46 protein-coding genes, 2 tRNA genes and 1 pseudogene are annotated in these 52,555 nt (G+C 29.4%); 19 read left to right on the forward strand and 30 right to left on the reverse strand.

The window, feature by feature from the left end; all coding sequences use genetic code 11:
• The 10 genes from rpmH to ACTTBL_RS00050 form a co-directional block, all read left to right on the forward strand.
• Positions 1 to 133: 50S ribosomal protein L34 (gene rpmH / locus ACTTBL_RS00005; protein ID WP_440643096.1), on the forward strand; the 133-nt coding region annotated here is incomplete at its 5' end.
• Positions 134 to 137: 4 nt separating this feature from the next.
• On the forward strand, positions 138 to 479 hold the full coding sequence (gene rnpA / locus ACTTBL_RS00010; protein ID WP_075484842.1) for a ribonuclease P protein component: 342 nt from the start codon (positions 138 to 140) through the stop codon (positions 477 to 479).
• Positions 479 to 730 carry a membrane protein insertion efficiency factor YidD gene (gene yidD, locus ACTTBL_RS00015; protein ID WP_440643055.1) on the forward strand — a complete coding sequence of 84 codons (252 nt, stop codon included), beginning with the start codon at positions 479 to 481 and terminating at the stop codon, positions 728 to 730. The genes rnpA and yidD overlap by 1 nt, the downstream gene beginning before the upstream one ends.
• On the forward strand, positions 730 to 2,409 hold the full coding sequence (gene yidC, locus ACTTBL_RS00020; protein WP_440643056.1) for a membrane protein insertase YidC: 1,680 nt from the start codon (positions 730 to 732) through the stop codon (positions 2,407 to 2,409). The genes yidD and yidC overlap by 1 nt, the downstream gene beginning before the upstream one ends.
• A gap of 14 nt (positions 2,410 to 2,423) precedes the next feature.
• The gene (gene argB / locus ACTTBL_RS00025; protein ID WP_440643057.1) at positions 2,424 to 3,272 is read left to right on the forward strand and encodes an acetylglutamate kinase; all 849 of its coding nucleotides are present in this window, start codon (positions 2,424 to 2,426) and stop codon (positions 3,270 to 3,272) included.
• A complete protein-coding gene (locus ACTTBL_RS00030) occupies positions 3,269 to 3,940 on the forward strand; it encodes a pyrimidine 5'-nucleotidase (RefSeq protein WP_440643058.1) in 672 nt (223 codons plus the stop codon). Before argB ends, ACTTBL_RS00030 begins: the two co-directional genes overlap by 4 nt.
• A gap of 5 nt (positions 3,941 to 3,945) precedes the next feature.
• The gene (dapD, locus tag ACTTBL_RS00035; protein WP_440643059.1) at positions 3,946 to 4,773 is read left to right on the forward strand and encodes a 2,3,4,5-tetrahydropyridine-2,6-dicarboxylate N-succinyltransferase; all 828 of its coding nucleotides are present in this window, start codon (positions 3,946 to 3,948) and stop codon (positions 4,771 to 4,773) included.
• Positions 4,774 to 4,775: 2 nt separating this feature from the next.
• Positions 4,776 to 5,933, forward strand: coding sequence for a succinyl-diaminopimelate desuccinylase (dapE, locus tag ACTTBL_RS00040; RefSeq protein ID WP_440643060.1), 1,158 nt, complete (start codon positions 4,776 to 4,778; stop codon positions 5,931 to 5,933).
• The gene (locus ACTTBL_RS00045) at positions 5,930 to 6,859 is read left to right on the forward strand and encodes a histone deacetylase family protein (RefSeq protein ID WP_440643061.1); all 930 of its coding nucleotides are present in this window, start codon (positions 5,930 to 5,932) and stop codon (positions 6,857 to 6,859) included. The genes dapE and ACTTBL_RS00045 overlap by 4 nt, the downstream gene beginning before the upstream one ends.
• A 34-nt stretch (positions 6,860 to 6,893) precedes the next feature.
• Positions 6,894 to 7,385 carry an SET domain-containing protein gene (locus ACTTBL_RS00050; protein WP_440643062.1) on the forward strand — a complete coding sequence of 164 codons (492 nt, stop codon included), beginning with the start codon at positions 6,894 to 6,896 and terminating at the stop codon, positions 7,383 to 7,385.
• Here the strand turns inward: ACTTBL_RS00050 and truA are convergent.
• The 5 genes from truA to ACTTBL_RS00075 are packed head-to-tail and all read right to left on the reverse strand — an operon-like array spanning position 7,365 to position 11,492.
• On the reverse strand, positions 7,365 to 8,105 hold the full coding sequence (gene truA, locus ACTTBL_RS00055) for a tRNA pseudouridine(38-40) synthase TruA (RefSeq protein WP_440643063.1): 741 nt from the start codon (positions 8,103 to 8,105) through the stop codon (positions 7,365 to 7,367). The genes ACTTBL_RS00050 and truA overlap by 21 nt on opposite strands.
• Complete coding sequence (fmt, locus tag ACTTBL_RS00060; protein ID WP_440643064.1) at positions 8,105 to 9,028, reverse strand: methionyl-tRNA formyltransferase; 924 nt, start codon at positions 9,026 to 9,028, stop codon at positions 8,105 to 8,107. Before fmt ends, truA begins: the two co-directional genes overlap by 1 nt.
• Before the next feature lie 3 nt (positions 9,029 to 9,031).
• Positions 9,032 to 9,550: a peptide deformylase gene (gene def / locus ACTTBL_RS00065; RefSeq protein WP_440643065.1), complete on the reverse strand. Its 519-nt coding sequence runs from the start codon at positions 9,548 to 9,550 to the stop codon at positions 9,032 to 9,034.
• 21 nt (positions 9,551 to 9,571) lie between these two features.
• Positions 9,572 to 11,335, reverse strand: a complete 1,764-nt coding sequence (locus tag ACTTBL_RS00070) for a hypothetical protein (RefSeq protein ID WP_440643066.1) — start codon at positions 11,333 to 11,335, stop codon at positions 9,572 to 9,574.
• Positions 11,310 to 11,492, reverse strand: coding sequence for a hypothetical protein (locus tag ACTTBL_RS00075; protein ID WP_440643067.1), 183 nt, complete (start codon positions 11,490 to 11,492; stop codon positions 11,310 to 11,312). The genes ACTTBL_RS00070 and ACTTBL_RS00075 overlap by 26 nt, the downstream gene beginning before the upstream one ends.
• A gap of 57 nt (positions 11,493 to 11,549) precedes the next feature.
• On the opposite strand from ACTTBL_RS00075, the gene ACTTBL_RS00080 reads away from it, so the two are divergent.
• Positions 11,550 to 12,062, forward strand: a complete 513-nt coding sequence (locus tag ACTTBL_RS00080; RefSeq protein ID WP_440643068.1) for a shikimate kinase — start codon at positions 11,550 to 11,552, stop codon at positions 12,060 to 12,062.
• Positions 12,049 to 13,155: a 3-dehydroquinate synthase gene (gene aroB / locus ACTTBL_RS00085; protein ID WP_440643069.1), complete on the forward strand. Its 1,107-nt coding sequence runs from the start codon at positions 12,049 to 12,051 to the stop codon at positions 13,153 to 13,155. Before ACTTBL_RS00080 ends, aroB begins: the two co-directional genes overlap by 14 nt.
• Here the strand turns inward: aroB and ACTTBL_RS00090 are convergent.
• Positions 13,144 to 13,404 (reverse strand): BolA/IbaG family iron-sulfur metabolism protein, encoded by a 261-nt coding sequence (locus ACTTBL_RS00090; protein ID WP_440643070.1) that lies wholly within the window; start codon positions 13,402 to 13,404, stop codon positions 13,144 to 13,146. The genes aroB and ACTTBL_RS00090 overlap by 12 nt on opposite strands.
• A 17-nt stretch (positions 13,405 to 13,421) precedes the next feature.
• Between ACTTBL_RS00090 and ACTTBL_RS00095 the strand changes: the two genes are divergently transcribed.
• From ACTTBL_RS00095 to ACTTBL_RS00105, 3 genes are read left to right on the forward strand one after another with little or no spacing between them, the layout of a single operon-like run.
• Positions 13,422 to 13,955, forward strand: a complete 534-nt coding sequence (locus ACTTBL_RS00095) for a J domain-containing protein (RefSeq protein WP_075504420.1) — start codon at positions 13,422 to 13,424, stop codon at positions 13,953 to 13,955.
• Positions 13,939 to 14,913 carry a cobaltochelatase subunit CobS gene (gene cobS, locus ACTTBL_RS00100; protein WP_440643071.1) on the forward strand — a complete coding sequence of 325 codons (975 nt, stop codon included), beginning with the start codon at positions 13,939 to 13,941 and terminating at the stop codon, positions 14,911 to 14,913. The genes ACTTBL_RS00095 and cobS overlap by 17 nt, the downstream gene beginning before the upstream one ends.
• The gene (locus tag ACTTBL_RS00105) at positions 14,913 to 16,712 is read left to right on the forward strand and encodes a cobaltochelatase CobT-related protein (RefSeq protein WP_440643072.1); all 1,800 of its coding nucleotides are present in this window, start codon (positions 14,913 to 14,915) and stop codon (positions 16,710 to 16,712) included. The genes cobS and ACTTBL_RS00105 overlap by 1 nt, the downstream gene beginning before the upstream one ends.
• On the opposite strand, the gene ACTTBL_RS00110 is transcribed toward ACTTBL_RS00105, so the two are convergent.
• From ACTTBL_RS00110 to ACTTBL_RS00175, 14 genes and pseudogenes are all read right to left on the reverse strand, one after another.
• Positions 16,709 to 17,989 (reverse strand): ActS/PrrB/RegB family redox-sensitive histidine kinase, encoded by a 1,281-nt coding sequence (locus tag ACTTBL_RS00110; RefSeq protein ID WP_440643073.1) that lies wholly within the window; start codon positions 17,987 to 17,989, stop codon positions 16,709 to 16,711. The genes ACTTBL_RS00105 and ACTTBL_RS00110 overlap by 4 nt on opposite strands.
• Before the next feature lie 2 nt (positions 17,990 to 17,991).
• Positions 17,992 to 20,055 (reverse strand): DNA gyrase subunit B, encoded by a 2,064-nt coding sequence (locus ACTTBL_RS00115; RefSeq protein ID WP_440643074.1) that lies wholly within the window; start codon positions 20,053 to 20,055, stop codon positions 17,992 to 17,994.
• Between the two features lie 142 nt (positions 20,056 to 20,197).
• Entirely contained in the window at positions 20,198 to 20,536 is a 339-nt protein-coding gene (locus ACTTBL_RS00120) for an FkbM family methyltransferase (RefSeq protein WP_440643075.1), read from the reverse strand.
• Positions 20,511 to 20,885 (reverse strand): hypothetical protein, encoded by a 375-nt coding sequence (locus ACTTBL_RS00125; RefSeq protein ID WP_440643076.1) that lies wholly within the window; start codon positions 20,883 to 20,885, stop codon positions 20,511 to 20,513. The genes ACTTBL_RS00120 and ACTTBL_RS00125 overlap by 26 nt, the downstream gene beginning before the upstream one ends.
• Positions 20,886 to 20,904: 19 nt before the next feature.
• A tRNA-Ser gene (locus ACTTBL_RS00130) sits at positions 20,905 to 20,994 on the reverse strand.
• A 7-nt stretch (positions 20,995 to 21,001) separates the two neighbouring features.
• Positions 21,002 to 21,826: a glycosyl transferase family 17 gene (locus ACTTBL_RS00135; protein ID WP_440643077.1), complete on the reverse strand. Its 825-nt coding sequence runs from the start codon at positions 21,824 to 21,826 to the stop codon at positions 21,002 to 21,004.
• Between the two features lie 7 nt (positions 21,827 to 21,833).
• Positions 21,834 to 23,643, reverse strand: a pseudogene (gene lepA, locus ACTTBL_RS00140) (translation elongation factor 4).
• Positions 23,644 to 23,651: 8 nt separating this feature from the next.
• Positions 23,652 to 26,060, reverse strand: a complete 2,409-nt coding sequence (pheT, locus tag ACTTBL_RS00145; RefSeq protein ID WP_440643078.1) for a phenylalanine--tRNA ligase subunit beta — start codon at positions 26,058 to 26,060, stop codon at positions 23,652 to 23,654.
• The gene (gene pheS, locus ACTTBL_RS00150; protein WP_440643079.1) at positions 26,057 to 27,124 is read right to left on the reverse strand and encodes a phenylalanine--tRNA ligase subunit alpha; all 1,068 of its coding nucleotides are present in this window, start codon (positions 27,122 to 27,124) and stop codon (positions 26,057 to 26,059) included. Before pheS ends, pheT begins: the two co-directional genes overlap by 4 nt.
• A 43-nt stretch (positions 27,125 to 27,167) precedes the next feature.
• A complete protein-coding gene (gene rplT, locus ACTTBL_RS00155) occupies positions 27,168 to 27,524 on the reverse strand; it encodes a 50S ribosomal protein L20 (protein WP_023854435.1) in 357 nt (118 codons plus the stop codon).
• Positions 27,525 to 27,526: 2 nt separating this feature from the next.
• The gene (gene rpmI, locus ACTTBL_RS00160) at positions 27,527 to 27,733 is read right to left on the reverse strand and encodes a 50S ribosomal protein L35 (protein WP_023854436.1); all 207 of its coding nucleotides are present in this window, start codon (positions 27,731 to 27,733) and stop codon (positions 27,527 to 27,529) included.
• Between the two features lie 53 nt (positions 27,734 to 27,786).
• Positions 27,787 to 28,332 (reverse strand): translation initiation factor IF-3, encoded by a 546-nt coding sequence (gene infC / locus ACTTBL_RS00165; RefSeq protein WP_440643080.1) that lies wholly within the window; start codon positions 28,330 to 28,332, stop codon positions 27,787 to 27,789.
• Positions 28,333 to 30,249: a threonine--tRNA ligase gene (thrS, locus tag ACTTBL_RS00170; RefSeq protein ID WP_440643081.1), complete on the reverse strand. Its 1,917-nt coding sequence runs from the start codon at positions 30,247 to 30,249 to the stop codon at positions 28,333 to 28,335. It lies immediately after the preceding gene.
• Positions 30,250 to 31,404, reverse strand: a complete 1,155-nt coding sequence (locus ACTTBL_RS00175; RefSeq protein ID WP_440643082.1) for a glycosyltransferase family 4 protein — start codon at positions 31,402 to 31,404, stop codon at positions 30,250 to 30,252. It lies immediately after the preceding gene.
• Between the two features lie 42 nt (positions 31,405 to 31,446).
• Between ACTTBL_RS00175 and ACTTBL_RS00180 the strand changes: the two genes are divergently transcribed.
• Entirely contained in the window at positions 31,447 to 32,190 is a 744-nt protein-coding gene (locus tag ACTTBL_RS00180) for an alpha/beta hydrolase (RefSeq protein ID WP_440643083.1), read from the forward strand.
• On the opposite strand, the gene gltB is transcribed toward ACTTBL_RS00180, so the two are convergent.
• Positions 32,187 to 36,692 (reverse strand): glutamate synthase large subunit, encoded by a 4,506-nt coding sequence (gltB, locus tag ACTTBL_RS00185; RefSeq protein WP_440643084.1) that lies wholly within the window; start codon positions 36,690 to 36,692, stop codon positions 32,187 to 32,189. The two genes, ACTTBL_RS00180 and gltB, sit on opposite strands and share 4 nt — an antisense overlap.
• Positions 36,692 to 38,131 carry an NAD(P)-dependent oxidoreductase gene (locus tag ACTTBL_RS00190; protein WP_440643085.1) on the reverse strand — a complete coding sequence of 480 codons (1,440 nt, stop codon included), beginning with the start codon at positions 38,129 to 38,131 and terminating at the stop codon, positions 36,692 to 36,694. Before ACTTBL_RS00190 ends, gltB begins: the two co-directional genes overlap by 1 nt.
• Before the next feature lie 183 nt (positions 38,132 to 38,314).
• Between ACTTBL_RS00190 and ACTTBL_RS00195 the strand changes: the two genes are divergently transcribed.
• Positions 38,315 to 39,079 (forward strand): undecaprenyl-diphosphate phosphatase, encoded by a 765-nt coding sequence (locus tag ACTTBL_RS00195; RefSeq protein WP_440643086.1) that lies wholly within the window; start codon positions 38,315 to 38,317, stop codon positions 39,077 to 39,079.
• Here ACTTBL_RS00195 and ACTTBL_RS00200 read toward each other — a convergent pair.
• The 4 genes from ACTTBL_RS00200 to ACTTBL_RS00215 all read right to left on the reverse strand — a co-directional run bounded on the left by ACTTBL_RS00200 (position 39,076) and on the right by ACTTBL_RS00215 (position 45,592).
• Complete coding sequence (locus tag ACTTBL_RS00200) at positions 39,076 to 39,969, reverse strand: DMT family transporter (protein ID WP_440643087.1); 894 nt, start codon at positions 39,967 to 39,969, stop codon at positions 39,076 to 39,078. The genes ACTTBL_RS00195 and ACTTBL_RS00200 overlap by 4 nt on opposite strands.
• Before the next feature lie 6 nt (positions 39,970 to 39,975).
• Complete coding sequence (locus ACTTBL_RS00205; protein WP_440643088.1) at positions 39,976 to 41,238, reverse strand: 2-oxo acid dehydrogenase subunit E2; 1,263 nt, start codon at positions 41,236 to 41,238, stop codon at positions 39,976 to 39,978.
• Positions 41,238 to 44,276, reverse strand: a complete 3,039-nt coding sequence (aceE, locus tag ACTTBL_RS00210; protein WP_440643089.1) for a pyruvate dehydrogenase (acetyl-transferring), homodimeric type — start codon at positions 44,274 to 44,276, stop codon at positions 41,238 to 41,240. Before aceE ends, ACTTBL_RS00205 begins: the two co-directional genes overlap by 1 nt.
• A gap of 128 nt (positions 44,277 to 44,404) precedes the next feature.
• Positions 44,405 to 45,592 carry an acetyl-CoA C-acetyltransferase gene (locus ACTTBL_RS00215; RefSeq protein WP_440643090.1) on the reverse strand — a complete coding sequence of 396 codons (1,188 nt, stop codon included), beginning with the start codon at positions 45,590 to 45,592 and terminating at the stop codon, positions 44,405 to 44,407.
• A gap of 73 nt (positions 45,593 to 45,665) precedes the next feature.
• On the opposite strand from ACTTBL_RS00215, the gene ACTTBL_RS00220 reads away from it, so the two are divergent.
• A tRNA-Arg gene (locus ACTTBL_RS00220) sits at positions 45,666 to 45,742 on the forward strand.
• Positions 45,743 to 45,860: 118 nt separating this feature from the next.
• A complete protein-coding gene (locus tag ACTTBL_RS00225) occupies positions 45,861 to 46,286 on the forward strand; it encodes a PaaI family thioesterase (protein ID WP_440643091.1) in 426 nt (141 codons plus the stop codon).
• 2 nt (positions 46,287 to 46,288) lie between these two features.
• On the opposite strand, the gene ACTTBL_RS00230 is transcribed toward ACTTBL_RS00225, so the two are convergent.
• The 4 genes from ACTTBL_RS00230 to ACTTBL_RS00245 form a co-directional block, all read right to left on the reverse strand.
• Positions 46,289 to 48,610 (reverse strand): TRAP transporter permease, encoded by a 2,322-nt coding sequence (locus tag ACTTBL_RS00230; protein ID WP_440643092.1) that lies wholly within the window; start codon positions 48,608 to 48,610, stop codon positions 46,289 to 46,291.
• 72 nt (positions 48,611 to 48,682) lie between these two features.
• Entirely contained in the window at positions 48,683 to 49,687 is a 1,005-nt protein-coding gene (locus ACTTBL_RS00235; protein WP_440643093.1) for a TAXI family TRAP transporter solute-binding subunit, read from the reverse strand.
• An 87-nt stretch (positions 49,688 to 49,774) separates the two neighbouring features.
• On the reverse strand, positions 49,775 to 51,001 hold the full coding sequence (locus tag ACTTBL_RS00240; RefSeq protein WP_440643094.1) for a pyridoxal phosphate-dependent aminotransferase: 1,227 nt from the start codon (positions 50,999 to 51,001) through the stop codon (positions 49,775 to 49,777).
• Positions 51,002 to 52,555: acetoacetate--CoA ligase (locus ACTTBL_RS00245; RefSeq protein ID WP_440643095.1), on the reverse strand; the 1,554-nt coding region annotated here is incomplete at its 5' end.

Raw genomic sequence — 52,555 nt, forward strand, 5'->3', positions numbered from 1 at the left:
AACTTATCAACCCTCAAATAAAAAAAGAGCTCGAAAACACGGATTTCGTTCAAAAATGAAAACTAAAGGTGGTAAAAAGCTTTTGGCTAGAAGAAGAGCAAGAGGAAGAAAATCACTAACTGTTTCTGTATAGAATAATGAAAAGCAAAATACTTGCTCTTTCAAAAAACGAAGAATTTAAAAATTTACTTAAACAAAAAAAGATTACCAATAAATATGTAAGTATTTTTTTTGGAAAATTATTAAATAAAGATAAAAAAAGACTAAATATCAGTTTTGTGACTAAAAAAAAAATTGGTAATGCGGTAAAGAGAAATAAAATTAAAAGAAGATTAAGAAACATTATGAATGAAGCTGTTAAAAAAGTAGAGATAAACTTTGATTATTCATTTCTTGTTATAGCTAAGTCTTCTATGCTAAATAATGAATACAAAATTATAAAAGAAACTCTTTTTCAGGATTTTGCAAAAATAAAATAATGAATATAATTACTTTAATTTTAATTAAATTTATCAAAGCATATAAATATTTAATTAGTCCATTATTGGGTCATTCTTGTAGATATTTACCAACATGTTCTGAATACAGCATAGATGCTTTAAAAGAGTACGGTTTTTTTAAAGGTTTATTTATTAGTATAAAAAGAATTTTATCCTGCCATCCAATAAAATTTTTAGGGGGTGGCGAAGGGTTTGATCCAGTTAAAAAAGAAATAAAAGATAATAAATAATGGAAACTAGAAATATAATTGCTGCCATAAGTTTATCAGCTGCTGTAATTATATTATACTCGCTATTTTTTGCACCACCTCCTGTAACGAAAGAAAATTCAGCTGAAAAAACTAAGACTGAACAGAATTCAGATGCACCCAGTCTTGATCAAAAAGAAAATGTAACTGAAATTTCTCGAGAAGAAGCGTTACAACAAAGTGAAAGAATTCAATTTGAAAACCAAAGTATTGTTGGGTCTATTTCTTTGAAAGGAGCTGCAATAGATGATCTAACTTTCAAAGAATATAATGTTAGTTTGGAAAGTGATGAAAAAGTAAAATTTCTTGCACCACGAAGCTCTAAAGAAGGGTATATAATAGAAAGTGGTTTTATCACTACTGATAAAAATATCGATATTCCAAATGCAGATTCAATTTGGTCAGTTTCTGGAAATAATAAATTAACTGATCAATCTCCTATAAAACTAAGTTGGACTAATGATCAAGGCATCACTTTTGAAAAAGAAATTGCATTAGATGATAAGTTTTTATTCACAATAAAACAAAGAGTTATAAATTCTACTGATAAAAACTATGACTTCTATTCTTATGGACAAATTATAAGAAATCAAATCCCAGAAGGTTTAACCGATTTTTACATTCTTCATGAAGGCCCTATCGCTACATTAGACGAGGAATTAATTGAGGAAGATTATGACGATATTGAAGAGAAAAAATTCTCAAGAACTGCCCAAAAAGGATGGTTAGGTCTAGGAGATAAATATTACATATCAACTCTAATTCCACCAAGAGAAAAAGAATTTAAAACTACGATGGATTACAAAAACAAGTACAGAATAAACTTTGTTACAACAGAACCATTAGAGTTAACTGGAAACTCTTCTATAGAAGAAAACTTGCAAGTAATAGTAGCTGCAAAAAGAGTTGATGTAATTGATGGATACGCAGAATCATTAAAAATTGATAAATTTGATCTTACGATTGATTGGGGATTCTTATACTTTTTAACACGTCCTTTGTTTACTGCTTTAGAATATTTCTTTAAAATATTTGGTAATTATGGATTAGCAATTATCGCTGTTACCGTTTGTATTCGTGTAGCATTTTTTCCACTTGCTAATTTTTCATTTAGAAGCATGGCTAAAATGAAAGCTCTTCAGCCTGAGATGGCAAGACTTAAGGAAGTACACAAAGATGACAAGATGAAATTACAACAAGCAATGATGGCTCTTTACAAGAAGGAAAAAGTAAATCCCATGTCTGGATGTTTGCCAATTCTAATTCAAATACCTGTATTTTTTGCTTTGTATAAAGTTTTATTTGTAACGATAGAAATGCGTCATATGCCTTTTTATGGATGGATCCAAGATTTAAGTGCTAAGGATCCTACTTCAATATTTAATTTATTTGGATTGTTTCCTTATGACGTACCTTCTTTCCTTGTAATTGGAGCATGGCCAGTTGCTATGGGGGTATCAATGTGGGTGCAACAAAAGTTAAATCCAGCTCCAACAGATCCAATGCAAGCAAAAATATTTATGTTCTTCCCTTTATTTTTAACAGTAATTCTTGCGCCATTCCCAAGTGGGCTAGTAATTTATTGGACAGTTAACAACATTTTAACAATGGCTCAGCAGGTTGTAATAATGAAACGTACAACAGTTAAAACTGTAACCTAATTAAAAAATAATAAATGGACCTTGAAAAGATATTACCTAAAGATGGGCCACCAATTAATGAAGTAACTAAATATATTGAAAAATATAAAAATGATTTAATAGTAATTAAATACGGTGGAAATGTTTTAATTGATAGAAATGTATTTAATAATTTTATAACTGATCTTAGTGTTTTAAATAAATTAGGCCTTGCAACTGTGGTAATTCATGGTGGTGGACCTAGAATTAAAAGAGAGCTAGAAAAATCAAATATTCAATCAAAATTTATAAGAGGACTAAGAGTAACTGATAAAAATATAATTGATATTGTTGAATCTGTTTTGATTGATTTTAATAATGACATTGTTAATTCTTTAAAAGACAAAGGCACAGAGGCAATCTCTATTCACACAAAAAATAATAATGTTATAAAAACTATACCAGAAGCAGAAGAGCTAGGATTTGTAGGAATACCAAATGAGATTAATAATGAACAAATATTAAATATAATTAATCAAAATAAAATTCCTATAATTTCTCCATTAGGATTAGGTAAAGAAAACCAAACATTTAATATTAATGGAGACACAGCTGCGATGGCCATAGCAAAATCTTTAAAATCAAGAAGACTTTTATTGATGACAAATGTGAATGGTGTTCTAGATAAAAATAAAAAATTAATAGAGGAAATTTCTTCATCTGAGGTTCTTGAGATGATTAAAGATGAAACTATCACAGAAGGTATGATACCTAAAATAAACGCTTGCTTAGACGCTGTAAATAATGGTGTAACAGCAGTTGGTATAATTAACGGTACAAAACCACATTCATGTTTATGGGAAATATTCTCTGACAAGGGCTCTGGGACTCTAATAAGACAATGAAAGAGTTAAAAAATATCAAAAACATATTATTTGATTGTGATGGAGTGCTCTATAGTGATCTTGAAGGAGTATTTGGTCAAGTAAGTAAAAAAATGACTCAATATATTTCGAATAAATTAAATGTAGATTTAAAAGAGGCAAAAGAATTACAAACAAATTATTTTCATAAATATAACACTAGTCTTAATGGTTTAATGATACATCACGATATACCTCCAAGAGAATTTTTAGACTACGTGCATGATATTAATTTAGATTTTTTAGAAAAAGATACTGCTTTAAGGAATGAGCTTGAAAATATTAATCTAAACAAATTTGTGTTTACAAATGGTAGTAAAGAACATGTTAAAAATATTACTACTCACTTAGGAATTGATGATCAATTTGACGGTGTATTTGACATTGTTGATGCTGAGTACAGTCCAAAACCTGAGGCAAAAGCATTTGATCTGATGGTCAAAAAATTTCAAATTGATCCAACAGAGACACTCTACATTGAAGATATTGCAAAAAACTTATCAATCGGAAAAGAAAGAGGAGCAAAAACAGTTTGGTTAATCAATGACGAATACTGGGGGAAAAAAGAGTCTGATGAAGAGTATATTGATTACAAAATAGAAAATCTTTCTTTATTTTTAAAAGAAATAAGGTTATTAAAAAACTCATAAAAATTATGAGTATTGAAAAAATTATAAATGAAGCTTGGGAAAATAAAGACCAAGTAAACCAAAATTCTGATAAATCTTTAAAGGATGCTGTTAATCAAATTATTGATGATTTAGACAGTGGAGAAGCAAGAGTAGCTGAAAAGATCAATGGTGAATGGGTTACTCATCAACATCTAAAAAAAGCTATCATGTTAAGCTTTAGAATGTATCCAATGGAAAATTTAAATGGTCCATACAGTAGCTGGTATGATAAAGCTCATTTACTGAAAGGAAAAACAGCTGGATGGACAAAAGAAGATCATGAAAAGGCTGGTTTTAGAATGGTACCTAATTCACCAGTAAGAAAAGGATCATTCGTTGGAAAGAATGCGGTTTTAATGCCATGCTATGTAAATATTGGTGCATATATTGATGAAGGAACAATGATGGATACATTTAGTCGTGCAGGAAGTTGTTGTCAGATTGGAAAAAATTGTCATATCTCAGCTGGTACGGGAGTTGGAGGTGTATTAGAACCTGCTCAAGCATTACCAACAATTATTGAAGATAATGTTTTTTTAGGAGCAATGTCCGAGGTAGTAGAAGGTGTAATAGTTGGAGAAGGTTCTGTTCTAAGTATGGGAATGTATATTGGACAATCAACAAAAATTGTGAATAGAAAAACTGGTGAAATAACTTATGGAAAAATTCCACCTTATTCAGTAGTAGTTCCAGGATCCTTGCCTGATAAAAACAATCCACAAGCACCATCTTTATATTGTGCAGTAATAATTAAACAAGTTGACGAAAAAACAAGATCGAAAACATCAGTTAATGATCTTTTAAGAGAATAAAAATGCAAAAAATTAATGAACTTCAATTAGCAAAAGAGCTAATTAGGTTCCCATCTGTTACAAAAACTGATGCCGGTGTTATTAAATTTTTAGAAAAAAAATTAAAAAAAATCGGCTTTAAAACTAAAATTCTCGAGTTCAAAGATAAAAATAGTTATCCTGTAAAAAATCTTTACGCAAGACTTGGTACCGCAAGTCCAAATTTTTGTTATGCAGGTCATTTAGATGTAGTACCACCTGGTAATTTGAATGATTGGACTGTTAATCCTTTTAAACCTGCTGTTAAGAAAGGATACTTAATTGGTAGGGGTGCAAATGATATGAAAAGCTCAATAGCTGCATTTGTTACCGCGGTAGGTAACTTTTCTAAGAAAAACAAAAAATTTGGTGGCTCAATCAGTCTTTTAATTACTGGAGATGAAGAAGGAATTGCAATTAATGGGACGAAAAAAGTTGTTGAATATTTGAGGAAAAGAAAAGAAAAAATAGATTTTTGCTTAGTAGGAGAACCTACGAATCCAAATAAATTAGGAGAAATGATTAAAATTGGTCGTAGAGGTAGTATGACTGGAAAATTATCTATCATTGGTATTCAAGGTCATGTAGCTTACCCTAACAAAGCAAACAATCCATCAACAGCTTTAGTCCAAATACTCAAAAAGTTAAAAGAAGTTAAATTTGATAAAGGAACAAAAGATTTTCAACCTACAAATTTAGAAATAACAAAAATTAACATTGATAATTCAGCTGATAATGTAATTCCAGGATTAGCTAGTGCATCCTTTAATATTAGATTTAATAACAAACACACATCTTACAAATTAAAGAACAAAATTAATAAAGTAATAAAACAAATTTGTAGTAAAAATAAATCAAAATATAAAATTGAATACAGTGTTTCTGGTGAAGCCTTTTTGACTAAACCTAACAAAACCACATTTATGATACAAAATACAATTAAGAAAATTACTAAAATTAAACCTAAACTATCTACAACTGGTGGTACGTCAGATGCCAGATTTATAAGAAAAATAGCTCCATGTTTAGAATTTGGGTTAGTAGGAAAAACTATGCATAAGGTAGGAGAATGTGTGTCATTATCCGATTTAAAAAGATTAACTTTAATTTATACTAAAATCTTAGATAATTACTTTAAGTGAAAACTGGCTTAATTACATCAGATACATCTCAAAATCATGATACAGGTCCTGGGCATCCAGAACAAATAGCAAGGGTATCAGTCATAGTAGAAAATTTTAAAAAGCTTAATAATAAAAATCTTATATGGAAGAAACCATCTAAAGTTTCAGATGATATTCTATTAACCACACATGAAAATAATTATTTAAATTTAGTAAAAAATTCTTTCCCAAAAAAAGGTTTTTCTTCACTTGATGGCGATACAATCATTTCACCTGGAAGCAAAGACGCAACCTTCGATGCAGTTGGATCAATAATTGCTGCAATTGATGGGGTGGAAAAAAAAGAATTTAGAAATGCATTCTGTAGTGTTCGACCTCCTGGACATCATAGTTCACAAAATAAGGCTGCTGGTTTTTGCATTTTAAATTCAGTGAGTATTGGTGCAAATTATTTGTTGAAAAAATATAAATATAAGAAAGTTGCAATAATAGATTTTGATGTACATCACGGTAATGGAACACAGGATATTTTTTATGAAAATGAAAATGTTCTTTTTATATCAACTCACCAATATCCCTACTACCCAGGAACTGGTTCAGAACAAGAAAGAGGTAAATTTAACAACATCTTTAATATACCTTTGCCAGCTGGCATAAGTTCAGAGGAATATTTAAACGTATTTGACCGTGTATTAAGAAAATTAGAAGAGTTTAGACCAGAGTTTATATTGATTAGCGCTGGTTTTGACGCCCATGAAGATGACCCTCTCGCTCAATTTAATTTAAAAACAGAGGATTATTTTACTATTACTAAAAGAGTATTAGAGACTTCTAAAAAGTTTTGTAATGGAAAAGTTGTTTCAATTTTAGAGGGAGGTTATGACCTAAATGCACTTCGAGACAGCACTAAAAGACACGTTGATGCTCTTTTAGAATTTAATTGATAATTCTTAAGAAAACTCTAAATAAAAAATCTTCATGAAATTATATAAAATAAAAAAATCTGGAATTGATAATAAAGGTAGAGGGCTTTATGCAACTCGTGACATTAAAGAGGGAACCAAAATAATTGATTATGTTGGAAAACTTATAACAAAAAAACAAACACAAGATTCTGATAAGTACGATAATAGTAAACCAATATATTTATTCACAATAAATAAAAGATACGATCTAGATGGGGATTTTCCATGGAATACTGCAGGTTTAATTAATCATTCTTGTGATAATAATTGTGATTACGATGGAAAGGGATTGAAAATTTGGGTCAAAGCAATCAAAGATATTAAAAAAGGTGAGGAGTTTACCTGTGATTATGGATTTGGTTATGATGAAAACTACAAACAATTTCCTTGTAAATGTAAATCAAAAAACTGTTGTGGTTATATTGTAAGAGCTGAGTCTAGATGGCGAATAGATAAAAAGTTTGCTATGAGCAATAAAAATAAATTAATAAAGAACTCTAAATAAAAATAAACCACTTGGTGGTGCTGGAGGGGCACACAGCGTTCTTTTTTTTGACTTAAATCTCTTTTCAAAAGTTTTCAAATCCCATTTAGTTTCTCCCAAGTATTTTAAACAACCAACCATAGATCTAACCTGATGTTGCAAAAATGATTGCGAACTAAATTGAAATTCAATTTTATTTTTTGATGATTTAATTTTAATTGATTTAATAGTTTTAATTGGACTCTTAGCGTGACAGCTTGAAGATCTAAAAGTTGAATAATCATTAGTTCCTAATAACTTTTTTGCACCCTTTTTCATTAATTCTAAATTTAAAGGCCTACGAACATGCCATGCTCTATTTTTTTCAATTATTGGTTGGCTTATTTGATTAAAAATAAAGTATTTATAAATTCTTTGTTTTGCTGAAAATCTCGCATGAAATTTATTATTTCTTTTTTTAATATTTTTAATTGCAATGTCTTTTAAGTTCAAAAAATGATTAATGGATTTTAAAAATTTAATTTTATCGGTTATTTTATTTTTGCAATCAAAGTGTGCAGATTGCTCAAATGCATGAACCCCTGCATCAGTTCTTCCTTGACCATGTAAAACAATTTTTTCTTTTAATAATTTTGATAATTTTTCTTGAATTAATCCTTGAATTGTTGGGCCCTTTTTTTGAATTTGCCATCCTCTAAAATTTGTTCCCACATACTCAATAAGTATTTGATATCTATTCATTATATAAATGAACCCTTTTTAATTTGTGTTCCTAAAACAAATTCTCCAATACTTTGAGGCTTTTTTCCTTGTCTTTGTATTTCTTTAATTTTTATTGATTTTTTGTCTCCACACGAAATTTCTAAATAGTCAGATAAAACCTCACCTGGTTTTCCTTGCGCTTGTCCAATTTCTGCTTTTAATATTTTATATCTCTCACCGTTAAACATGAAATAAGCTCCCGGAACTGGATATAGTCCATTTATTTTACCAATTATAATTTTAGCATCCTCTTTCCAATTAATTTGCCCCTCTATTTTTTGAATTTTTGATGCGTATGTTGCTGATAAGTGATCTTGCTCTATAAAGTTTGCTTTATCCTCATATATATCATCTATATTATCTAAAATTTTCTCTGCAGCCAAACTTGATAGCTTTTCATTAATATCTTCAGCATTTAAATTATTTTCGATATTAATTTTATAAATATTACATACCGGCCCTGTATCTAGTTCCTCCCCTATTTTCATAATACTAATTCCTGTCTCTTTATCTAAATTCATAATTGATCTTTGAATAGGGGCAGCGCCTCTCCACTTTGGAAGAATAGATGCATGTATATTAATAAATCCTTTTTTAGTTAAATTTAAATATGACTTAGGTATAATTTGACCATAAGCAACAACTATTGCCAAATCTGCCTCTAAAGATTTAAAATATTCTAATTCATCTAAATTTTCTTTTAATGAATTTGGTGTTCTAAATTCTATATTTAAAGTCTCAGAAATTAATTGAATTGGTGACTTGTTAATTTTTTGACCTCTTTTAGATTTTTGAGGTGGTTGTGTATAAACACAAGAAATAGGATATCCATTTTGATAAAGTGATTTTAAAATTGGAACAGCGAACATGGGAGTACCCATAAAAACTATTTTTTTTAGCATTGATTAAGCTTCTACAGAAGTGGATTTTAATTTTGATAATTTTTTGATTATCATTGATCTTTTTAATTTTGAAAGATAATCAATAAATAGGATTCCCTCTAAATGGTCCATCTCATGCTGAATACATGTTGCCAGAAGACCATCAGCCTTTAGTAATTTCTTTTCTCCATCGTAATCAAGATATTCTACTTCACACTTACTAGGTCTATCTATTTCTGCAAACTGATTTGGCACAGAAAGACATCCTTCTTCATAAGTTGCTTTTTCTGGATCTTTATTTTTGATAACCGGATTTACGAAATATCTTGGCTCTTTTTTACTCTCATCTTTACTTATATCCATCACAATAATTCTCTTTGGTACACCAACTTGTATCGCCGCGAGACCAATTCCGTTTGCGTCATACATTGTCTCTAGCATATCATCCATTAATTTTTGTTCTTCTTTACCAACAGAATTTACTGGTTTAGATATTTGCCTAAGTAATTTATTAGGTTCTGTTATTATAGTTCTGATAGCCATAACTTGATTTTATTATAATTTTTATACTTTTAAAGGAAGAACTTTTAGCAATAGTTTATTTCTAATTAAATCAACATTTAATTGATTTAAAGTGTTGATAATAAAATAAACTGTATCTTCATCAATATTTTCAATTTTGTCAGGTCCAATTACCTCAATTATTCTCAACAATGCAGCACCTATCTCATTATTATCTATCATTGTTTGAATATCAGCAGGCATTTCTGATTGCTTCACCTCATATAGACTGTCATATTTTTTTGAAATTTTAACTCCATCAGATTTAAGTGCCTCTAAAAAAATTATATCTTTTTTTGATAAAAAATATTTTTTATCTTTTTTTATTTTCTTTAAAAATTTATCTAGATCCTCTTCAATTTTAGATTTTGCATAATCCCCATTAAAATAATTTATAAGTTTTGATTGATGTAAAATTTTACTATTATATTTAATCTTTTTATCTGCCGTCTCTTTCTTATTTAGATTGCTATTATAAAATGTTGTAAAATTTGATGGCACATCCTCAACATTAATTTCACTTAAAAATTTTTTTAATTCCAAATCAAAAGCATCACTAATATCATCAGATATAAATAGATCTTTTAATATCTTTATAAATTCTAATTTGATTTTTGGTTCTTCAGTTAAAAGAGCTCTTTGATATAAAAGAGCGCGTCCCTCGATTGAAGATAAAGATTTATATGCCTCTTTTGCATTCAAAAATTGATTAATATTAAATTGGAATTTTTTATAAAATTCGAATAACTCCTCCTCAGAATAATTTTTATCATTAACAGCTTTTTCTATTGTAGAAATTTTTTCTACATCAGTAATCTCTATATCTTGAATTTTAAAAAGTAAATTAGCGGCTGAAAGATATTTCCAAACTATTTTAGGTGTATCGTCACTTGGTTCATAAGAAAACTCAGGGTTAGTTCTATGAGCTAAATGAAAATCTAAAATTGAATTTATTGATATTTCTTTATCTGCCTCATCTAAATATCCAAATAAATAATTTATTTTGTTTTCGTAATAACTATCTTCAAAACCTAACTCTTTTTTTAAATCTAAGATTAGTTGTGCTTCTTCATTTTTTCCATAATTAATTAAACAATATAAATTAAATTTTGATAGATATTCATCTTGAATGGGTTCAGAATTTTTAGAAAAAATCTCACATGATTTTTTTACGTTTGATTCTGATAAATAAGTATCTACCAAATATCTTGTTAAATTTGGATGCAAATTTATTATTTGATTTTTAATTAAATATTCTTCTATTAATTCTAAGTTTGCATCTTTTATTAACCAATCAGATTTAAAGCTCATAAATTCTTGCTCAGTAATATTTTGAGTTGGAGAATAAGCGTTGGTTAATAAAGATATGTGCATTATATCAGATGCATCCTCTGAAAGATTAAACTTATTAATGTTCTGAAATAAATTTTTTAATTTAGTTCCATCAGAATTTGACCACATATCCATACTCAAACCGTATTCACTAGGATCATATAGTCCAACAATTTTAATTTCTTTTGATGAAAATTCTTTATCTAGTTTTATAGTATCTGTTTGTTTGTTTGTTTGTAGTTCGTAAACACTATTCTGAGTAGTGCCACTAGAATTTTCACTTGAAATATTTGTTTCTGAAATAACTTGATTATCTTTCTTTTCTATATTCCAAATATCAATTGGTTTCTCCTCTGCAAACGCGGGTGTAAAAAAAATAAGACAAACTAATTTAATTAAAAGAAGTTTCTTATTTAACAATTTTAAAATTTTCATTTGGAATAATTTTTTCAATTTCTTTTTTAGGTGCAGGAAAATCAATTGTACTTAGAAAAAAAATAATACCTAAAATAACCCCTAATCCGATTATAGATTTAATCACAAGTCCTATGATACTTACTTTGCCTGAACTTGTGTTTTTAATGAATTGCATATACTTTTAGATAATTTCAAATTAAGACATATTTATGTTTTTTCAATAAAGAAACTTATGAAATCAAAAGAAAATCTAGTTTTTTTGGGGATGATGGGTTCTGGTAAGAGCTCTATTGGATCTTTAGTAGCTAAAAAATTAAAATTAAATTTTGTCGATATCGATAAAGAAATTGAAAAAAATTTAAACATTACAATAAAAAAAATCTTTGAAGATAAGGGTGAGAATTATTTTAGAAAAATTGAAGAACAAACAACTTTAAAAAAACTTAAATTAAGCTCTACTGTGATTTCACTTGGTGGGGGGGCTTTTACAAATAACAATATTAGAAAAGAAATTTTAAAAAATCATTTATCTTTTTGGCTAAATTGGGATGATAAAACATTGTTAAATAGAATTAAAAACAGTAAAAAAAGACCATTAGCGATTAATGCAACCGATGCTGAGTTAATTGATTTAATTAAGAAACGATCTAACATTTATTCTAAAGCTTTATATGAGATAAAGTGTGATAATCTTTCTAAAAGTGAAATAGTAAATGAAATTGTAAAAATTTATGAAACAAACTAGATTAAATATAGTAACCAAAACCGAAAAATATCCAATAATTATTGGATCAAATTTAACATCAAGCATATCAAAAATTTTTAAATCAAATTCAATTGGTTTTGATAAATGTTTGATTGTTGTTGATAAAAATGTTCCAAAAAAATTTATCTCAAATATTAAAAGGTCTTTTAAAAATAAAAATATTTTTGTGTTATTTTTTAATGCTAATGAAAAAAATAAAAATATTAATAGCGTTAATAAAATTCTAGAAGTTTTATTAAATAAAAACTTTTCAAGAAATGATGTTTTAATTTCTTTAGGAGGAGGAATTACAGGTGATGTAAGTGGTTTTGCGGCTAGTCTTTTCAAAAGGGGCCTAAAGTTTGCAAATATTCCAACAACTCTTTTAGCTCAAGTTGATTCATCAATCGGGGGAAAAACTGGGGTTAATTCTAAGTATGGTAAAAATTTAATAGGAAGTTTTTATCAACCATCATTGGTTCTCTCAGATATTCAATTTCTTAAATCTTTATCAAAAAGAGAGATAGTTTGTGGATATGGAGAAATATTGAAGCATTCATTAATTGAAAATAAAAAATTTTTTATTTTCTTAAATAAAAACCTTAAAAAGATTTTAAGTCTTTCGTCTCCATTTATTGAAAAAGCTATCTATGAAAGTTGTAAAATTAAAAAAAAGATAGTCGAAAAAGATGAAAAAGAAACAGCATTAAGAAAAGTATTAAATTTTGGTCATACATTTGCCCATGCTTATGAAGCAGGCTTAGGTTACAGCCATAAACTAAATCACGGTGAAGCCGTGATACTTGGAATGAAAACGGCACTCAGTTTTAGTTTTAAGGAAAACATGCTTAGTAAAAGTGAATATAATTTAATTATAAATCATATTGATAATTCTGGTCTACCTTCTTCTATAAAAAAATATTTTTCTATCAGTGATTTAAATAAGATTTTATCTTTTATGATCAAAGATAAAAAAAATAATTCTGAAAAAATTAACTTAGTTTTGTTAAAAAAAATTGGTAAGCCAATTTTCAACAAACAATACTCCAAAAAAAAGTTAAATTTATTTTTGAAAAAATTTTTAACTAATTAAAATTTGGATTGAGTGAATAGATTCTTTTAGTTCTTGATCTAAAATCTTATAAATTTTTTTATTACTTTCAATTTTATTCATTTTTTTTAGTTCCTGAGAAACGATAATTAATTTTAAATGATATTTTCCTTCTTGATTTCCTTTATGATTTTTATGAAGAAAAGATTTATCTTCAATATTTATACTTTCAATATTTATTTGATTTAATAATTTATTTTTTACAATTGTAATTAACTCATTTATATCCATATATGTTATTATATATCATGAAAAACATTTGCGACTGGAATAATTGTAATGAAATAGGTGAATATAAGGCACCAGTTGAAAAAGATAATAGCAGAAAATTTAGAATGCTTTGCCTTGAGCATGTAAAGGAATTTAATAAAAATTGGAACTATTTTTCAGGAATGAATGATGACCAAGTGATGGATTTTTTAAAATCTGACATGACTTGGCACAAACCCACACAAAGCTTTAGCTCTTCAGATAATTTTTTCAAAGTGTTATGGAATACAACTTTGAGAGATGAGTTCGATAAAGAAAAAATAAATGGAGATTATGATCATATGCGTCAATTTAAATTCGATCATAAAGATATAAAAGCTTTTGGAATATTGGGGGTTTCTGTGGGTTTAAAGTGGAAGAAAATACAAGATAAATTCAAATTACTTGTGAAAAAATTTCACCCTGATATGAATTCTGGTAATAAAAAATACGAGGAAAAACTTAAACTTATAACATTAGCTTATACCCAATTAAAAAATACCTATAGAGAAAAAATTGACACCAAATCTTAACACAGAACCAGATATTAAAGTTTCACTAAAACAAACTTTTGGAATTGATTCAGAAATGGAAGTTGACGCATTTTCAAAAAAAAATGAATACGTTCCTGAAATTGATAAAAACTACAAGTTCGATAGAGATACTACTTTAGCCATTATTTCAGGATTTGCATTTAATAAGCGAGTTTTAGTTCAAGGTTATCATGGCACTGGAAAATCTACTCACATTGAACAAATAGCTGCAAGATTAAATTGGCCTTGTGTCCGTGTAAATTTAGATAGTCATGTAAGTAGAATTGATTTGATTGGAAAAGATGCTATCGTTCTTAAAGATGGTAAACAAGTAACTCAATTTAACGAGGGAATTTTACCATGGTCTATACAAAATCCAGTTGCACTTGTTTTTGATGAATATGATGCTGGTAGACCTGATGTAATGTTTGTAATTCAAAGAGTTTTAGAAGCTGAGGGCAATTTTACATTACTAGATAAAAACAAAGTAATTAAACAAAATAAATTTTTTAGATTATTTGCTACTTCAAATACCGTTGGACTTGGTGATACGACAGGTCTTTATCATGGTACGCAGCAAATTAACCAAGGTCAGATGGATAGATGGAATATTGTTACAACTTTAAACTATCTTAGCCTAGATAGAGAAATGGACATTGTTTTGTCTAAAAATAAAAATTTAAATAATGCAAAGGGAAAAGAGAAGGTTGCTAACATGATAAAAGTAGCTTCTTTAACACGTAAAGGATTTATCGCAGGAGACATTTCAACAGTGATGAGCCCAAGAACAGTGTTACATTGGGCAGAAAATGCAGAGATATTTAAAGACACTGGTTACGCGTTTAGAGTAACTTTTCTTAATAAATGTGATGATATTGAAAAAAATACTATCGCAGAATATTATCAAAGATGTTTTGGTGAAGAATTGCCAGAATCTTTGATTAATATTCAAATCTAATGAGCACTAAAGAAAATAATTTAAAAGAAAAATTCAAAATTGCTTTAACTTCTACAGCAAAAGTAATTGCTGATGATTTTGATGTAAAAAAAACAAATTCTGAAGAAAAAAAAATAAAAGAATTTAACTTTCTAGAGATTGATAATTTAACTAGTCCAGCTGATTTTATAAGATTACGCGCAGAAACAGATTCTTCTGCTTTGAAAAAAAAATTTTGCAACGAAACAATTTACAAAAAAAACCTTCCCTCAAATACATCTTCTAGATCTCTTTATAATATCGCTGAAAAAATACGTTATGAGACTCTAGGAGGAAAAATGTTAAAAGGAATTGAGAAAAATTTTCAAGAAAATTATCATCAAATAATAAATCGTAAACGCAAAGATCAATTAAAAACTAAAGAGGATGTATCTGTATCAGAAGCATTCGAACTATATATGCTTAAGAATTTTCATAAGATTAAGCTAAATCCTCTAACAACAAAAATGCTTAATTTTTGGGAAAAAGACTTTGAGGACGCTATAGAAAAACATAAAGAATTTTTACTTAAAAATCTTGAAGATCAAAACATTTATAGTTCAAAGTTTTCAGAAATATTGGAAGAAATGGACATTTTTCAAAGTGAAGATGAGGATGAACGAAAAGAAGAAAATCAAGATCAAGGACAAGATAATCCGTCAAATGAAGATGAAAATAATGACAAAGAAGATAATAAAGATGAAAAAGATGAAAATGTATCAGAAGCTTCACTAGATGCTGATTATAGTGTTGATGAATTTAACTTTGACGAACAGCTGTCTGACACAGAGTCAGATGAACAAAGCTCTGAGCAAGTAGCTCAAAAAAAAATAGATAATATCAATTTAGATTATAAAATATTTACAACTCAATTTGATGAAGTTGTAAAAGCTGAAAATCTAGAAAATGCAGATGAAGCAACAAAACTAAGAAGAAGTTTAGATCAACAATTAATCGGCTTCCAAGATATTATTACAAAACTTGCGAACAAACTTCAAAGACAATTACTTGCAAAACAAAATAGAGCATGGGAATTTGATTTAGAGGAAGGATTATTAGACAGTTCAAAACTTCCAAGAATTATTATGGATCCATATAATTCTTTGTCATTCAAAAAAGAAAAAGATTTAGATTTTAAAGATACAGTAGTGACTCTCCTTATTGACAATTCTGGATCCATGAGGGGAAGACCAATCACTATTGCAGCCATTTGTGCAGATATTTTATCTAGAACTTTAGAAAGGTGCTCTGTTAAAGTTGAAATTTTAGGTTTCACAACTAAAAATTGGAAAGGTGGACAGAGTAGAGAATTATGGACCAAAAATTCTAAACCTAAAACACCAGGAAGATTGAACGACCTAAGACATATAATTTACAAAGCAGCAGATACCCATTGGAGACAGGCAAAAAATAATTTAGGACTAATGCTTAAAGAAGGATTGCTCAAAGAGAACATTGATGGAGAAGCTATATCGTGGGCCTACAACAGAATAAAAAAGAGAAAAGAGGAAAGAAAAATATTAATGGTTATTTCTGATGGAGCGCCTGTAGATGACTCAACTCTTTCTGTAAATTCAGGTGATTTTTTGGAAAAACATTTAAAAAAGATTGTAAAATTTATTGAAAATAAATCGGATATTGAAGTTTTGGCTATAGGAATTGGACACGATGTTTCAAGATATTACAATAAAGCTATTAAAATTACTGACGTAAATGAATTAGGAGATGTCATGATATCTCAATTAAGCTCATTATTTGAAACAAAGAACAAATACCATTAAATATTAAATAATTCTTTATTCTTCCATCTAATAATAACTTCAGCACCACTACGTGTTTTCGAATTTCTACAATTGACTGATGCAAAATTTTTTTCTAATAAAGTTTTTCCAATAAACAACCCTAGTCCTAAACCCTCTTTAGACTTATCTTTCGAATAACTTGATTTTAAATATGGTTCCCCAATTTTCGATACAATATCTCGCGGATAACCATTACCATCATCTTCTACTGTAAGCTCTGTAAATTCACTGTCACTTTTTAAATTAATAAAAATAGAATTTTTGGCAAATTTGTTTGCATTTCCTATAAAGTTTCTTAATCCATAAACTATTTCAATAGATTTACTTATTTTTTTTGGGTTTGAATCTTGATCAAAATTGAAAACAAATTCCTTTTTACTTATTTCCTTAAATGAAGAGATAATTTCATGCAAATAATCTCGAATGTTAATATCTTTATCAATAAATTCATCTTCCTCCACAGGATTTAAAGTTAATCTCTTTAAAATTTCATTACATCGCTCGACTTGGCTATTTAATAACTCTATATCTTTCTCCAATTCTTTTTGACCTTTAAATTGTTTCATTAAATCATGTGCAATTATTGTTATTGTGGAAAGTGGTGTTCCTAAAGAATGTGCAGCTGCAGCAGCTTGTCCGCCCAAAGATAAAAGCTCATGTTCTTTAGCCATTACCTCTTCCATTTTTCCTAATGCCTCTTTTCTTAATCTAGATTGTGTACCAAACGTCATTGCAAAATAATTTAAAAATACTAAAGCGATAATCAAAGAAACTGGGATAGAGTAATAAAAATAATGATTGTTATGAAAATCACTATTTAAATTAATTGGCAAATCTTGATAATTAAAAGTTAAAAATACGATTGTAATTATTGTTAATATTACTAACAAAGTATTAGTTCTTAAGCTTAAATTTGATGAAGAAAAAACACTTGGTATTAATATAAAAATTACAAATGGATTAGTTATTCCCCCTGACAAATAAAGAAGAACGCCTAATTGTAAAATATCTATAAACAAGAAGATAAAAGCAGATCTATCTGATAATTGTGTTTTTTTATAAATAAAAATTAAATATAAATTACTTAATATTCCTAAAAATATAACTAAATTTGAAGTAATAAAATCAAAACTAGAATTTAAAAATAAATATACAAAATTTACTGCTAGTAATTGTCCAGTAATTCCAATCCATCTTAGAGTGATATAAGTTGATTTTTTAAAAGAATGATATTTTGAAGTTTCAAAGAACTTCATTTTTAAATATCAAGATTTCTAACATTTATAGCATTAGAAACTATAAAATCTTTTCTCAGTGCAACATCATTACCCATTAAAGTATGAATTAAACTTTGATCCTTTTTGAAATCTTTTGAGTATTGTACTTGTAGTAAATTTCTTGTTTCTGGGTCCAATGTAGTACTCCATAATTCTTCTGGGTTCATTTCTCCAAGACCTTTGAATCTTTGGATATTCATTTTTGATTTTTCTTCATCAATTTTTTTCAAATAATCTTTAGATCCCTTTTTAATTTTTTTTAATTCCTTATTATTGTTAATTATGTAATCTTCTAATTCCTTCTCATCCTTAATATAAATACCTTTAGAACCTTTGTTAACTTTAAATAACGGTGGCTGAGCTAAATAAACATGACCATTTTCTATTAACTTATTAAATGGTTTATTATTGAAAAAAGTTAAAAGAAGGGCTCTTATATGGGAGCCATCTACGTCTGCATCCGTCATAATAATAATTTTTCCGTATCTTAAATCCTTCAAATCAATTTCTTGGGCTTTTGGGTCCAGACCTAGGGCATTAATTAAGGTAACGATCTCATTTGATGAAATCATTTTGGACAAAGCCTTTGTTCTATGATCAGAACCATTTCCATTACCGTTACCATTTTTTTTCATGTTTAAATCTTCTACATAAGTATTAAGTATTTTACCTCTAAGTGGTAAAACTGCTTGATTTGATCTATTTCTTCCTTGTTTGGCAGATCCACCAGCTGAATCCCCCTCTACAATAAATAATTCTGTTCCTTCTTGTTTGCCAATTTGACAATCAGCTAATTTTCCAGGAAGACCACTTAATTCAAGGGCTCCTTTTCTTCGTACATTTTCTCTTGCTTTTCTAGCAACATCTCTAGCCATAGCAGCCTGAATAACTTTGGCTAAAATAATTTTTGCAATAGACGGATTTTGATCAAACCAAATTGATAATTTTTCATTTACTAATGTTTCTACAATCATTCTTACTTCTGATGAAACCAGCTTATCTTTTGTCTGAGATGAAAATTTTGGATCAGGAATTTTAGTTGAAAGCACACAGGTAAGTCCTTCTTTTATATCATCACCCGAAATTGCTAGTTTATTTTTCTTTAGTAAATTATTTTCGTTGGCATATTTATTTATTACTCTTGTTAATGCGCTTCTAAAGCCTAATAAATGGGTTCCACCATCTTTTTGATAAATATTGTTTGTGTAAGGAAAGATGTCTTCTGTGTATCCTGCATTCCATTTTAATGAACACTCTAATTCGATGTTATTTTTTTTTCCTTCAATATATATTGGTTTTCTAAATAAATCATTTCCATTTTTGTTTTGTAACTTTTCTCTTTTTTCATCTAAAAAATTTACAAATTCTAAAACTCCACCATCAAATTTAAACTCAGATGTTTTCTCTTTCTTTTGACTTGCATCAGTAAATATTATTTTAATTCCTTTATTTAAAAATGCCAATTCTCGCATTCTTTTAATAAGAATATTTGCACTAAATTTCGTTGAAGAAAAAATTTCTTTTGAGGGTAAAAAAGTAATTTGTGTACCAGTTTGCTTTGCTTTTCCGACTACCTTTAAAGGAGCTTTGGCTTCACCATTTTGAAATTCTATGTAATGTTTTTTTCCATCTCTAAATATCTCTAACTGTAATTTTTCTGAAAGCGCATTGACAACTGAAACACCAACACCATGCAACCCACCTGAAACTTTATAAGAGTCATGATCAAACTTACCACCAGCGTGCAGTTGGGTCATAATTACTTCTGCTGCTGATTTTTTTTCTCCTTTATGAATATCAACAGGGATTCCTCTGCCATCATCATTTACTGTAATTGTTCCATCAGAGTTAATTTTTACATTAATATTTTTACAGTATCCTGCTAATGCCTCATCAATAGAGTTGTCAACAACTTCATAAACCATATGATGTAAACCAGTTCCATCATCTGTATCTCCAATATACATACCTGGTCTTTTTCTAACCGCTTCAAGACCCTTTAGAACTTTGATGGAATCTGCCTGATATGTATTTTTATTTGTCATTTTTTTAAGTTTTGGAAAAAGAAAATTATATCATTTTTTAATAAAAAATGTTCAATTATAATTAGAAAACATCATAAAAAAGCTTAAATTATCTATTAAAATCAAGGCTTTTAGACAGTTGTGTATCAATATATTTAAAAAATTATAATTTCCCTTTGAGTCTAAAAAAACAACTTGGTCCCATTTTTCTCATATAAACATAATTCTGTTTGTTTAAATATTTTTTTAAAGAATGAAATTTTTTACAGTTTAATATTTCAATACAAATTAATTTTGGTTTATAGAAATTTAATTTGATCGATTTTAAAACTTTTATATCAAAACCTTCAATATCGATATTTAGTAAATCAAACTTATTTTTAACTATTTTATTAATTTTTTGCGATTTAACATAATAAGAGTTTTTTTTAATACTTTTAGAATTTAATTTTTTTGAACGATTTAATGAAATAGTATTAAGAGGTACTAAAAATATTTTCAATATTTACTTTAACATTTTCTTCTTTATCACTTATAGCAGCACATATATTTATATCTTTGGGTCTAACAATATTGAATAAATCTATAGAAGTTTGGTTTAAGTCTATATTTATTCCTGTCCAACCAATTTTGTACAAAAGATAAGTATTGCTATATTTTATTGGATTAAAGGCTCCAATATCTAAATAAGTACCTTTTTTTTGTTTAGTAAAAAATTTAGTTATAAAATAATCTTCTCCACATTGAGAATATGAATTTTTTTTAACAAAAAATTTTTCTAGCCAGAAAATTCTAAAATATAAATAAGGTTTATAAAACAAACTTTTCCTATTTATAAATTTTTTAATCATAATTTTTATAATTGAATTTTGGCGGAGAGAATGGGATTCGAACCCATGAAAGAGTTGCCCCTTTACACGCTTTCCAAGCGTGCGCCTTCAACCACTCGGCCACCTCTCCATTAACTCTATGCAATATAATCCTTAAACTTATCTAAATTTTTTAAAATATAATTTGGTAATTTTTTATCTAAATTTAAAACTTCATAAGTATGACCACGATTAAATAAATCAATTTTTTTATTAATTTTTTCTTTTATTATGTTAACAGAGGAAAATTCTTCACCAGAAAATTCACTATGCGCAAAAGTTTTTAATTTTAAAGATATATCTTCTGCCGTCATTAAATTATTAAAATGCCAGCCTCCATTATCAATTATTTGAATATTCCTTTCTTTATCAAGCCTAAAAAATTTGTATTTTAAATTCTTTAATTTTACATTTTGTCTCATATGATTAATTGATTTTAAATTTCTCTTTTTACAAATTCTTGTACCTTCCCAGGGAGACTCATATTTATTAAAAAGATTAATCTTGTAACAAAAACAATCTTGTAAAAAAATTCCATATGTATTTTGTAAATTTAAATTTCTTAATTTTTCTGGATTAGGAATTTCATCAGGATCTGAAAACATTATATAATCATTATCATTTGCCAATTTTAACCCTTCAAATATATACTCTCTTTGTTGAGCTTGATTTTTCCATAAATCCTGGCTTTTAAATCTTTCCTCCAATACAACATAAATAATTTTTGATCTAAACTTCTCATTAAGTAACTTAAAATTTAATTTTTTTTTTTTACCTCTATGATCATAAATAGACTCACAGATTACAAAGTAATCAACCATATCATTTAAAATTTCAAATCTTATGTTGGAAATAAAGTTTTCTTTAAAAAATGTTATACAATCAAAAATTTTTGATTTTTTTTTTAAATTATTTTCTGACACAATACGTTTATTTTTCTTTGTTTATTTTAAGTACTCCAATAAAAGCTTCTTGAGGAATTTCAACTCTTCCAAATTGTTTAGATCTAGCCTTTCCTTTTTTTTGTTTTTCTAAAAGTTTTCTTTTTCTATCAGTTGCACCACCACCGTGTATTTTGGTCAAAACATCTTTTTTAAAACCTTTAATTGTTTCTCTTGCAATAATTTTGCCTCCTATTGCAGCTTGAACTGGAATCATAAAGTTATGTCGTGGTATCAAATCTTTTAATTTTTCACATACCTCTCTACCTGTTTTTTGGGCAAAATCTTTATGTATCATCATAGCCAAAGCATCAACAGGTTCAGCATTTACTAAAATTCCAAGTTTTACCAAGTCTCCTTGCCTGTGTTCAATTATTTCATAATCAAAGCTCGCATATCCGCTAGTCATTGATTTTAATCTGTCATTAAAATCAAAAANCAACCTCATTCAAGGGAAGTTCATAATTGATAACAGCTCTATTTCCTGAATAACTTAAGTTAGTTTGAATTCCTCTTTTATCCTGACACATTTTAATGATTGAACCCAGGTATTGATCAGGAGTAATAATTGTTGCTTTAATCCAAGGCTCTTCAATATATTTTATTAACGTTGGATCAGGTAAACTTGATGGGTTTTGAAGATCTATTATGTTTTCATTGTTTAGATGAACTTTGTAAACAACACCAGGTGTGGTTGTTAATAAGTTAACATCAAATTCTCTTTCTAATCTTTCTGTTACAATTTCCAAATGAAGTAGACCTAAAAATCCACATCTAAAACCTAATCCTAAAGCAGATGATGACTCAGGTTCAAACGAAAAACTTGCATCATTTAATTGTAACTTAGCTAAACCATCTTTAAGTTTTTGAAACTCAGAACTATCTACCGGAAATAGTCCACAGAATACTACGGGTTTACTTGGTTTAAATCCTGGCAAAGCATCTTTTAAAGGTTTTGAAGCATCACAAATCGTGTCTCCAACTTTTGTTTCAGACAAAACTTTAATTCCTGTTGTAATAAATCCAATTTCACCTGTTTTTAGTTCATTTATGTCTACTGGCTTTGGTGTAAAAACCCCAACTTTTTCAACAATATACTCCTGATTAGTAGACATCATTTTTATTTTCATATGTTTTGAAAGTTTGCCATCTATCACTCTAACTAAAATCACTACACCTAAATAAGTATCATACCAACTATCAACCAATAAACATTTAAGATCTGCGGAACTTTCTCCTTTTGGAGCTGGTAATGTTGTAATAATTTGCTCTAAAATATCTTCTATGCCTTCACCAGTTTTACCTGAACACGGAATTGCATTTTCGGTATCAATTCCTATTACTTCCTCTATTTGTTTTTTTGTTCTATCTAAATCTGATGCAGATAAATCAACTTTATTTAAAACTGGTACTATCTCATGGTTGGTATCTAAAGCTTGGTAAACATTTGCTAAAGTTTGAGCTTCTACACCTTGTGTACTATCTACTATCAAAATTGAGCCTTCACATGCGTATAAGGATCTACTTACTTCATAACTGAAATCTACATGACCCGGTGTATCAATAATATTTAAAATATAATTTTTTCCATTTTTAGCTTTGTAATTTAATTTTACGGTTTGAGCTTTAATTGTGATTCCTCTTTCACGCTCAATATCCATAGAGTCCAAAACTTGAGCTTTCATTTCTCTTTCTGTTAATCCACCACAACTATGAATAATTCTATCGGCTATAGTAGATTTTCCATGATCAATATGTGCAATTATTGCAAAATTTCTTATATTATCAATTGAACTCATTAATTATTTTAGGAACGAATTTTAGCACCAGTTTTATTTTCAACTGTTTCAATAATCAAATTATTAGTTTTTTCTAAATCATTATCCGTTAATGTTTTTTCCAATGATTGAATAGTAACGCTTATAGCAACTGATTTTTGATTTTCAGGAATATTGTCTCCTTCGTAAACATCAAATACTTTAATGTTTGAAATTAAATTTTTATCAATATTTGATATGACACTTACTAAATCTTGTACACTTATTTTTTTATCGACAATAAATGCAAAATCTCTCTCTGATTTTTGAAAGTCGGATACTGAATATTTTGTTTTTTGATCTTTTAAAGGTTTTTTTGGCAATTTTAAATTATCTATAAATATTTCAAATCCTACCAAAGACTCTGTTTTAATATCTAGCGTTTTGATAATTTTTGGATGAATTTCGCCAAAATAAGCAGCTACCTTATCTTTTCCTTTATTTAAAAATACTCTACCCGATTTTCCTGGATGATAATAACTTGGGCTTTCATCATCAATATAAAATTTTTCTGTATCATAGCCAGCTTCTACTAAAGTTTGTATAACATCTCTCTTAATATCAAAAACATCTATATTTCTCTCTTGTTCTATCCATGAAAGTCTAGATTTTTTTCCAGCTGACAAACCACATGCAATTGTATTCTGTTCTCCAGGTTGTGAACCATAAAATATTGGTCCTATTTCAAATATTGATAAATCTTTAATTCCTCTATCTAAGTTTTTGCTCATATACATTACTAAATTTGAAAAAATAGAATTTCTTAATACTCCTAATTCAGAGCTAATTGGATTTACAATTTTTATTTCTTTATTGGTCTCTTTAAAGTGATCGTTATATTTAGCATCTGTAAAAGACCAAGTAATAGCCTCCAGATACCCTTTAGATGCTACTGCCCTTTGAAGAAAATGAAATAACTTTTGAGTTGGATTTAAAGTATTTTTGATTCTTTCTTTAATAGGATTTTCTATTTTTATTTTTTCATAGCCACTAATTCTTACAAGTTCCTCAACAATATCAATTTCTTGAACAATATCTGGTCTCCAAGATGGAACTGTTAATTTAAAGAATTTTTTTTCTTTTTTTAATTTAAAACCAAGTTTTTCTAAAATGATTATCATTTCTTTGTTTGAAATTTTAAAACCAGTAATTTTTTCAAATGTTTTTGGTTCAAATTTTATTATTTTGTTTTTATAAGACTCGATTTTTTGAATGTCTATTTTACTAATTTCACCACCACAAATTTCCTTAATTAAAAAAGCTGCTTTATTTAATCCATCTTCAATAGACAACTGATCAATACCTCTTTCAAATCTAAATTTAGCATCTGTATCGATATTTAATTTTTTTGCAGTTTTTCTGATTGATCTTGGATCAAAATAAGCCGACTCTAATAAAACATTTTTTGTATCTAGCTCTGTACCAGATCTTGTTCCTCCAATAATTCCCCCTAGGCCTAAGACACCTCTGTTATCACTAATTACACACATTCCATCATCTAGTTTATAATTTTTATTATCTAAAGCAGTAAATTCTTCTCCTGAATTTGAATTTCTAACAATTATTCCCTTATCAATTTTGTCAGCATCGTATGCATGCAAAGGACGATTAATATCAATCATGACATAATTTGTAATATCTACAATTGCAGATATAGGTTTTTGGCCTATAGAAATTAGTTTATCTTTCAACCATTGAGGACTTTCTGTATTTTTGACGTTAGTTATCAAGCAGCTGCCAAAAGACAAACAGCCTTGATTTTTTTCTTTTGTTATTTTTACTTTTAAGGTCTGTTTTTTATTAGATTTAATTTTTTTATCTTTTTCTGGTTTTAAGTTTCCAAAACCTGCGGCTGATAGATCTCTCGCTATCCCTCGAACACCAAGACAGTCTGGTCTATTTGGTGTAATTGATAAATCGATAAGATTAGAACTTGGTTTGGAAAAATAACTTTTTCCAATACTTTTTGCATATTTCGAAGATGATAATTCAGTAATTCCTTCACTTTCATCTGATAAATTCAATTCAGATTCAGAACAAAGCATTCCATAAGATGTAACATCTCTAATTTTAGCAACAACAAGTTTAGTTTTATTTTTTGGGATTATTGCACCTGGTGGAGCATACACAGTAAGAAGACCCTCTCTTGCATTTGCAGCACCACAAACAACTTTTTTGATTTCATTATTACCAACATCAACATCGCAAACTTTAAGCCTATCTGCGTTTGGGTGTTTTTCTGTTTTAATGATTTTTGCTACTCTAAATAAGTCTAATCCTTCAGATAAATTTTCTATACTCTCAACCTCAAGACCAATGTCTGTTAGTTTCTCAAGAAGTTTATCTTCTTTAGCACTTATTTTTAAATGATCTTTTAACCAATCATATGTAATCTTCATCTGCTTAAACCTCTGTAATTTGAAGGGACATCAAGCGGATCAAAACCAAAATGATTTAGCCATCTGTAATCACAATCAAAAAACGCTCTTAAATCATTAATGCCGTATTTAAGCATTGCTAATCGGTCTATACCTATGCCAAAGGCATATCCTTGATATTTAGAAGGATCTACTTTTACATTTCTTAAAACATTAGGATGCACCATGCCACAGCCTAAAATTTCAAGCCACTTATCTCCTTCTCCGATAATTATTTTGCCATCTTTTATTTCATAACCAATATCAACTTCTGCAGATGGTTCTGTAAATGGAAAATGACTAGGTCTAAATCTCATTTTAATTTTTTCGACTTCAAAAAATTCTTTAATAAAATAATTCAAGCATCCTTTTAAATGTCCCATATTAATATTTGTATCAATATGCAAACCTTCTACTTGATGAAACATTGGTGCGTGTGTTTGATCACTATCAGATCTATAAGTTCTTCCAGGAGCAATGATCTTAAATGGAGGTTTGTCTTTAAGCATAGTTCTAATTTGAACTGGTGAAGTATGAGTTCGTAACAAAACTTCTTTGTTTTCATCTAAGTAAAATGTGTCATGCATATCTCTTGCTGGATGATTGTCCGGTGTGTTTAAAGCAGTAAAGTTGTTATATTCATTTTCAACATCAGGGCCTTCCTCAACACTAAATCCTATTTCAGAGAAAATAGATGAAATTTCATCAATAGTTTGTGATACTGGATGAACTTTTCCTCTAACGAATGGTCTTTCAGGTAAAGTTATATCAACTTTTTCCTTTTCTAATTTTTCGTTTATCTTTTTTCCTTCTATCTCATTAATTTTAGAAGTTATCAAATTCTGAAGCTCATCCTTAACTTGATTTAAATCTGATGCAAATTTTTTTCGATCAGTGTCTGGAATTGACCCTATTGTTTTAAATTTTGATGAAATTAAACCATTTTTACCAAATAGATCGGTTTTGATTTCATTTATTTGATCAATGCTTAAATCATTTTCTAGCTTTGATATAAACTGATCTCTAATATTTTTTATCTCTGACATATTAGTAGATTATTTCCTTAAGAAATAAAAACAATAGCGAAGATTAATTTAAAGCTGATTGAGCTTTTTGTACAATTGTTTTGAATGCTTCTGGGCTATCGTAGGCAATTTCAGCAAGAATTTTTCTATCTATTGCAATACCACATTTATTTAATCCATTGATAAATTTCGAATAAGTTAAGCCTTCAGCTCTTACTCCAGCATTGATTCTCTGTATCCACAATGATTTAAAATCTCTTTTTTTATTTCTTCTGTCTCTGTAAGCGTATTGCATGGATTTTTCCATAGCTTGCTTAGCAACTCTAATGGTATTTTTTCTTCTGCCCCATTGACCCTTTACAGCTTTTAAAACTTTTTTATGTTTAGCTTTACTAGTTACACCTCTTTTAACTCTTGCCATTATTAACCTCTTAAACTGTAAGGCATGTATGACTTAACAATTTTTCCATCTTGTTTAGACAATGTTGTAGTGCCTCTAAGTTTTCTTATTTGTGAATTCGTTCTTTTGATCATGCCATGTCTTTTACCTGCTTGAGCAGAAATAACTTTACCCTTAGCGGATATTTTAAATCTTTTTTTTGCTGAGCTTTTTGTTTTTAGTTTTGGCATAATTCTGCGGACTTATACAAAGAAAGATATAATTTTACAACCTCTATTAAAGCTTATAAAGGCTGAATTACCATGATCATTTGCTTCCCATCAAACTTGGGATGCAATTCTACCTTACCTATATCCTTCATATCTTCTTTAATTTTGCCCATTAGTTCATTTCCTAGATGGGAATGTTGAAGCTCTCTACCTTTAAATCTTATAGTAAATTTGACCTTATCTCCTTTAGCTATAAATTTTTTAGCATTTTTGACTTTGAACTCATAATCATGAGTTTCAGTAACAGGTCTCATTTTAATTTCTTTTAAAGAAACAATTTTTTGTTTTTTCTTTGCAAGATTAGCTTTTTTCTGAGCATCATACTTATATTTACCCATATCCATTATTTTACATACAGGAGGATTTGCGTTATGTGCTATTTCAATTAAATCTAAACCTTGATTTTTTGCCATGGAAATAGCTTCATTGGTATTCATCACTCCAAGATTTTCTCCATCACTTGCTATAACCTGAACATCAGGAGAAGAAATTCTATTATTAGATCTTGGACCTCTGTCCTTAGTTCTTCTTTGAAAATAATTTTGTTTGAAGTCTGCCACTTAGTTCGATGATGCTTTATTTAAAGCAGAGAATGTTTTTAAGAATTGATCTATACCCATATTTTCTTGTTTGTTAGAGTCTAATCTTCTAATCGTTACTGAATTGGAGTCAACTTCTTTTTTACCACAAATTAATAAAAGCGGTATTTTTGCTAAAGAATGATCTCTAATTTTATAATTTAAATTATGATTTTTTAAATCTACTGCAGAACTTATGCCTGAATTTTTAATTTTATGTGATACTTCGACTGCATAGTCATTAAATTCTTCTGAAATAGGTATTACCATAGTCTGTAAAGGAGATATCCAAAATGGAAACTTGCCTGCATAGTTTTCAATTAAAATTCCAATAAATCTCTCTAGAGAACCAAATAATGCTCGGTGCAACATAACAGGAACTTTTTTAGTGCCATCTTTATCAACATAAGAAGCATCTAATCTTCCAGGTAAATTTAAATCTACTTGTAAAGTTCCACATTGCCAATCTCTGCCAATAGCATCTCGTAAAACAAATTCAATTTTAGGACCATAAAATGCTCCCTCACCTTTATTAATAGTATATTCTAATTTAGAAGCTTTAACGGCTTCAAGCAAAGAGGCTTCTGCTTTATCCCAAACTAAATCATCACCAACTCTTACTTCTGGCCTATCTGCATATTTTAGAATCACATTTTCAAAACCAAGGTCCTTATAAATATCTAGTATTAGATTTGTAACAATTAAACATTCGCTAGTAATTTGATCTTCAGTGCAAAAAATATGGGCATCATCTTGAGTAAAGGCTCTTACTCTTAATAACCCATGTAAAGCACCTGATGGCTCATAACGATGAACTTTTCCAAATTCAGCAAAACGTAACGGAAGATCTCTGTAACTTTTTAAGCCTTGATTAAATACCTGGATATGACCAGGGCAATTCATTGGTTTAATTGCAAAAACTTTCTCATCTGGTGTTTCAGAAGTATACATGTTTTCTCCATATTTTTCCCAATGCCCAGATTTTTCCCATAGCTGTCTATCTAGTACCTCTGGAGTATTGACCTCTTTATAACCAGCTGCATCTTGTCTGCTTCTCATGTAGTTAATGAGCTTTTGAAACAAGCCCCATCCTCTTTCATGCCAAAATACTGAGCCAGGGCTTTCTTCCCTAAAATGAAATAAATCCATTTCTCTACCTAATTTTCTGTGATCTCTTTTTTCTGCTTCTTCTATTCTTTTCAAATATTCATCTAGATCTTTTTGAGTTGCCCAACTCGTACCATATATTCGTTGCAACATTTCATTATTAGAGTCTCCTCTCCAATATGCTCCTGATACTTTTGTAAGTTTAAAATATTTCCCTATTTTTCCTGTGGAGGAAAGATGTGGTCCTCTACATAAATCATGCCATTCTCCATGAAAATAAATTGATACATCTTCATTTTCAGGTATTGCTTCAATTAGCTCGGCTTTATAAATTTCTCCTTTTTTTTTAAAATGGCTAATTGCTTTGTTTCTATCCCAAACTTCTCTTTTTGTTGTTTCATTCCTATCTACAATCTCTTTCATTTTATTTTCAATTTTAACGAGATCATCCTCTGTAAATGGTTCTTTTCTAGCAAAGTCATAATAAAATCCATTTTCAATCACGGGTCCAATTGTAACTTGTGTACCAGGAAATAATTCTTGAACAGCCATAGCTAAAATATGAGCTGTGTCATGCCTAATAGTTTCCAAACCCTCAGGATTTTTTGAAGTAAAAATTTTTACAGAACAGTCATTTTCAATTTGAAAATCAAGATCTTTAAGCTCACCATCAACACTTATGACCATGGCTTGTTTAGCTAATGATTTACTAATTTTTTCAGCTACTTCCAGTCCAGTAACTTTATTAGGAAAATCAATATTGTTTCCGTCAGGTAATGTTATTATCGGCATTTAATTTAATAATCTCTTATACTCTGAATAAGTAGAAAAGCACATTTTTTCAACATTAAATTTTTGAACTATGTTTTTTCTTCCCTCATTACCAATTGATTTTAATAGAGTTTCATCCATCTTAAGAGTTTTTAAAATTTTATTACTTAATGATTTAGCATTTCCTGCTTCGTATAAAAAACCAGTTTTTTCATCAATTATCGTTTCGTTAGAACCTCCAATGTTACTTGCTATAATTGGTTTTTCCATTGATTGTGCTTCAACAGCAACTCTGCCAAAAGCCTCTGGTTCGGTTGAGGCTGAAACAATAATATCAGAAACTTTATAGGCTAAGGCCATATCCTTACAATGATCTATGAATCTTATTTGTTTAGACAATCTATATTGCTCCGAAAGTCTTATTAATTTTTTCTTATATAAATCTCTACCTTGATCACTACCTAAAATAACTGCATAAAATGCTTCATAACCCAATTCTATATTCACTAAATTAATTGCCTCTATAAAAACTTCCTGTCCCTTCCAAGAGGTTAATCTACCAGGTAAAAGTATAATTTTTTTATCTTTTTCAATTTCCCATTTTTTTAATAATTTTTTCTCATCAATTTCAATTTTAGTTGTTGGATCAAAGTAGTCGACATTTATTCCTCTAAAAATAACCATTAATTTTTTTTTCTCATTTAAATATTTTGAATAATTTTTTTTAATATGAGAAAAAATAAAATTAGATCCTGCAATAATTAAATCTGCTCTAGTCATTACTGAATTATAAATTTTTTTTATATTACTCTTAAAATTGTATGTTCCATGAAATGTAGTTACAAATTTTCGTCCTGTGATTTTTGTTGCTAACAAACATGACCAAGCAGGTGCTCTACTTCTCGCGTGAACCAGAGAAATATTATAAACCAAAATTATTCCAATTAAGATAAAACCATTAATTAAAATTAGTAAAGGATTTTTACTTTGCACCGGAAGTCTAAATATTTTAACTTTTTTTCTATCTACAAATTTAAGTAATTCACCACCACTTGTTACAATAAATGATTTACAATTATTTTCTGTTAAATAATGCGCAATATCATAACAGCCTGTTTCAGCTCCTCCATAACCTAATTTTGGAATTACTTGTAAAACTTTTAAATCAGATGACATTTGATATGATTATATATTAATAGACAAAACTTATAAACGATTATGGCAAATTTCAGATTTCATCAAATATCGAATACACAGAAAATTAGACATATTTCCAAAATTTTTAAGAATAGTTCTTTTATAGTTTTTTTGCATGGCTTTATGTCAGATCTTGAAGGAAAAAAACCAAATGCATTTTTGAAATTTGCTAAAAAAAATAAAATTAGTTTTTTGGCACTAGAATACTCAGGTCATGGAAAATCTTCTGGAAAATTTGTAAATGGAAATATTTCAAAATGGAGTAAAGAGACATCAATTTTAATAAAAAAATACGTTAAAAAAAAAGAATTTATACTAATTGGCTCAAGTATGGGCGCATGGATTTCGCTCAATCAATTCAAAATTTTTAATAAACAGATTAAAGGATTTTTAGGAATAGGGGCTGCTCCTGAATTTTTAGAAAATTTAATGTGGAAAAAATTTACTAAAAAAATGAAAGAGGAAACAATACGTAAGGGTATTTATCAATTAAAACATGGCAATTATGAATATCCAATAACTCTACAATTAATAAAAGATGGAAGGAAAAACAAAGTCTTAAATAAGAAAATTAATTCAAATATTAAAGTAACAATGGTACATGGTGAAAAAGATGAGGCAGTTCCTGTTTCATATTCTAGAAAAGTTTTAAAATTATTTCCAAAAGCTAAGAAAAAATTAAATGTTATAAAAAAAGGTGATCACAGTTTATCAAATAAAAAATGGCTAAATATAATTTTAAAAGAGCTTCAATTATTAATTTAGCTTACTTTTTTTATATCTTTTTTTAAAGTAATTGGATTTTTTAATTTATCCAACATTTCTTTAGGACACACCTGAACAAAATTATTTACCTCATCATCAAAGTTCTCAATTATTTTTTTCGATAATTGAGATTCAGTTTCTTTAAAGTGCTCACTCACTAAACTTTTTAGATATTCTTTCCAATAATCTGTTTCTACTTTTTGCCAAACTACTGATTCAGGATTTACTTTCTTTTCTAACTGTTGCGATTTGTCATATATAAATGCCATTCCACCTGTCATACCAGCTGCAAAATTATCACCAACATCTCCTAAAATTACTACAGTTCCACCAGTCATATATTCACATCCATTAGAATCGCATCCTTCAATTACGGTAACTGCACCAGAATTTCTTACAGAAAATCTTTCACCGGCTTGGCCAGCAGCAAAAAGTTTTCCTGAAGTAGCTCCGTAAAGAACAGTATTTCCTAAAATTGTATTCTCGTTTGAAACTAAATTACTCTCTTCAGGTAATTTTATTGAAATAGTAGCTCCTGATAAACCTTTGCCAACATAATCATTAGCATCTCCCTTTAATACAAGTTTTAACCCTTTTGAAGAGAAAGCACCAAATGATTGACCTGCTGATCCTTTGAAATTTAAGACTAAAAAGTTTTCATCAAGTTTTTCATAACCATATTTTTTATATAAATGATGAGAAATTCTTGTTCCTACTGCTCTATGAGTATTTTTAATTTGATATTCTTTCTCAATTTTTTCAGAATTATTTAAAGCTTCTTCAATTTCTGGCCAAATTTCCTGGTCAAGAGTATCTGGTACACTATTTATTTCTTGATCCTGACAATACCTTGGATTATTTCCAGTATCAGCTTGAACAAATAAAGGATTTAAATCTAAATCGTCTAAATTTGGAGAACCCTTACTAACTTGTTTCAACAAGTCTGTCCTACCAATCACATCATTTAATGATTTAAAACCTAGATTTGCTAATATTTCTCTTACTTCAGTAGCTATAAATGAGAACAAATTAACTACTTTTTCTGGAGTTCCAGTAAATTTTTCTCTGAGCTTTTCATCTTGTGTACAAACGCCTACAGGACATGTATTTGAATGACACTGCCTTACCATTATACATCCCATTGCGACTAATGCTGTAGTAGCAACACCATATTCTTCAGCACCCATCATTGCAGCTATCACCACATCTCTTCCAGTTTTAATTCCACCGTCTGTTCTTAATGTCACTTTATGTCTAAGATTATTTAAAGTTAATACTTGGTTTGCTTCCGTCAAACCCATTTCCCATGGTATTCCAACATACTTAACACTAGTCTGTGGTGTTGCTCCTGTTCCGCCATTATGTCCAGAAATTAATATTATATCTGCTTTTGCTTTAGCTACACCAGCTACAATTGTTCCTACTCCAGAGGAAGCAACAAGCTTAACTCCAATTCTTGCTTTAGGATTTATCTGTTTTAAATCATAAATTAGTTGTGCAAGATCTTCGATTGAATAAATATCATGATGTGGTGGTGGTGATATTAAAGTAACTCCAGGAGTTGAATGTCTAAGTTTAGCAATCTCCTCTGTAACTTTAAATCCTGGTAGCTGACCTCCCTCACCAGGCTTAGCACCTTGTGCAATTTTAATTTCTATCTCATTACAATTATTAAGATAATTAACTGTAACTCCGAATCTTGCAGAAGCTATTTGTTTTACTCTTGAGTTTGCGCTGTCACCATTATCTAAAACTTTAAATCTACTTGCATCTTCACCGCCCTCTCCACTACATGAAGCACCTTTAATCCTATTCATACCAGTTGCCAAAGTTTCATGCGCCTCCTTTGATAAAGCTCCATGAGACATGCTCCCACTTCCAAATCTTTTTAAAATATTTTCTATTGGCTCAACCTCAGAAATATCTATTGGTCCACTTAATTTTTTTTCTCTGAAGTCAATTAAGTCTCTAAGATTAATAGGTGGTAAGCTGTATATTCCATCCGCATATCTTTTATAGGCATCATAAGAATTAGAACCTACTGCACTTTGGAGTAAATGAATTAATTTTCCTTGATATTGATGTGTTTCACCATTTTTACGATATCTATATATACCGCCTATTGGCAATATGGTTTCAGAACTTTCAAATGCCTCTTTATGAATTTCTCTAATTTTTTTCTCTATACCCGTAAGTCCAATACCTGAAATTTTAGAGACAACTCCTGGAAAATAATCTGCAACAATTGTTCTACTTAAACCTACGGTTTCAAAGTTACATCCACCTCTATAAGAACTTATAACTGAAATACCCATCTTAGACATAATCTTTAATAAACCTGCGTTTACTGATTTTATGTATCTCTCTACACATTCATCAAAGCTAAATTGACCAAATAATTTTTTTTCATGACGCTGAAATAAACTATCAAATGCTAAATACGGATTTACAGTAGTTGCTCCAACTCCTATTAAAGTTGCAAAAGAGTGTGTATCTAAAGCCTCTCCAGATTGAACATTTATTGATACATATCCTCTTAGTTTTTTTTCAATAAGGAATGAATTGATTGATCCAACTGCTAAAAGCATTGGTATTGGAAGTTTTGAGCTAGAAAGCTCCTTATCACTTAAAATTAATTGAGTAACTCCCTGTCTTACTGCAATTTCAGCTTCTTTTTGGATTTTTTTAATTGAGTCAAATAAAGTTTCTTCCTCAGAAAAAGTACAATCAATTATAGATGAATTATTGCCAAAAAAATTTATAAATTTTTCAAACTGAGAATTTGATAATATTGGACTATTTAAAACATATATATTTTGCTTTGTTAAATTATCAAAATTTAAAATATTTCCAAGATTTCCAAATCTTGTTTTCAAACTCATAACCTTGTTTTCTCTTAATGAGTCTATTGGTGGGTTTGTGACTTGACTAAAATTCTGTCTAAAAAAATGGTATAACGGTCTATACCTATCTGATAAAACAGCCAATGGTGTGTCGTCTCCCATAGATCCGGTTGCTTCTTTAGCATCTTCTGCCATAGGATGCAGTATGAGCTCAAGATCTTCTAGACTTATTCCAAAAGTATATTGCCTTCTTCTTAAATCATCTCCCGAAAAAAAATTTTTTTCATCTGAAATAGTTAACTTATCATCTAGGTCGATAATTTGTGAATTAAAGTGTTTATACTCTTTGGCTAAATAATCTTTTATTTGCTTGTTTGTAAATACTTTACCTTTTTCTATTCTAACTCCAATTATTTCCCCGGGACCCAATCTTCCCTTTGACAAAATTCTTTTTTCATTTAATTCAATCATTCCTGTTTCAGAACCTGCAAATAATAATTTGTCTTTTGTAATTGCGTATCTTAAAGGTCTTAATCCGTTTCTATCATTTGCAGCTATAACCCACTCATTATCAGTTCCAGCAATAGCAGCTGGTCCATCCCATGGCTCCATTGTACTGTTCAAAAAATTAAATAATTGTTGGTGATCTTTTGGTAGAGTTTTATTTTTTTTAGACCATGCGTCTGGAACTAACATAAGCTTAGCCAAAGGTGCAGGCTGACCAGATATATTTAATAATTCAAAAACATTGTCTAATGCAGCAGAGTCTGATGCTCCCTGTTGTATAACAGGTTTTAAGTTCTCAACATCGTCAAAAAGGGGACTGTTCATCTCTTGTTCATGAACTTTCATCCAATTTTTATTTCCTCTATAAGTATTAATTTCTCCATTATGCGCTATAGCTCTAAAGGGTTGAGCTAAATTCCAGCTAGGCGCTGTATTTGTTGAAAATCTTTGATGAAAAATAGCAAACCTTGAAACAAATCTCTCATCTTTTAAATCAAGGTAGAAATCTGAGATAGCTTCAGCTAAAAACATCCCTTTGTAAATGATAGATTTAGAACTCAATGAACAAATATAAAAATTGTTTAAAGACTTTTTAAAAGCTTCATTTTCTATCTTCCTTCTAGTTTCATAAATTTTTCTTTCTAAATCTTTATTTGTTAATTCTGGATTATAAGGTTTAAACAATACTTGAATAATTTCAGGCATTGTTTGGAATGCCTTTTCTCCTAAAACTTTTGGATTAACTGGAACTTGTCTCCAACCGTAAATACTAAAATCATTTTTTGTTAATTCACTTTCTACAATAGTTTTGCAACTTTCTTGCGCTGCATAGTCATTCCGAGGCAGAAATATCATGCCCACACATATTTCAGAATTGTCATGTGTGTGTCCTGTCACTTCTATCTTTTCAATGAAGAAATCTTTTGGTATTTCAACATGAATTCCAGCTCCGTCACCAGTTTTTCCATCAGCATCTACAGCACCTCTATGCCAAACTGCTTTTAATGCTTCAATACCATACTCTACAACTCTACGAGATTTTTTACCTTCAGTTGATGCAATTATACCAACACCACAAGCATCATGCTCCATATCTTCTGAATAAACATTATTTTCTTTTAAAAGGTGAAGGTTCTTTTTATAATTTTTCATTAAGCCACTCTTTTTTCTACTTTAGATTTACTCTCTAGATAAGTTTTAATTGAAGCTGCTGCATCTCTTCCATCTTTTATCGCCCAAACAACTAATGAAGCTCCTCTAACTATATCACCAGCTGCAAACACCCCTTTTATATTTGTTTCCATAGTATCAAAATCTGTTTTAATAGTTCCCCACTTTGTTACTTGTAATTCACTACTATCAAATAAATTCGGTAAATCCTCAGGATCAAAACCTAGTGCTTTGATAACCATATCTGCTTTTGTTTCGTAACTTGAGCCTTCTTGTACTTGTGGCTTTCTTCTTCCTGTCTCGTCTGGATCACCTAGTTTAATTTGATCTACAATTATTTTTTCTACTTTATTTGTACCTTTAAATTCTTTAGGACTTGATAACCAAACAAATTCAACACCTTCTTCTTCTGCATTTGCAACTTCTCTCGCAGATCCTGGCATATTTTCTTTATCTCTTCTATACAAACATTTAACAGATTTTGCCTTCTGTCTTATAGAAGTTCTCACACAATCCATTGCTGTGTCACCTCCACCGATTACCACAACATCTTTACCTTCTGCGTTTAAAATTCCTTTATCAAACAAGTCAACATCATCACCTAGACCTTTTTTATTAGATGCTGTTAAAAAATCCATTGCAGGAAAAATATTATCAAGATCATTTCCAGGTAAGTTTACTTCTCTTGCTTTATAAACTCCTGTAGCAATTAAAATTGCATCGTGTTTTTTTCTCAATTGGTCTAGACTTGCATCCTTGCCAACCTCAAAATTTTGAACAAATTCTATTCCTCCATCCTTTAAGAGTTTTGTTCTTCGCTCTACAACTTCTTTTTCTAATTTAAAATTTGGAATTCCATAAATTAATAATCCTCCTGCTCTATCATATCTATCGTAGACAGTTATTTTATACCCATTTTTTCTTAATTGTTCTGCAGCAGCTAAACCAGCAGGACCTGCTCCTATAATTCCTACGCTCTGATTTTTTTCATTCTTTACCTTAATTGGTTTTACCCAGCCCTGAGCCCAAGCATTATCTGTAATATATTTTTCTACTGATCCAATAGTTACTGTTCCATGACCAGACTGTTCAATTACACAATTTCCCTCGCATAATCTATCTTGGGGGCAAATTCGGCCACACACTTCAGGCATATTGTTTGTGCTTTGGGATAATTCATACGCCTCTTTTAATCTTCCTTCTGCTGTCAGTTTAAGCCAATCTGGAATGTTATTACTTAAAGGACAATGAACTTGGCAAAAAGGTACTCCACATTGCGAACACCTACTCGACTGTTCTTTGGCTTTTTCATTGATATATTCGTCATAAATCTCGTTAAAATCTTTCTTTCTCGTATCAACTTCTCTTTTAGGTGGAGTTTGTTGACCTATTTTAACAAATTTGAGCATTTTATCTGACATAATATTATTTAAGTTTTGGCAAAATATACCCTGATTTATGTATATAAAGCATAAAATAGGTCATATATATTGACCTTAATTTTTAAATTATTACCGCCAATTAACACGTTTTTAATTATTGCATAGCTATTATGCTTAAATCGAATTGTTTTAAATAAATACTTTATAAGTTACGAAGAAACAATGTTTCAAAATATTATAGAAGTTTTAATTCTCTCTGCAATTCAAGGAATATCTGAATTTCTTCCTATTAGTTCTTCTGCTCATTTAATTTTAGTTTCTACTTTATATGAATTTAAATCTAGTTCTTTGCTTATTGATATTAGCCTCCATCTAGGTTCACTAATAGCTATAATTTATTTTTTTAAAGATGAATTGTTTGATGTCAGAAAAAATAAAAGAATTTTAAATTTAATTGTATTAGGATCTATTCCATTAATAATTGTTGGATACATACTTTATAGTACAAATTTAATTTATCAGTTAAGAAATTTAGAAGTCATTGCCTGGACTACTTTAATATTCGCAATTATTTTATACATCTCAGACAAAAATCGATTTGATAAAAAAATTTCTTCAAATTTAAATTTTCAGTCAATAATATTTATAGGTGTTTTCCAAATTTTCTCTCTTGTACCCGGAGTGAGTAGGGCAGGAATTACTATAACAGCTGCGAGAATTTTAAAATTTAATAGAATAGATTCAAGTAAGATATCTTTTTTACTTTCAATCCCAGCATTAGCTGGAGCTAGTGTCTTAAGCTTGAAAGATGTTTTTGAACAATCAATTCAGTTTAATTACTTAGTTGTTATTGCAATTATATCTTCATTTATTTTTTCTTTTCTAACAGTTAAATTCTTTTTAATTTATATAAATAAATTTTCAATGAATGCGTTTGTAATTTATAGAATAATAATTGCCTTAATTTTATTTAGTTTAATTTATTAAGTATATTTCTTTTTAATTAAAGGCAGTAATTGAGACAAGAGAACTCCACATAGAATAAAAAAGCATCCGAGTAAATTTTTAACATCTATAATTTGATTTAAAATAAACCAAGCAGCAATAGTTGCAAATACACCTTCAAGAGAAAAAATTATGGCAGCAGGTGCTGGAGTAATATTGCGCTGTGCATAAATTTGTAATACAAATGCAAATCCACCAGATAATATACCTGCATATAAAATTGAATAAATTTCCATTAAAATATTGCTGAAAATAAATTCTTCATAAATAATTCCAATTATAAATGAAAAAATAGCCACAATTAAAGTCTGAGCAGCTCCTAAGGTAAGTGGAAGATTGTATTTAGTTATAATGATCCCAGTAAAAATGATATGTGTACTCCAAAATAAAGCTCCGAGAACAACTAAAGTATCTCCTAATCTTACTGTTGCATCATGAAAATTTGTTAATAAATATCCTCCAATTAAACATAGAACTACAGAAGGCCACACACTCCAATGCATTAATTTTTTACCAAACAAAAAGATGATAATCGGTACCATTGGAACATAAAAAATTGTAAAAAAAGCAGCATTTGCAACATCTGTATAAAGCAAAGCAACTTGTTGTAGTGCTGAGCCTAAGAATAAAGAAATTCCAATTAATAATGAATAAATTATGAAAGTTTTTTTATCTAATTTAAATTCTGATTTAAAATTTTTTAATTCAAATAAAATCATAAGTGGAATTATGGCTAGAAAACCAACAAAAAACCTCACAGCATTGAATGTAAAAGGTCCAATATTATCCATGCCCGTATCTTGGGCAATAAAAGTTGTACCCCAAATAAAAGTGCACAATAAGGCGCTTAATAATGATATGGATTTACTCATTTTTAATTAGACAGCTAGTTTATAGGCAAAATTCTTGCCTAGGTTTTCTTTTAGATCATTATTAAACCTAGCTGCTTCTGCACCATCAATAATTCTGTGATCATAAGATAAAGAAATTGGCAGCATAGTCCTAGTTTGAAACTTTCCATTCATGAAAATTTGTTTTTTTTCTGATCTTCCGACTCCTAATATAGCAACTTCAGGATAATTAATTATAGGAGTAAAAAATGAACCTCCTATGCCACCTAAACTCGTAATCGTCATCGAGCCGCCAAACAATTCTTTTTTATCAATTTTTAAATTTCTACAAAGTTCGCTTACCTCTTTTAATTCTTTACTTATCAGAGAAATTTTTTTGTTATTTGCATTTCTTATTTTTGGAACCATTAATCCATTTGGCGTATCAACTGCTATCCCAATATGGTAATATTTTTTTAAAGTCATTTTTCCAGTATCAATTTCGTCGATAGAAGAATTAAAATTAGGAAATTTCTTAAGAGATGCAACTAAAGCCTTTATTATAAATGCTAGAGGTGTAATTTTAATTTTTTCTCCAGAATACATATCTGTTAATGAACTTCTAAAACTTTCCATCTCAGTTATGTCGGCTTCATCATGATTTGTAACATGAGGAATTGTTGTCCATGAATTTGTAAGATATTTTGATGATAATTTTTTTACTCTTGGTATGTCTTTAATTTCTATTTCACCAAAATCAGAATGTTCAAATTCGTTTTTAATTTTATCTGGTTTACTATCTTTTACTACAACGTTGTTTTTTGAATTAGATGAAACAAATTTTTTAATGTCATCTTCAACAACTCTGCCATCTTTCTGACTTCCTACTACTTGATTAATATCTACACCAAGCTCTCTAGCAAATTTTCTAGCTTTTGGACTTGCTGATGAAATGTCTGAAATATTATTTTTAGAAAATGTTTTTTCTTGGATTTCGGGTTTTATTACCTCAATATTTTTTGGCTCTTTTTCAATTTCTGGTTTTTCTTTAATCTCTTCCTTTTTTACTTTTAAATCGCTTTCTACAGTTAAAATTAAGTCGCCCTCAGAAACTTTGTCTCCTACTTTTATTTTTAAATTTTTAATTTTACCTTCTAAATTTGATGGTATTTCTACGCTAGATTTATCACTTTCAATTGTTATCAGGGCATCATTTTTTTTAATTGATTGACCTTCGGTAACTAATACTTCAATAACCTCAACATCTTTAAAATCTCCAATATTAGGTACTTTAATCTCAGTTTCTGACATTATAATTTTGTTGGCATTGGTTTGTTAGTATCAATATTATACTTCTTCATTGCATCTTTTGCATGCTTGGAAGTAATAAGCTGTTCTTTTGCCAAAATACTTAAACCGTAAGCAACCAAATGTTCTTTATCTACCTCAAAAAATTTTCTTAAATTTTTTCTTGTATCACTTCTTCCAAAACCATCCGCTCCTAATGAATAAAAACTTTTGTTAGTATAAGGTCTGATTTGATCTGAATTCATTCTCATATAATCAGATGCAGCCATAACTGGGCCCTCTGTTTGTCCCAGGCATTGCTCAACATAAGATTTTTTAGGTTCTTTATCAGGATTTAAAAGATTATATCTTTCTACCTCCATTCCATCTTTTCTTAATTCATTAAAACTTGTTACACTCCATATCTCACTGTCAATTTGATAATCATTTTGTAAAGTCTCTGCGGCGGACATCATTTCCCTTAAGATTGTTCCTGATCCTAAAAGTTGGATTTTAGTTTTTTTGTATTTGTTAAATTCTTTTATTTTATACATGCCCTTTAGAATGCCTTCCTCACAATTTTTATCTTTTGGCATTTCTGGGTGTGAGTAATTTTCATTCATTGTTGTAATATAGTAAAAAACATTCTCATTTTTCTCATGCATTCTTCTTAGACCTTCTCGAAAAATTACCGCTAATTCATAATGAAATGTAGGATCATAAGTTACGCAATTTGGAATAGTTGATGCAATTAAATGACTATGCCCATCCTGGTGTTGTAAGCCTTCTCCTGCTAATGTTGTTCTTCCAGCTGTTGCGCCTACCAAAAATCCTCTAGCCTGACTATCCCCAGCTGCCCAAGCTAGATCTCCTATTCTTTGAAAACCAAACATTGAATAAAAAATATAAATTGGGATCATTTCAATATCATGATTAGTATATGCAGTAGCAGCAGCTATCCATGATGACATAGCACCTGCTTCATTGATACCTTCCTCTAAAACTTGCCCACTTTTATCTTCTCTATAAGAACTTAATTGAGCCGCATCCTCAGGTTCATATTTTTGCCCCTCATGTGCATAAATTCCAATTTTTTGGAAAAAACCTTCCATACCAAAAGTTCTTGCTTCGTCGGGAATAATTGGAACTAATCTAGGAGATATATTTTTATCTCTTAATAAATTCGTTAGCATTCTCACAAGTGCCATTGTAGTAGACATTTCTTTTTCACCAGTCGATACTTTCATAAAATCAAAAATATCTTTGGTTGGTGCTTTTATTGGTTTTGCAAAAGTAGATCTTTCAGGTAAAAATCCACCCAATTTAATTCTTCTTTCTTTAATGTATTTTATTTCAGGTGATTTTTCATCGGGCTTAAAATATTCAATATTTCTCACCTGTTCATCTGTTAAAGGAACATCAAATCGATCTCTGTAATACATCAAATCATCAACATCTAATTTTTTAGTTTGGTGAGTAGTATTCACACTTTCGCCTGATTTTCCCATTCCATAACCTTTAATAGTTTTAGCGATAATTACTGTTGGACTTCCTTGATTTTTGGTTGCTTTATCATATGCTGCAAAAACTTTGTGAGGATCGTGTCCACCCCTGTTTAATCTCCAAATATCTTTATCTGACATGCTTGAAACTAATTCTAATGCTTCAGGAGATTTTCCAAAAAACTTTTCTCTCACATAAGCACCGTCTCTTGCTTTCATTGCTTGATACTCACCATCTACTGTCTCGTTCATAATTTTTATTAAGTGACCAGTTTTATCATTAGCAAGCAATGAGTCCCAATATGATCCCCAAATAACTTTTATTACATTCCACCCAGCTCCTCTAAAACTTCCCTCAAGTTCTTGAATAATTTTTCCATTACCTCTAACTGGACCGTCCAATCTTTGAAGGTTGCAGTTAACAACAAAAATTAAATTATCTAAATTTTCTCTTGCAGCCAGACCAATTGCTCCCATTGACTCTGGCTCATCCATTTCTCCATCACCTAAAAAAGCCCATACTTTTCTTCCTTCATCTTTAATCAAACCTCTATTGATTAAATATTTCATGTATCTAGCTTGATATATAGCAAGCATTGGTCCTAACCCCATAGATACTGTGGGGAACTGCCAAAATTTTGGCATTAACCAAGGGTGTGGATATGATGATAAACCTCCTGGCTTTACCTCTTGTCTAAAGCTATCTAATTGTTTCTCATTTAATCTGCCCTCTAAGAATGCCCTTGCATACATTCCTGGAGCACTATGTCCTTGGAAATATATTAAATCTCCACCAAATTTATTATTTTTTGCTCTCCAAAAATGGTTCATACCAACATCATATAATGTTGCAGCAGATGCAAATGTACCGATGTGTCCACCAAGCTCAGGATATTTTTTATTTGCTCGAACTACCATTGCTGCTGCATTCCATCTAATTAAAGATCTAATTCTTCTTTCAATATTTTGATCACCACTAGACTTTACTTCGGCCTCAGGAGGTATTGTATTAATGTATGGTGTATTTTGAGTATAAGGAATGTTTGCGCCTTCGCGATAAGCTTTGTTGATGAGTTCTTTAATTAAAAAATGAGCTCTTTGATTTCCATCTTTCGAAATAACTGCAGATAAAGATTCCAACCAATCTTGAGTTTCAAGTGGATCAATATCAGTACCATTAACTACTTGAATTGTAGATTTTTTTTTCTCAATTATAGGTTCAGATATAATATTTTTTTCCTCTTTTTTTTCAGCCATCGCTTCTTCAGCTTGTTTAATTATATTTTCTGTATCTTTTGGAAGAGTGCTTTCTGATGATGTTTTTGATGATGATGTAAGATTAAGCAATAAATCACCTTTAGAAACTTTATCACCAACTTTAACTGCTAAACTATCTACCTTTCCAGCAATTGTAGAAGGGATTTCAACACTTGATTTGTCACTTTCAATTGTAACTATTGGATCATTTTCTTTGATTTGATCACCAGGTTTTACAAGTATCTCTATAACCTCAACATTTTCAAAGTCACCAATGTCAGGAACAAGTAATTTTTCGCTCATTTTTTAAAATGTTTTATATACCCAAAAAAACATTATTGGATTTTATTTTAACACATTAATAACGTTTTTTCGTTAATCTTGTATTTTTATTGTACAAAAAATAAAAAAATAAATGAATATTAAGCTTTTTAGCTTCTCTCAATACACATGGCTATTCCCATACCACCACCAATACAGAGTGCCGCACAACCTTTTTTTTTATCTTGCTTAATCATTTCATGGATAAGAGTAACCAAAATTCTTGCACCAGAAGCTCCAATCGGATGACCTAAAGCAATTGCTCCTCCATTAACATTAACTTTTTGTTCAGGAATTTTTAATTCTTTAATTACAGCAATACTTTGTGCTGCAAAGGCTTCATTAATTTCAAATAAGTCTACTTCATCCATTTTCCAATTAGCTTTAGATAAAGCTTCTTGAATAGAAGGTATGGGTCCTAGTCCCATTAATGAAGGCTCAACCCCACAAGTAGCCCAAGACACAATTTTAACCAATGACTCTAATGATTTTTTTTCTGCTTGCTCTCTAGACATTAAAACTAAGGCCGCAGCACCATCATTTATACCTGAGGAATTTCCAGGTGTTACAGTCCCATTCTCTTTAAATACTGTTTTTAATTTTTTTAGATCATCTATACTTAAATTTTCTCTAGGATGTTCATCTTTTTCAAAAATAAATTTTTTATTACCATCTTCAATTCGTAATTTAATAAGCTCATCTTTAAATTTATTTACTCTATAAGCTTTTTCTGTTTTTTTCTGAGAATTTAAAGAAAAATTATCTTGTTCATCTCTAGAAATTTTATATTTTTCTGCAACATTCTCAGCTGTAACACCCATATGATAATCATTAAATGAATCAAGTAGACCGTCTTTTATCATTGTATCTACTAATTTGTTTTCAGAAAATTTTTTATCTTCTCTATAATAAATTGCATGAGTTGCTCGAGACATATTTTCTTGACCACCTGCAATGACTATTTTATTTTCTCCTAAACTTATTGATTGATATCCTGAAACAACAGATCTTAATCCTGATCCACAAACCTGATTAACAATATGAGCAGGTTTAGAAACCGGTACTCCTGCACCGATTGAAGCTTGTCTAGCAGGGTTTTGACCAAGTCCAGAAGTTAAAACGTGCCCCACAATTACTTCATCAATCTCCTCTAAATCTAGTTTTGATTTATAAATAACCTCTTTAATTGCTATTGATCCTAATTTTGATGCACTTAGATTTTTTAACGAACCTTTATATCTTCCAATTGGAGTTCTTAGTGCTGAAGTAATAACAACATCGCTAGAATTTTTGCTCATAAAGTAATTAACATAATATTTTATAAGTTAAATTACATCAAAAACTTTGATATATGAGATATATTATTTAAAAGGACCGCTGGCCAAATTGGATAAGGCGCTCGGCTACGAACCGGGAGATTCCAGATTCGAGTTCTGGGCGGTCCACCAAAAGGAAATAAAAATGTTTAATTGGATTTTAAAAGCATCTTTACAGAAATCAGTAATTTATTTTTTTATAATTATTTTAATTATTTTGTTAATTTTAACTTTTGCATTATAAAAAATCATGATTAATGAATTTGAGCAAATAAGTATTAAACCTGGATTCATGAAACACAATGGAGGTGTTTTATTTAGATCTATTTCAGAGAATGAATACGAATTTAAATCTATAATTAATGAAAATCATTTAAATGCTGCAGGAATAACTCATGGAGGTTATTTGTCTGCTTTAATAGATGCTGGAGCGGGAACAGCAGCACATCGAGCCGCAGATAATGCACCCTGTGTAACTATTTCTTTAGATATAAAATTTATAGGTGCTTCAAAAATTGGAGATGAAATTATTGGACATACAAAAATTTTAAAAAAAACAAATACTCTTATCTTTTTATTTTGTGAGCTAAAGTGTAATGATAAAATAATTACTTCAGCATCTGGAGTATGGAAAATTTTAAAAATAAAGCCCTCTAATTTAGGACCTGGTGGGTAATTTTACTCTTTTCTTTTTAAGTTAAAATAGCCAAATACTACTAACAATAGTATTGCTATGGGATAAACAATATTTTTTGATGGTCTGTCTGAATTTTCAATTTTAAATTCACTTATATAGTCTCCCATTTCAAAACCACTTTTTTTTGCTTCTCCGTTCCATTTCAAATTATCAATAATAATTTTATCATCTTCTTTTAATAATGTAATTCCATAGTCCTCTAAAGTAAATTTATCCTCAAAAGTATTTTTTGATATCACAAATAACTTATATCTTTCTCCATATAAACTAGGCCTTGTTATTTTAATTTGAATTTCTTTTGTTGAGTCTAATTTTATTAAATTAATTTTAGTAATATCTTCATAATTGTATTTTGGATAAAATTTATTTAAAACAAAATCAGGTGACAACAAAGAAATAGAAATAACTAAAAAAATGATTATTTCATACCATTTAAGTTTGTTAACAAACCAGCCTTGAGTGGCTGAAGTAAAAACTAAAATTCCAATTAAAGAAGTTATAATTACAATTAATCCATGCCAAATATTTTCAATACCAATAAGTAAAAGTTCATGATTAAATAAGAATACAATCGGCAAAATTCCTGTTCTTAAACTATACCAAAAAGCTTGCACTCCTGTTCTTAAAGGATCTCCACCGGATATTCCTGCGGCTGCATAAGAGGCAAGTCCCACTGGTGGAGTTACATCAGCCATTAAGCCAAAATAGAAGACAAATAAATGAACTGCAATTAATGGAAAAATAAAACCTGAGGCATTCCCAACATCCACCAACACAGTCGCCATTAAAGAAGCAACAACAACATAATTTGCCGTTGTTGGCAAACCCATTCCTAAAAGTAAGCACAAAATAATTGTTAAAAATAATAATATAGTAACGTTATCTTTAGCTATAGATTCTATAACTATTATTAAATTAGTACTTAAGCCTGTAGATCCAACTGCACCAACAATAATTCCTGCAGTTGCAATCGCTATACCAACAGCAACCATATTTAAAGCTCCTTTTTCAAAACCAACTATTGTTTGATTAAACCATTCTTTAAGAGCATCTTTTTTAATTTCATTTTTAATTAACAAATTTATTAAATTGACTAAAACCAAAGTGATGGTTGCATAAAAAATTGAATATGAGGCAGTAAATCTTAAATAAACCAAAGTATAAATTAAAACAAAAATTGGTATTAAAAAATGTACCCCAGATAAAAAAGTTTTTTTTAAATGAGGAACATCTGCATTATCCATTCCTTTAAGATTTAATTTTAAAGCTTCTAAATGTGAAATATAAAATAATGCTATGTAAGAAATAATTGCTGGCAAAAAAGCATGTTTAACTATCTCAAAGTAAGTCACACCAATAAAACTTGCCATCACAAATGCTGCAGCGCCCATGACAGGTGGCATGATCTGACCATTGACTGATGAAGAAACCTCGATAGCACCAGCTTTTTCTTTTGAAAAACCAGTTTTTTTCATAATTGGAATTGTAAAAGTTCCAGTAGTGACTGTGTTTGCAATTGAAGATCCCGAAATTAATCCAGTCATACCTGAGCCTAATATTGCTGCCTTTGCAGGTCCTCCTCTCATTTTTCCAACCATTGCAAAAGCAAGATCTAAAAAATATTTTCCACCACCAGCAGTTTCAAGCAAAGCGCCAAATAAAACGAATAAGAAAATAAAATCTACTGATACCCCAATCGGAATTCCAAAAATTGCTTCTTGATCAAGCCACTGAAAACCTACAAGTCTATTTAATGATAAACCACCGTGTGAAATTATTTCAGGTGCATATCTCCCAAAGTAGGAAAACAATAAAAAACAACTGGCAATAATTACCAAAGGTAGACCAATTGCTCTTCTGGTAGCTTCTAACAGTATCAATATTCCACATCCTCCTAATATTAATTCTAATGGAAAATTAAATGTTTCCGTTATTCTAAGATTTAAAAGTACACCCCCTCTTTCAACCAACTGATCATAAAAAAAATAAATATAAAGACATGATATCGCTCCCATAAAACTGATCAAAACATCAAAAAACGAAATTTTCTTACCCTTTGATATTGGGTAAATTAAAAAGGCTAAAGTTAAAGCAAAACCTAAATGAATTGCCCTTGCTGGCAATCCCTTAAACATTCCAAAATTTAACATGAATGGAAATGGTGAAGCGTACCAAAGTTGAAATAATGACCAAATAATTGCTATTGCTGAAACAATTTTCAAATGAAAACCAGTAATATTTCTAGTTGGTGATAAGTCTTCGCTTATTTTATTTTTAATTTTACTGCTAATTGAGTCGCTCATTAAAATTATTCATACCATAAAAAAAAAGGCCCGGTAAAAATCACCAGGCCTTTTTTATTAATAAAAATTGGATTACATTAACCCAGCTTCTTTATAGTATTTTATTGCACCTGGATGTAGTGGAGCAGATAAACCATCTTTAATCATGTTTTTCTTTTCCAAGAAACCAAATGCTGGATGTTGTTTTTTGAAATCATCAAAATTTTCCATTACAGCTTTTGTAACTAAATAAACAAGCTCTTCAGAAACATCTGCAGAAGTAACAACAGTAGCTTTTACACCAAAAGTTGTAGCATCTTTTTTCTGACCTGTATAAGTTCCTTTAGGTATTACTGCCTGTGCATAATAATCTGCACCATCAATTAAACCTTGAACTTCAGAACCTGTTAAATTAATTGGAGAAGCTTTAGCTGCACAAGTTGCTGCTTGTTCCATAGCACCATTTGGAAATCCAACAGAATAACCAAATGCATCTATTTTTCCATCACATAGCGCTTTAACTTGTTCAGAAGAAGTAAGCTCAGTTGTTGATTTAAAGAAACTATTATCAACACCCATTGCTTTCATCAGTTCTTCCATAGTTCCTCTTTGACCTGAACCAGGATTACCGATGTTAACTACTTTTCCTTTTAATCCAGCAAAATCTTTAATTTTTGCTTTTTTTCTAGCCCAAATTTGAAAAGGCTCATTGTGAACTGAGAAAACTGCTCTCAAATTACTAAATTGTTTTCCTTCCCATTTACTAGATCCATTAACAGCATGATACTGCCAGTCTGATTGTGCTACACCAAATTGGAATTCTCCAGCTGCTATCTGTCCAATGTTGTAGTTAGATCCACCAGTTGATGGAGCAGTACATCTATAAGCTTTAGCTGTACCTTTTTTTCTACCATGTTCAGCACTAATTGCTGATTTGTGAAGCATTTTACATATAGCGTTCCCTGTTTGGAAATATACTCCTGTAGGTCCGCCTGTTCCTATCGTAAAGAACTCTGCTGATTTAGCGACAGTTGTCAAAGACAATGATGCAAATAAAATCAGTAAAGCACTTGATAGAGATGTGACTATTTTTTTCATTATTTACCCCTCTATATTTATATTTATATGTCGTTATTTTTATAATTTTATTCTAACAAAAAATAATCGTAGGTGTATAGTGTGATTTTATAGGTTTTCTGACCAATTCTTTAGTTTATTGACACCTTCTACTACTTTTGGTGCAAACTTATTAATTAAATTTTCATCAATTTTTTTTGTTTCATCAATATTGTTCATAAACTCTTGACCATCAAAATCTGTAAAACTTAACCTTGCTAACATTTTATCTGGATTAAATCCAAAATCAGAACCTGGTAATAAAGCAACTCCAGTATTATTTAATATATCCTTACACATTTCTGATGAAGTTTTAAATTTATTATTTAAAAATTCTGGCATTAAATAAAACCCTCCTTGAGGCTCATTAATCAATACCTGATTTGATTTTAAATTTAAAAAAACATATTTACCAATTGCACTTAAAATATTTACTGATTTTGTAATATAATTTGAATGATCATTTTCGTAAGCTTTGATTGCTGCATACTGAATAGGTGCGCTCACAGCAGAAAAAGTTTCACTAGCTAATACATTGATCATATTTTTTAAATCGTTCAATTCATCTGGAATTATAAAATAACCAAGTCTCCATCCCCCTGCACCACACCATTTACTAAGTCCAGTACTAATAATAGTTTTTTCAGGACAATAACTTGAGATAGATTTAAAATTTTTTGAAAATGTTAATTCTGAATATATTTCATCTGATAAAATTATAAGATTATACTTTTTGGCAATTTCTGAAATTTCTTCTAATTTATTACAAACCTGTCCGGAAGGGTTGTTCGGTGAATTTAAAAATAATAAATAATTTTTATCTTTATCTTTTGATATGATTTTCTCAATTTGTGCTCCAGTAGGAAACCAGTTGTTTTCCCTTTCTGTTTGGAGAATTTGAATTTTATTTCTCCCTAAAATAGCTTGTGGTGCATATGAAACCCAACTGGGTGCTGGCAATATAATTTCACCATCAAAAATTACATGCAATAAAAACATTAATTCTTTAGATCCTGGTCCAATTATTACATTATTCGATTTGTAGTTATAATTTTTCTTTTTAGATGAATATTTCGCTACAACTTCCCTTAATTCCTCAAGGCCCTGCATGGGTAGATATTTGTTTTGATGAGCATTACTTTTTAATTCTTCAACAACATCTTCTGGTACTTTAAATGGTGACTGTCCAAAACCAAATTTAAATATTTTTTTTCCTTGTTGTTCTAGTTGTTTTGAAGTTTCGTTAATTGCAAGAGTAGATGATGGCTTCAGATCTTTGACAAGATTTTTTAACATTTAATTACTCAATTCTTTTAAATTATTAAATTGTTCTAGAGCTTCGGGGTTTGCTAAAGCTTGTATGTTTTTAATTTGACTTCCTTCTATCTTACTTTTAACTGCAAGTTCAACTATTTTGCCACTTTTTGTTCGAGGTATATCTTTTACAACAATAATTTTTCTTGGAACATGTCTAGGAGATGCATTTTTTTTTATTTGTAATTTAATTTTGTTAATTAATTCTTCTGTTAATGAATAATTTTTGCTCATTACAATAAATAAAACTATTCTAACATCATTATCCCATGATTGTCCTACAACAATAGATTCTTTTATTTCTTTAAACTTTTCAACTTCTGAATATATCTCCGCTGTTCCAAGTCTTACACCTCCTGGATTTAAAGTGGTATCTGATCTTCCATGAATTATATAACCGCCACTATTTTTTATCTCAGCGTAATCTCCATGGTGCCATATATTTTTAAATCTATTAAAATAAGCACTCTTAAATTTAATATCATTTTTATCATTCCAAAACTTTAAAGGCATTGATGGAAAAGGATTTTTACAGACAAGTTCTCCTTTACTATTTTTTAAAGACTTCCCTTTATCACTTAAAACATCTACATCTAAAGCCAAACCATTGTTTTGTATTTCTCCTATGTTCACTGGCTGATATAAATTTCCTAATACGAAGCACGAAACAATATCGGTACCACCAGAAATAGATGACAAGTGCACATTTTTTTTAATATGCTTATAAACATATTTAAAACTTTCTTCTGAAAGAGGTGAGCCTGTTGAACAAATTGTTCTTAGTTTATTTAGTTTGAATTTATATTTTAATTTTGGTTTAAATTTTCTTAAAGCATCTACATACTTCGCACTTATTCCAAATAAAGTTATTTTTTCTCTTTGTGCTATTTTCAAAAGCAAATCGGATGATTTAAACATTGGGGATCCATCAAAAAGAACAATAGATGCCTTCGAAGCTAATGAACTAACTAACCAATTCCACATCATCCATCCACATGTAGTAAAATAAAAAACATTATCATTTTCTTTAATATTACAATGTAATTGATGTTCCTTCATATGCTGGATTAAAACACCACCAGATCGATGACAAATGCATTTAGGCTTTCCAGTAGTACCACTTGAATATAGTATTGCTAATTCTGTCTCAAAATCAAATCTTTTGAAATCAATTTTTTCAGCATTAGTTTGCATTAATTCATTCCATTTAAATAAATTAATTTTATTTAATTTATATTTATTTTTAATAAACTTTTTTCCAGGATAGTTACTAATTATAACACTTTTAATTGATGGGATTAATTTTAAAATCTCTGGAAGTCTTTTTAAAACATCTATTTTTTTTCCATTATAAAAATACTGATCAGTGATAAATAAAACTTTTGGATTAATTTGAGAAAATCTTTCTATAACACCTTTAGATCCAAAATCCGGACTACAAGAAGACCAAATACACCCCAGGGAAGTTGTAGCAATGAATGCTTCAACAGTTTCAATAGTATTTGGCATATAGGCTGCTACTCTATCTCCTTTTTT

It is taken from the genome of Candidatus Pelagibacter sp. HIMB123 (assembly GCF_052048195.1).
Lineage (GTDB): Bacteria > Pseudomonadota > Alphaproteobacteria > Pelagibacterales > Pelagibacteraceae > Pelagibacter.

Excerpts from the sequence above, each read along its gene's own strand:
- rnpA (WP_075484842.1), top strand. The coding sequence starts at position 138 with ATGAAAAGCAAAATACTTGCTCTTTCAAAAAACGAAGAATTTAAAAAT.
- yidD (WP_440643055.1), top strand. The coding sequence starts at position 479 with ATGAATATAATTACTTTAATTTTAATTAAATTTATCAAAGCATATAAA.
- yidC (WP_440643056.1), top strand. The coding sequence starts at position 730 with ATGGAAACTAGAAATATAATTGCTGCCATAAGTTTATCAGCTGCTGTA.
- argB (WP_440643057.1), top strand. The coding sequence starts at position 2,424 with ATGGACCTTGAAAAGATATTACCTAAAGATGGGCCACCAATTAATGAA.
- ACTTBL_RS00030 (WP_440643058.1), top strand. The coding sequence starts at position 3,269 with ATGAAAGAGTTAAAAAATATCAAAAACATATTATTTGATTGTGATGGA.
- dapD (WP_440643059.1), top strand. The coding sequence starts at position 3,946 with ATGAGTATTGAAAAAATTATAAATGAAGCTTGGGAAAATAAAGACCAA.
- dapE (WP_440643060.1), top strand. The coding sequence starts at position 4,776 with ATGCAAAAAATTAATGAACTTCAATTAGCAAAAGAGCTAATTAGGTTC.
- ACTTBL_RS00050 (WP_440643062.1), top strand. The coding sequence starts at position 6,894 with ATGAAATTATATAAAATAAAAAAATCTGGAATTGATAATAAAGGTAGA.
- truA (WP_440643063.1), bottom strand. The coding sequence starts at position 8,105 with ATGAATAGATATCAAATACTTATTGAGTATGTGGGAACAAATTTTAGA.
- fmt (WP_440643064.1), bottom strand. The coding sequence starts at position 9,028 with ATGCTAAAAAAAATAGTTTTTATGGGTACTCCCATGTTCGCTGTTCCA.
- def (WP_440643065.1), bottom strand. The coding sequence starts at position 9,550 with ATGGCTATCAGAACTATAATAACAGAACCTAATAAATTACTTAGGCAA.
- ACTTBL_RS00070 (WP_440643066.1), bottom strand. The coding sequence starts at position 11,335 with ATGAAAATTTTAAAATTGTTAAATAAGAAACTTCTTTTAATTAAATTA.
- ACTTBL_RS00075 (WP_440643067.1), bottom strand. The coding sequence starts at position 11,492 with ATGCAATTCATTAAAAACACAAGTTCAGGCAAAGTAAGTATCATAGGA.
- ACTTBL_RS00080 (WP_440643068.1), top strand. The coding sequence starts at position 11,550 with ATGAAATCAAAAGAAAATCTAGTTTTTTTGGGGATGATGGGTTCTGGT.
- aroB (WP_440643069.1), top strand. The coding sequence starts at position 12,049 with ATGAAACAAACTAGATTAAATATAGTAACCAAAACCGAAAAATATCCA.
- ACTTBL_RS00090 (WP_440643070.1), bottom strand. The coding sequence starts at position 13,404 with ATGGATATAAATGAGTTAATTACAATTGTAAAAAATAAATTATTAAAT.
- ACTTBL_RS00095 (WP_075504420.1), top strand. The coding sequence starts at position 13,422 with ATGAAAAACATTTGCGACTGGAATAATTGTAATGAAATAGGTGAATAT.
- ACTTBL_RS00105 (WP_440643072.1), top strand. The coding sequence starts at position 14,913 with ATGAGCACTAAAGAAAATAATTTAAAAGAAAAATTCAAAATTGCTTTA.
- ACTTBL_RS00110 (WP_440643073.1), bottom strand. The coding sequence starts at position 17,989 with ATGAAGTTCTTTGAAACTTCAAAATATCATTCTTTTAAAAAATCAACT.
- ACTTBL_RS00115 (WP_440643074.1), bottom strand. The coding sequence starts at position 20,055 with ATGACAAATAAAAATACATATCAGGCAGATTCCATCAAAGTTCTAAAG.
- ACTTBL_RS00125 (WP_440643076.1), bottom strand. The coding sequence starts at position 20,885 with ATGATTAAAAAATTTATAAATAGGAAAAGTTTGTTTTATAAACCTTAT.
- pheT (WP_440643078.1), bottom strand. The coding sequence starts at position 26,060 with ATGAAGATTACATATGATTGGTTAAAAGATCATTTAAAAATAAGTGCT.
- pheS (WP_440643079.1), bottom strand. The coding sequence starts at position 27,124 with ATGTCAGAGATAAAAAATATTAGAGATCAGTTTATATCAAAGCTAGAA.
- rplT (WP_023854435.1), bottom strand. The coding sequence starts at position 27,524 with ATGGCAAGAGTTAAAAGAGGTGTAACTAGTAAAGCTAAACATAAAAAA.
- rpmI (WP_023854436.1), bottom strand. The coding sequence starts at position 27,733 with ATGCCAAAACTAAAAACAAAAAGCTCAGCAAAAAAAAGATTTAAAATA.
- thrS (WP_440643081.1), bottom strand. The coding sequence starts at position 30,249 with ATGCCGATAATAACATTACCTGACGGAAACAATATTGATTTTCCTAAT.
- ACTTBL_RS00175 (WP_440643082.1), bottom strand. The coding sequence starts at position 31,404 with ATGTCATCTGATTTAAAAGTTTTACAAGTAATTCCAAAATTAGGTTAT.
- ACTTBL_RS00180 (WP_440643083.1), top strand. The coding sequence starts at position 31,447 with ATGGCAAATTTCAGATTTCATCAAATATCGAATACACAGAAAATTAGA.
- gltB (WP_440643084.1), bottom strand. The coding sequence starts at position 36,692 with ATGAAAAATTATAAAAAGAACCTTCACCTTTTAAAAGAAAATAATGTT.
- ACTTBL_RS00190 (WP_440643085.1), bottom strand. The coding sequence starts at position 38,131 with ATGTCAGATAAAATGCTCAAATTTGTTAAAATAGGTCAACAAACTCCA.
- ACTTBL_RS00195 (WP_440643086.1), top strand. The coding sequence starts at position 38,315 with ATGTTTCAAAATATTATAGAAGTTTTAATTCTCTCTGCAATTCAAGGA.
- ACTTBL_RS00200 (WP_440643087.1), bottom strand. The coding sequence starts at position 39,969 with ATGAGTAAATCCATATCATTATTAAGCGCCTTATTGTGCACTTTTATT.
- ACTTBL_RS00205 (WP_440643088.1), bottom strand. The coding sequence starts at position 41,238 with ATGTCAGAAACTGAGATTAAAGTACCTAATATTGGAGATTTTAAAGAT.
- aceE (WP_440643089.1), bottom strand. The coding sequence starts at position 44,276 with ATGAGCGAAAAATTACTTGTTCCTGACATTGGTGACTTTGAAAATGTT.
- ACTTBL_RS00215 (WP_440643090.1), bottom strand. The coding sequence starts at position 45,592 with ATGAGCAAAAATTCTAGCGATGTTGTTATTACTTCAGCACTAAGAACT.
- ACTTBL_RS00225 (WP_440643091.1), top strand. The coding sequence starts at position 45,861 with ATGATTAATGAATTTGAGCAAATAAGTATTAAACCTGGATTCATGAAA.
- ACTTBL_RS00230 (WP_440643092.1), bottom strand. The coding sequence starts at position 48,610 with ATGAGCGACTCAATTAGCAGTAAAATTAAAAATAAAATAAGCGAAGAC.
- ACTTBL_RS00235 (WP_440643093.1), bottom strand. The coding sequence starts at position 49,687 with ATGAAAAAAATAGTCACATCTCTATCAAGTGCTTTACTGATTTTATTT.
- ACTTBL_RS00240 (WP_440643094.1), bottom strand. The coding sequence starts at position 51,001 with ATGTTAAAAAATCTTGTCAAAGATCTGAAGCCATCATCTACTCTTGCA.